Source organism: Salinarimonas rosea DSM 21201 (assembly GCF_000429045.1).
Classification (GTDB): domain Bacteria; phylum Pseudomonadota; class Alphaproteobacteria; order Rhizobiales; family Beijerinckiaceae; genus Salinarimonas; species Salinarimonas rosea.
The window spans coordinates 1-56,467 of record NZ_AUBC01000014.1 but is presented as its reverse complement, the minus strand read 5'-3'; the positions used below and the strand labels follow the sequence as shown (position 1 = coordinate 56,467).

46 protein-coding genes (1 of these 46 cut by a window edge) are annotated in these 56,467 nt (G+C 72.2%); 16 read left to right on the top strand and 30 right to left on the bottom strand.

Annotation, left to right across the window (positions count from 1 at the left end; genetic code table 11):
* Positions 1–1,017 carry the 3' portion of a PQQ-dependent sugar dehydrogenase gene (locus G407_RS27345; RefSeq protein ID WP_169728779.1) on the top strand. Its footprint begins 408 nt before the window's first position, so the window shows 1,017 of its 1,425 coding nt (coding positions 409–1,425); its start codon lies off the left edge, out of view; the stop codon is at positions 1,015–1,017.
* 40 nt (positions 1,018–1,057) lie between these two features.
* On the opposite strand, the gene G407_RS0112050 is transcribed toward G407_RS27345, so the two are convergent.
* Both G407_RS0112050 and G407_RS30445 read right to left on the bottom strand, forming a co-directional pair.
* Entirely contained in the window at positions 1,058–1,717 is a 660-nt protein-coding gene (locus tag G407_RS0112050) for a haloacid dehalogenase type II (protein ID WP_029031003.1), read from the bottom strand.
* Between the two features lie 74 nt (positions 1,718–1,791).
* Complete coding sequence (locus G407_RS30445) at positions 1,792–3,516, bottom strand: sensor histidine kinase (protein ID WP_029031002.1); 1,725 nt, start codon at positions 3,514–3,516, stop codon at positions 1,792–1,794.
* A 260-nt stretch (positions 3,517–3,776) separates the two neighbouring features.
* Here G407_RS30445 and G407_RS0112040 point away from each other — a divergent pair, with 260 nt between their 5' ends.
* Positions 3,777–4,898 (top strand): GNAT family N-acetyltransferase, encoded by a 1,122-nt coding sequence (locus tag G407_RS0112040; protein WP_043539644.1) that lies wholly within the window; start codon positions 3,777–3,779, stop codon positions 4,896–4,898.
* 6 nt (positions 4,899–4,904) lie between these two features.
* Here the strand turns inward: G407_RS0112040 and G407_RS27335 are convergent, their stop codons facing one another.
* From G407_RS27335 to G407_RS27330, 3 genes are read right to left on the bottom strand one after another with little or no spacing between them, the layout of a single operon-like run.
* Positions 4,905–8,057, bottom strand: a complete 3,153-nt coding sequence (locus tag G407_RS27335) for an efflux RND transporter permease subunit (RefSeq protein ID WP_245259079.1) — start codon at positions 8,055–8,057, stop codon at positions 4,905–4,907.
* Between the two features lie 49 nt (positions 8,058–8,106).
* Positions 8,107–9,210, bottom strand: a complete 1,104-nt coding sequence (locus G407_RS0112030) for an efflux RND transporter periplasmic adaptor subunit (RefSeq protein WP_029031000.1) — start codon at positions 9,208–9,210, stop codon at positions 8,107–8,109.
* Positions 9,207–9,929 (bottom strand): TetR/AcrR family transcriptional regulator, encoded by a 723-nt coding sequence (locus tag G407_RS27330; RefSeq protein WP_084327487.1) that lies wholly within the window; start codon positions 9,927–9,929, stop codon positions 9,207–9,209. Before G407_RS27330 ends, G407_RS0112030 begins: the two co-directional genes overlap by 4 nt.
* Before the next feature lie 215 nt (positions 9,930–10,144).
* On the opposite strand from G407_RS27330, the gene G407_RS0112020 reads away from it, so the two are divergent.
* Positions 10,145–10,765, top strand: coding sequence for a TRAP transporter large permease subunit (locus tag G407_RS0112020; protein WP_029030999.1), 621 nt, complete (start codon positions 10,145–10,147; stop codon positions 10,763–10,765).
* Between the two features lie 78 nt (positions 10,766–10,843).
* Here G407_RS0112020 and gltA read toward each other — a convergent pair whose 3' ends face one another.
* The gene (gltA, locus tag G407_RS0112015) at positions 10,844–12,136 is read right to left on the bottom strand and encodes a citrate synthase (RefSeq protein ID WP_029030998.1); all 1,293 of its coding nucleotides are present in this window, start codon (positions 12,134–12,136) and stop codon (positions 10,844–10,846) included.
* Positions 12,137–12,346: 210 nt separating this feature from the next.
* Complete coding sequence (gltX, locus tag G407_RS0112010) at positions 12,347–13,771, bottom strand: glutamate--tRNA ligase (protein ID WP_029030997.1); 1,425 nt, start codon at positions 13,769–13,771, stop codon at positions 12,347–12,349.
* Between the two features lie 197 nt (positions 13,772–13,968).
* On the opposite strand from gltX, the gene rarD reads away from it, so the two are divergent.
* A complete protein-coding gene (rarD, locus tag G407_RS0112005; RefSeq protein ID WP_043539643.1) occupies positions 13,969–14,895 on the top strand; it encodes an EamA family transporter RarD in 927 nt (308 codons plus the stop codon).
* 77 nt (positions 14,896–14,972) lie between these two features.
* Here rarD and G407_RS0112000 read toward each other — a convergent pair whose 3' ends face one another.
* From G407_RS0112000 to G407_RS0111960, 9 genes are all read right to left on the bottom strand, one after another.
* Complete coding sequence (locus G407_RS0112000; RefSeq protein WP_029030995.1) at positions 14,973–16,892, bottom strand: beta-galactosidase; 1,920 nt, start codon at positions 16,890–16,892, stop codon at positions 14,973–14,975.
* 122 nt (positions 16,893–17,014) lie between these two features.
* Positions 17,015–17,641, bottom strand: a complete 627-nt coding sequence (locus tag G407_RS0111995) for a 2-dehydro-3-deoxy-6-phosphogalactonate aldolase (RefSeq protein WP_029030994.1) — start codon at positions 17,639–17,641, stop codon at positions 17,015–17,017.
* The gene (locus G407_RS0111990) at positions 17,638–18,594 is read right to left on the bottom strand and encodes a 2-dehydro-3-deoxygalactonokinase (RefSeq protein WP_084327485.1); all 957 of its coding nucleotides are present in this window, start codon (positions 18,592–18,594) and stop codon (positions 17,638–17,640) included. The genes G407_RS0111995 and G407_RS0111990 overlap by 4 nt, the downstream gene beginning before the upstream one ends.
* Positions 18,591–19,370 carry an SDR family NAD(P)-dependent oxidoreductase gene (locus G407_RS0111985; RefSeq protein ID WP_029030992.1) on the bottom strand — a complete coding sequence of 260 codons (780 nt, stop codon included), beginning with the start codon at positions 19,368–19,370 and terminating at the stop codon, positions 18,591–18,593. The genes G407_RS0111990 and G407_RS0111985 overlap by 4 nt, the downstream gene beginning before the upstream one ends.
* Positions 19,371–19,378: 8 nt before the next feature.
* The gene (locus G407_RS0111980; RefSeq protein WP_029030991.1) at positions 19,379–21,439 is read right to left on the bottom strand and encodes an alpha-galactosidase; all 2,061 of its coding nucleotides are present in this window, start codon (positions 21,437–21,439) and stop codon (positions 19,379–19,381) included.
* Entirely contained in the window at positions 21,436–22,284 is an 849-nt protein-coding gene (locus G407_RS0111975) for a carbohydrate ABC transporter permease (RefSeq protein ID WP_029030990.1), read from the bottom strand. The genes G407_RS0111980 and G407_RS0111975 overlap by 4 nt, the downstream gene beginning before the upstream one ends.
* A 1-nt stretch (position 22,285) precedes the next feature.
* A complete protein-coding gene (locus G407_RS0111970) occupies positions 22,286–22,648 on the bottom strand; it encodes an MmcQ/YjbR family DNA-binding protein (protein WP_084327484.1) in 363 nt (120 codons plus the stop codon).
* A complete protein-coding gene (locus G407_RS0111965) occupies positions 22,645–23,592 on the bottom strand; it encodes a carbohydrate ABC transporter permease (RefSeq protein WP_029030988.1) in 948 nt (315 codons plus the stop codon). The genes G407_RS0111970 and G407_RS0111965 overlap by 4 nt, the downstream gene beginning before the upstream one ends.
* 81 nt (positions 23,593–23,673) lie before the next feature.
* Positions 23,674–24,930, bottom strand: coding sequence for an ABC transporter substrate-binding protein (locus G407_RS0111960; protein WP_029030987.1), 1,257 nt, complete (start codon positions 24,928–24,930; stop codon positions 23,674–23,676).
* Positions 24,931–25,094: 164 nt separating this feature from the next.
* Here G407_RS0111960 and G407_RS0111955 point away from each other — a divergent pair, with 164 nt between their 5' ends.
* Positions 25,095–25,904 carry an IclR family transcriptional regulator gene (locus tag G407_RS0111955; protein WP_029030986.1) on the top strand — a complete coding sequence of 270 codons (810 nt, stop codon included), beginning with the start codon at positions 25,095–25,097 and terminating at the stop codon, positions 25,902–25,904.
* Positions 25,901–26,956 carry an ABC transporter ATP-binding protein gene (locus G407_RS0111950; protein WP_029030985.1) on the top strand — a complete coding sequence of 352 codons (1,056 nt, stop codon included), beginning with the start codon at positions 25,901–25,903 and terminating at the stop codon, positions 26,954–26,956. The genes G407_RS0111955 and G407_RS0111950 overlap by 4 nt, the downstream gene beginning before the upstream one ends.
* Positions 26,957–26,972: 16 nt before the next feature.
* On the opposite strand, the gene G407_RS27325 is transcribed toward G407_RS0111950, so the two are convergent.
* Positions 26,973–27,731 (bottom strand): GntR family transcriptional regulator, encoded by a 759-nt coding sequence (locus G407_RS27325; protein WP_043539641.1) that lies wholly within the window; start codon positions 27,729–27,731, stop codon positions 26,973–26,975.
* Between the two features lie 91 nt (positions 27,732–27,822).
* Between G407_RS27325 and G407_RS27320 the strand changes: the two genes are divergently transcribed.
* From G407_RS27320 to G407_RS0111930, 3 genes are all read left to right on the top strand, one after another.
* Complete coding sequence (locus tag G407_RS27320) at positions 27,823–28,842, top strand: tripartite tricarboxylate transporter substrate binding protein (protein WP_052341284.1); 1,020 nt, start codon at positions 27,823–27,825, stop codon at positions 28,840–28,842.
* A 66-nt stretch (positions 28,843–28,908) separates the two neighbouring features.
* Positions 28,909–29,415, top strand: coding sequence for a tripartite tricarboxylate transporter TctB family protein (locus G407_RS30440; protein WP_052341283.1), 507 nt, complete (start codon positions 28,909–28,911; stop codon positions 29,413–29,415).
* 12 nt (positions 29,416–29,427) lie between these two features.
* A complete protein-coding gene (locus tag G407_RS0111930) occupies positions 29,428–30,963 on the top strand; it encodes a tripartite tricarboxylate transporter permease (RefSeq protein WP_029030984.1) in 1,536 nt (511 codons plus the stop codon).
* Between the two features lie 30 nt (positions 30,964–30,993).
* Here the strand turns inward: G407_RS0111930 and hutU are convergent, their stop codons facing one another.
* Together hutU and fdhF are read right to left on the bottom strand one after the other, a co-directional pair.
* On the bottom strand, positions 30,994–32,667 hold the full coding sequence (gene hutU, locus G407_RS0111925) for a urocanate hydratase (protein ID WP_029030983.1): 1,674 nt from the start codon (positions 32,665–32,667) through the stop codon (positions 30,994–30,996).
* A gap of 36 nt (positions 32,668–32,703) precedes the next feature.
* Positions 32,704–35,448 carry a formate dehydrogenase subunit alpha gene (gene fdhF / locus G407_RS0111920; protein WP_029030982.1) on the bottom strand — a complete coding sequence of 915 codons (2,745 nt, stop codon included), beginning with the start codon at positions 35,446–35,448 and terminating at the stop codon, positions 32,704–32,706.
* A 122-nt stretch (positions 35,449–35,570) separates the two neighbouring features.
* On the opposite strand from fdhF, the gene G407_RS0111915 reads away from it, so the two are divergent.
* Complete coding sequence (locus G407_RS0111915; RefSeq protein ID WP_156917564.1) at positions 35,571–37,403, top strand: sulfatase-like hydrolase/transferase; 1,833 nt, start codon at positions 35,571–35,573, stop codon at positions 37,401–37,403.
* On the opposite strand, the gene G407_RS0111910 is transcribed toward G407_RS0111915, so the two are convergent.
* Positions 37,379–39,094, bottom strand: a complete 1,716-nt coding sequence (locus tag G407_RS0111910) for an NAD(P)H-dependent oxidoreductase subunit E (protein ID WP_084327483.1) — start codon at positions 39,092–39,094, stop codon at positions 37,379–37,381. The genes G407_RS0111915 and G407_RS0111910 overlap by 25 nt on opposite strands.
* A gap of 229 nt (positions 39,095–39,323) precedes the next feature.
* Here G407_RS0111910 and G407_RS0111905 point away from each other — a divergent pair, with 229 nt between their 5' ends.
* Both G407_RS0111905 and G407_RS27310 read left to right on the top strand, forming a co-directional pair.
* Positions 39,324–40,322: a Gfo/Idh/MocA family protein gene (locus G407_RS0111905; protein WP_029030979.1), complete on the top strand. Its 999-nt coding sequence runs from the start codon at positions 39,324–39,326 to the stop codon at positions 40,320–40,322.
* Positions 40,323–40,442: 120 nt separating this feature from the next.
* Complete coding sequence (locus G407_RS27310) at positions 40,443–40,664, top strand: hypothetical protein (RefSeq protein WP_043539639.1); 222 nt, start codon at positions 40,443–40,445, stop codon at positions 40,662–40,664.
* A gap of 6 nt (positions 40,665–40,670) precedes the next feature.
* Here G407_RS27310 and G407_RS0111895 read toward each other — a convergent pair whose 3' ends face one another.
* Both G407_RS0111895 and G407_RS27305 read right to left on the bottom strand, forming a co-directional pair.
* Positions 40,671–41,297 (bottom strand): DUF938 domain-containing protein, encoded by a 627-nt coding sequence (locus G407_RS0111895; RefSeq protein ID WP_043539638.1) that lies wholly within the window; start codon positions 41,295–41,297, stop codon positions 40,671–40,673.
* A gap of 10 nt (positions 41,298–41,307) precedes the next feature.
* Positions 41,308–42,600, bottom strand: coding sequence for a polyhydroxyalkanoate depolymerase (locus G407_RS27305; protein ID WP_052341282.1), 1,293 nt, complete (start codon positions 42,598–42,600; stop codon positions 41,308–41,310).
* 260 nt (positions 42,601–42,860) lie between these two features.
* On the opposite strand from G407_RS27305, the gene G407_RS27300 reads away from it, so the two are divergent.
* Entirely contained in the window at positions 42,861–44,171 is a 1,311-nt protein-coding gene (locus tag G407_RS27300) for an ActS/PrrB/RegB family redox-sensitive histidine kinase (RefSeq protein WP_052341281.1), read from the top strand.
* A 178-nt stretch (positions 44,172–44,349) separates the two neighbouring features.
* Positions 44,350–44,916 carry an ActR/PrrA/RegA family redox response regulator transcription factor gene (locus G407_RS0111880; RefSeq protein ID WP_029030977.1) on the top strand — a complete coding sequence of 189 codons (567 nt, stop codon included), beginning with the start codon at positions 44,350–44,352 and terminating at the stop codon, positions 44,914–44,916.
* Between the two features lie 18 nt (positions 44,917–44,934).
* Here the strand turns inward: G407_RS0111880 and fabI are convergent, their stop codons facing one another.
* From fabI to fabA, 3 genes are all read right to left on the bottom strand, one after another.
* Positions 44,935–45,762: an enoyl-ACP reductase FabI gene (gene fabI, locus G407_RS0111875; protein ID WP_029030976.1), complete on the bottom strand. Its 828-nt coding sequence runs from the start codon at positions 45,760–45,762 to the stop codon at positions 44,935–44,937.
* Between the two features lie 286 nt (positions 45,763–46,048).
* Positions 46,049–47,272: a beta-ketoacyl-ACP synthase I gene (gene fabB, locus G407_RS0111870; RefSeq protein ID WP_029030975.1), complete on the bottom strand. Its 1,224-nt coding sequence runs from the start codon at positions 47,270–47,272 to the stop codon at positions 46,049–46,051.
* Positions 47,273–47,328: 56 nt separating this feature from the next.
* The gene (fabA, locus tag G407_RS0111865) at positions 47,329–47,859 is read right to left on the bottom strand and encodes a 3-hydroxyacyl-[acyl-carrier-protein] dehydratase FabA (protein WP_029030974.1); all 531 of its coding nucleotides are present in this window, start codon (positions 47,857–47,859) and stop codon (positions 47,329–47,331) included.
* 321 nt (positions 47,860–48,180) lie between these two features.
* Here fabA and irr point away from each other — a divergent pair, with 321 nt between their 5' ends.
* Positions 48,181–48,672, top strand: coding sequence for a Fur family transcriptional regulator Irr (gene irr, locus G407_RS0111860; RefSeq protein WP_029030973.1), 492 nt, complete (start codon positions 48,181–48,183; stop codon positions 48,670–48,672).
* Between the two features lie 94 nt (positions 48,673–48,766).
* Here the strand turns inward: irr and G407_RS0111855 are convergent, their stop codons facing one another.
* Positions 48,767–49,960 carry a Fic family protein gene (locus G407_RS0111855; RefSeq protein ID WP_029030972.1) on the bottom strand — a complete coding sequence of 398 codons (1,194 nt, stop codon included), beginning with the start codon at positions 49,958–49,960 and terminating at the stop codon, positions 48,767–48,769.
* Between the two features lie 428 nt (positions 49,961–50,388).
* Between G407_RS0111855 and G407_RS0111850 the strand changes: the two genes are divergently transcribed.
* The gene (locus tag G407_RS0111850; protein ID WP_029030971.1) at positions 50,389–51,999 is read left to right on the top strand and encodes a GMC family oxidoreductase; all 1,611 of its coding nucleotides are present in this window, start codon (positions 50,389–50,391) and stop codon (positions 51,997–51,999) included.
* A gap of 12 nt (positions 52,000–52,011) precedes the next feature.
* On the opposite strand, the gene G407_RS0111845 is transcribed toward G407_RS0111850, so the two are convergent.
* From G407_RS0111845 to glmM, 4 genes are all read right to left on the bottom strand, one after another.
* Positions 52,012–52,830, bottom strand: a complete 819-nt coding sequence (locus tag G407_RS0111845) for an outer membrane protein (RefSeq protein ID WP_029030970.1) — start codon at positions 52,828–52,830, stop codon at positions 52,012–52,014.
* A gap of 93 nt (positions 52,831–52,923) precedes the next feature.
* Complete coding sequence (locus G407_RS27295) at positions 52,924–53,781, bottom strand: outer membrane protein (protein WP_052341280.1); 858 nt, start codon at positions 53,779–53,781, stop codon at positions 52,924–52,926.
* Between the two features lie 19 nt (positions 53,782–53,800).
* On the bottom strand, positions 53,801–54,664 hold the full coding sequence (locus G407_RS0111835; protein ID WP_043539637.1) for an outer membrane protein: 864 nt from the start codon (positions 54,662–54,664) through the stop codon (positions 53,801–53,803).
* Between the two features lie 135 nt (positions 54,665–54,799).
* Positions 54,800–56,140, bottom strand: coding sequence for a phosphoglucosamine mutase (gene glmM, locus G407_RS0111830; protein WP_029030968.1), 1,341 nt, complete (start codon positions 56,138–56,140; stop codon positions 54,800–54,802).
* Positions 56,141–56,467 lie beyond the last annotated feature (327 nt).

Genomic DNA, 56,467 nt, shown 5'->3' with positions numbered 1-56,467 from the left:
CTGTTCGCGCGCGGCTTCCAGCAGCCCTACGGCATCGCCCGCATCGAGAGCGGCGAGAACGCGGGCGACATCCTCGTCGCGGACGTGCGCGGCATCTGGCGCGTGCCCTATGCCGACGGCGAGATCCGCGCCACCGGCCCGGAGATCTTCTATCCCTCCCCGCTCTCGGACGTGCCGGAGGACCAGCGCCGGCCGCAGGCGCCGATGGACCATTTCGCGGTGACCGACGAGGGCGTCTTCGGCCGCCCGATCGGGCATACGACGCGCTCGCTGCTACGCGACGAGGAGGCGGGCGTCATGTATGTCGGCGTCGGCTCGGCGGGCAACATCGCCGAGGAGGCCGAGCCGCGCGCCACGATTCAGGCGTTCGACCTCGACGGCTCGAACCAGCGCACCTTCGCGTCCGGCACGCGCAACCCCATCGGCATGGCGCTGCACCCGCAGACCGGCGAGCTGTGGGCGGTGGTGCAGGAGCGCGACGGGCTCGGCGACGAGCTCGTGCCGGACTACCTCGCGCAGGTCGAGGAAGGCGGCTTCTACGGATGGCCCTGGGCCTACGCCGGCGGCCTCGAGCAGCCGAGCTTCGCCGGGCGCGCGCCGGAGAAGGTCGAGGCGACGATCACGCCCGACGTCCTGTTCGAGGCGCATTCCTCGGCGATGAACCTCGCCTTCTACGACGCCGACATGTTCCCGGAAGAGTATCGCGGCGACGCCTTCGTGGCGCTCAAGGGCTCCTGGAACCGCGCCGACCCGACCGGCTACAAGGTCGTGCGCGTGCCCTTCGAGAACGGCGAGCCGGAGGGCGGCTACGAGAACTTCATGACCGGCTTCTGGGTCGAGGGCGACGAGCGCGCCGTGGTCTGGGGCCGCCCGACCGACGTGGTGGTCATGCCCGACGGGGCACTGATCGTCGCCGACGAGACCGCCGGCACGCTCTGGCGCGTCACGTACGACGCGCCGGAGGCGACGGGCACGACCGGCGCGACGACGCCGAGCGAGGACGCCGCCGCGCAGTGACGCCCCGCCCCGCCTGCCCCCCGCAACAGGGGACGGGTCCTCACGGCAGGGCGTCGAGATCGGCGATCGTCGCCTGCGGCGCGAGGTCGGCGTATTCGTCGGGTGCGCCGGAGCGATTGACCCAGGCGGCGGCGAAGCCGTAGGCGACGGCGCCGGCGACGTCCCAGCGGTTGGAGGAGACGAAGAGCACGTCCTCGCGGGCACAGCCGAGCTCGGCCTCGACGAGGGCGTAGGTGCGCGGATCGGTCTTGAACACCCGCACGCGATCCACCGACAGGACGGCATCGAGGTCATCGCCGATGCCGGCGGACGCGACGGCGTCGGCGAGCATGCCCTCGTCGCCGTTCGACAGGATCGCCGTGCGCGCACCCCGCGCCCGCAGCCGCGCGAGCGTGCGCGGCACCTCCCCGTAGGCGTCGAGGGCGCGGTAGCTCGCGAGCAGCGTGTCGCGGACGATCGGGTCCACCTCCGGCGACCGGGCGAGCGCCTGGTCGAGGGCGCGCTCGGTCAGCCGCCAGAACGGCTCCCAGCGCCCCATCAGGGACAGTGTCCAGGTGTACTCGAGCTGCTTCGCCCGCCAGATCTCCGAGAGATGCACCGAGGCGGGCCCGATCGTCGCCGCGTTGCGGGCGACGGCGGAATGGACGTCGAAGAGCGTGCCGAAGGCATCGAAGACGACGACGGGGTGGGCGTCGGGCATGGCCTGTCCTTTCTCGCGCGGAGCGGGATCGTGCCGCCCGCGCGAGCGCGACGCAAGCGTCGCCTCGAGCGGCGTCAGGCGGAGTGGGCCGGGGCCGCCACCGGGAAGGCCAGCACGAAGACCGAGCCGCGCCCGTCCTCCTCGCACTGGACGTCCTCCGACGGCTCCCCGTAGGCGGCGGGCTCGAAACGCACCTCGGCATCGAGCTGCACGGCGAGCGATCGGATCAGCTTGAGCCCGAAGCCGCCGGTCGTCGCGTCGGGATCGAAGCCGCGGCCGTCGTCCGCGACCCGCAGCTCGACGCGCCCGTCGTGCCGGTCGAGGGTGATCGTGACGTGGCCCTCCCCGTCGGGAAAGGCGTGGTCCATCGCGTTGGTGAGCACTTCCGACAGGATCAGCGCGAAGGGCATCGCCCGGTCGAGCGTCACGGCGACGTGGTCGAGGTCGTAGGCGAAGCGCACGCGGGGGCCGCCGAGGGACGCGCCCGCGAGCGTTTCGCTGAGCCGGCGGACGTAGGCACCGAGATTGACGCTGGCGAACTCGCCGTGGCTGTAGATCAGGTCGTGCACCAGCGCCATCGCCTGGACGCGGCGGATCGTCTCGTCGGGCGAGCTGTGCACCCGCTCCTGCATGCGGATCAGGCTCGAGACGATCTGCATGTTGTTCTTGACGCGGTGGTGCACCTCCTTGAGGAGCTGGTTCTTCTCGGCGACCGCCTCGGAGAGCGCGCGGGTGCGCAGCTCCACCTTCTCCTCGAGCGCGCGATGGCTGCGCCAGGCGAGGGCGCCCAGGAAGAGGAGCGCCGCGACCGCCGGCACGAAATAGGCGACGTAGCCCGCGAGCCGGCTGCGCCACGCATCCTCCAGGCTCGCCCGGTCGAGCGCGAAGGCCGCGTAGACCGGCAGATCGCCCAGCCGCGTCCAGGTCTGGATGCGCGGCCCGTCGTCCCCGGTCGCGTCCCCGTCGAAGACGGCGCTGCGCAGGCCGCCCTGCGGAGCGCCGCCCGCGTCCAGCGGATCGTAGCCCGCCACGCTCGTGTCGCCCTCCTCGGCGCCGACCGGCGCCCGCGGGATGCCGCCGGGCAGGCGCGCCTCCGGGGGGTGCTTCACCAGCACCTCGCCGTTGCCGAGCACGAGGGCGATCTCTCCCTCGTCGGGATAGGCGCTCTCGTAGAAGTCGGTGAAGTAGCTCGGCGCGATCCAGATGCGGATCACCCCGCCGAAGTCGCTCTCGGTCGCGCCGCTCAGGCGGGGCAGCGCGCGCGTGAAATAGGCGTCCTCGTCCTCCGGCGGCCCGACCACCAGAGCGCCGCCCTCCCGCCCCGCCGCGCGGAACCACGGCCGGTCGGAGACGTCGAGCGCCGGCACGGGAACGGCCTGGCTGGAGGCGCGCACCCGACCCTCGTCGTCGACGAGCCAGATCTCGTCCACCTCCTCGAAGTTCCGCTCGATCTCGCCGAGATAGGCGTTCAGCTCCGCCGAAGACGCGATCTCGTCCCAGCTCATCGCGCCGATCCGCCCGCGGATCGACACGGCGACCAGCTCGTGCGTCTGGAAGACGCGCTTGGCGTGCTCGGCGACGGCGTCGCGGATGTAGACGATCCGATCGCGCGCATCGCTCTCGATCGTGCGCCAGTCGTCGCCGGCGGCGAAACCGAAGAAGACGAGCGGCGCGAGCACCGCGACCACGAGGAAGTAGGGAAGCGCGGCGGGCCGGTGGAATCGAGGCAACCGCGTCGCCGCCGGATCGGCCGCGTCGCGCCTCTCGGGAGGCGGGGTCTGCGTGAGCCTATGCAGCATGTCAGGGGTTCATCGACAGAGTTCCGCCTCCCGTGCGCACCAAGCGCGGGCTCGGCGCTGGATGAGCTCGGCCGTAGCGGCCACGCACGCGAGCGCTGGTCAACCCGCGAACCCGGCGCCGGGTTCCATCCTTCACATTTGTTCGGAGCGTCCGACGGTCGCAGCCGCGGCCCCCTTCTTCCCTGAAACATCCGTGCCCCGGGGAAGTTCGATCCTGCGAGCCGGACGGCGCGACCGCCGGCGGACGGACCGCCGAACCCATGCCCGCACTCAGCATCGACATCCTCGACCGCGAAACGCTGGAGCGCCACCGGGACGCCTGGGACGCCCTCGCGGCGGACGCCCGCGCGGCGAACCCGTTCTTCACCCGCCCGCTCGTCGACACGCATCTCGCCCACCGGTTCTCCGCGCCGCGCCCGCGCTTCGCCTGCGTCCGCTCCGGCGCGCGGCTCGTGGCGCTCCTGCCGGTGACGACGCGTGCGGGCCGGCTCGGCTGGTGCGATGCGCCGGGCGTGCTGGGCTCGCCCTTCTCCACGCTGTCGACCCCGCTCGTCGCCCGCGACGCGCCGGACGGGTGGGCGGACGCGCTCGTGCTGGCGATCCGCCGCGCCTGCCGGGGCGGCGCCTTCCTGTTCCCGATGCTGCCCGTCGCCTCGCCGATCGGCATCGCCCTGCGGGAGGCCTTCGCGCGCACGGGCGCGGAGGTCGCGGCGCTGGCGCCGTTCCAGCGGCCGGTGCTCTCGGTGCGGACGCACTACGAGGCCTATGCCGCCGAGGCGCTCGGGCGCTCGCGCCGCAAGGGGCTCGAGCGCCGCCGGCGCCGCCTCGCCGAGCGGGGCCGGGTCGACCACCGCGTCGCGCGCGGCGGCGCGGCGCTGGCGCAGGCGGTCGACGACTTCCTGGCGCTGGAGCGCCGCGGCTGGAAGGGGCGCATGGGCACGGCGCTGGCGACGAACCCGGTCACCCGCACCTTCGCCCGCGAGCTGTTCCTCTCGGCCCGCGGCCCGGTGACGGCGCGCGCCGACATCATCGCGCTCGACGACGAGCCGATCGCCGCGAGCCTCGCTCTCGTCAGCGCCGGCACCGCCTTCCTCGTCAAGACCGCCTACGACGAGCGCCACGGCGCGCTCGGCCCGGGCGTGATGCTGGAGGACGCGATCGTGCGCGCGCTCCACGAGGAGCGCTTCTGCCACCGGCTCGATTCGGCGACGCTGCCGGGCAGCGTCCTCGAGACGCTCTACCCGGACCGGGTCGCCATCGCCGACCTCGCGGTCAACCTGCGGCCGGGCGATCCGCTGTTTCCCGCGCGCGTCGCCACGGAGCGCTGGCAGCGCGGCGCCCGCGCCCGGGTGAAGCGTGTCCCCGTGCGCGAGAGCGCCTGAGGCGCCTCATTCGGCCGGGATCGCCGCCGCGGCCCGCGCGGCCTTCCGCGCGGCCCTGCGCTCCGCCCGCCGCGCCTTGCGCCGGGCGTTCCACGCCGCCAGATCCGCGAGCGCCATCAGCATCGCCGGAGTCACGATCAGCGTCAGCATGGTCGCGAAGGACAGGCCGAAGACGATCGCGGTGGAGAGCTGGACCCACCATTGCGTCGAGGGAGCGCCGACGTCGACCGCGCGCTGCACGAAGTCGATGTTCACGCCGAAGGCGATGCCGAGCACGCCGAGCACGGCCGTGACCGCGGTCAGCAGCACCGGGCGCGCGCGCTCGTGGCAGGTGCGCAGGATCGCGTGCCGCGCCTCGACGCCCTCCCGGCGCAGCCGGTCGTAGGTATCGATGAGCACGATGTTGTTGTTCACGATCACGCCCGCGTTGGCGATGACGCCGATGCCGGTCATCACCACGCCGAAGGCCTGGCCCATCACCATGAGCCCGATCAGCACGCCGATCGTCGACATGATCACCGCCGACAGCGTGATCAGCACGCTCGTGAACTTGTTGAACTGCGCGAGCAGGATCGCGAAGATCAGGAACAGCGCCGCGCCGAACGCGGTGACGAGGAAGGCGCTCGCCTTCTCGCGCTCCTCGTCCTCGCCCTTCATGCGCCAGGTGACGCCCGGCCCGAGGTCGAGCCCGGCGAGCTCGGCCTCCACCGCGGCCTGGACAGCGGCGGACTGCACGCCCTCCGCCACGTTCGCGGTGACGGTGACGACGCGGCGGCCGTCGACGCGGTTGATCAGCCCCACGCGCTCCACCGGCTCGCGGGTGACGAAGTTCGCGATCGGCACCGAGCCCGCGGGCGTGTTCACCCTCAGCTCGTCGAGCTGGTCGAGGGAGCGCCGCTCCTCGGGGAAGCGCACGAGCACGTCGACCGACGTGTCGGTGTCGTTGGGGCGGTACTCGGTGACCTTGAGCCCGTTGGTGACGAGCTGGACCGCGTTGCCGACGGTGAGCGCGTTGGCGCCGTAGCGGGCGGCCTCGGCCTTGTCGACCTCGAGCGTCCAGTCGACGCCCGGCAGCGGCAGGCCGTCGTCGACGTCCCGCGTGTCCGGGACGCCGCGCAGCATCTCCGCGACCCGCACGGCCGCCGGGAACAGGCGGGTGGGATCGATCGCGCCGACCTCGATGGTGACGGGCTTGCCGGTGGGGGGCCCCGCGGCAGGCTTCGTCACCTCGATGATCGCGCCGGGGATGTCGGCCGTGCGCGCACGGATCTCCGCCATGATGGCCGAGGCGGAGCGGCGCTCGCGCCAGTCGACGAGCTCGAACTGGACCGTGCCGACGGTGTCCTCGGTCACCTCCTGCGAGCCGCGCTGGCCCGAGCCGACGCGGGCGTAGACCGTCTCGAGCTCGTCCATGCCCAGCAGCCGCTGCTCCACCGCACGCACGAGCGCGTCCTTCTCCGCGATGGCGAGGTTGCCACGGGCACGCACCTGGACGAGGGCGAACTCGGGCTCGACCTCGGGGAAGAACTCGACGCCGTTGCCGTAGCGGCCGTAGGTCTGCACCACGGAGACGAGGAGCGCGATCGTGAGCGCGATCGTCACCACCGGGTGGCGGGTGACGAGGCGGATCAGGCCGAGATAGGCCCCGCGCTCGGGCAGGTGCCCCTCCTCGTGCGTCTCCTTCGGAGGCTTGGCGAGCAGCGCGCCGAGCGTCGGCGTGAAGATCAGCGCGATGACGAGCGAGGCTGTGAGCGTCGCGATCAGCGTCAGCGGCATGTACATCATGAACTCGCCGACGATGCCCGGCCAGAACAGCAGCGGCGAGAAGGCGGCGACGCGCGTCGCCGTCGCCGCGACGACCGGGCCCGCCATGCGCTTGGCGGCGAGCGCGTAGGCCTGCGAGGCCGCCATGCCCTCGCTCATGCGCCGCTCGGCGAACTCCGAGACGATGATCGCGTCGTCGACGAGCATGCCCACGGCCAGGATGAGCGAGAACAGGACGACGATGTTGACGGTCAGCCCGGCGAGGTAGAGCGCGAGGATGCCCGCCAGGAAGGCGCCGGGAATGGCGATGCCGATGAAGATCGAGGCCCGCGCGCCGAGCGTGTAGAGCATGATCACGATGACGAGCAGCACCGCGGTCACGACGGAGTTCTGCAGCTCGTGGAGCATCGTGCGGATGTCGCCGGACTTGTCCTGCGAGAAGGTGATCTCGACCGTTCCCGGCCAGGTCTGGCGCAGGGTCTCGACGGTGGCCTTCACGGCGTCGACCGTCTCGATCAGGTTCGCGCCGGTGCGCTTGGAGACCTCCAGCACGATCGCCGGCTTGCCGTTGATGCGCGTGATCGACTCGGCGTCCTTGAAGGTGGGGCGCACCTCGGCGACGTCGCCCAGGCGCACGACGGCGTCCCCGCTCGCAGCGATCGGGAAGTCGAGGATGTCCTGCGCGTTCTCGATCAGCGCCGGCACCTTCACGGCGAAGCGGCCGGTGTCGCCCTCGAGCGCGCCGGCGGCGACGAGGCTGTTGCCGGCGCCGAAGGCGTTGATCACGTCGGTGAGGTCGAGCCCGTAGGAGCGCAGCAGCATCGGCTCGGCGATGATCTCGACGACCTCGTCGCGGGCGCCGCGCAGCTCCGCCGAGAGCACGCCCGGCACCTGCTCGATCGCCGTCTCGGCGTCGCGCGCGAGCCGCAGCAGCGTGCGCTCGGGGATGTCGCCGCCGAGGCCGACGACGAGGACCGGGAAGAGCGAGAGGTTGACCTCCTCCACCGTCGGCTCGTCGGCGTCGCGCGGCAGCTCGCTGCGCGCGGTGTCGACCTTGGCCCGCACGTGGGCGAGCGCCGCGTCGCCGTCGAAGCCCGCCTCGAACTCGAGCAGCACGAAGCCGCCGCCCTCGTAGGCGGCCGAGCGCATCTCCTTGACGCTCTCCACCGACTTGAGCTTCGTCTCCATGGGACGCAGCAGAAGGCGCTCGGCATCCTCCGGCGAGATGCCGCGCTGGTGCAGGCCCACGTAGACGAGCGGGACCTGGACGTCCGGCTCGGCCTCCTTGGGGATCTCCTGGTAGGCGACGAAGCCCGCGATCAGGATGAAGGCCAGGATCGCGAGCGTCAGGCGCGCGTGCGAGATGGCGTAGTCGACGATCTTGCCCATCGGCATGCCCCGGCTCGGCGCCGGGCTCCAGTCTCGAGAATGCCCGCGCGCCGGATCAGCGGCGCGCGGCGAGGGCGAAGGGGACCGGCGCGACGTGCTGGCCCTCGACGACGAAATCCTGGCCCTGCACGATCACCGCGGCGCCGTCGGGGATGCCCGACACCCACAAGGTCTCGCGCCCGTCCTCGACGAGGCCGACCGGCGCGAAGGCGACGCGCGCCTCGGCGTCGACGATCCGCACGCCGAGCGTGCCCTCGCCCGAGAAGGTGAGTGCCGAGCGCGGGATCTCCGCGGCGGGCACGGCGGCGAGCGCGAGCGTCGCCTCGGCGGTGATGCCGTCGGCGATGGCGCCGTCGGCGTTGTCGATGCCGATCTCGACCCGGTAGGTGCGCGTGCCCTCGGAGGCGCGGTTCGACACGAAGCGCACCTCGCCGCGCGCGGTCTGGCCGGTGACGAGCCGCACCTCGGCCCGATCGCCCGGGCGCACGCCGCCGAGCTGGCGCTCGGCGATCTCGACGACGACGAGCATCGGGTCGAGCGCGATGATCTCGGCGACCGGCGCGCCGACCTGGAGGGCCTGGCCCGGCTCGGCGGGCACCGCGTCGACGACGCCGGCGATCGGCGCGCGCACGAAGCCGCGGGCGGCCTCGGCCTCGGCCTGCGCGAGCGCCGCCTCGGCGCTCTTCAGGTCCGCCTCGATCTCGGGCCGCTGGAGCGCCGGGAGCGTGCCGTTCTCGATGAGGCGCATGCGCGCCTCCGCCTCGGCGATGCGCTGCTCGAGGCGGGCGCGGGCCTGGACGACCTGCGCCTCGCGCGCCTCGTCGGACAGGACGGCGATCACGTCGCCCTCCGCGACCTCGGTCCCGCGGCGCACCGCGAGCTCGACGACGGTGCCCTGCGCGCGGGTGACCGCGGTGGCGCGCCGGTCCGCACGGGTGAAGCCGGAGAGCGTGATCGTCCGGGCGTGATCGACCACCGGCACGTGGTGGACGGCGACCGCGAAGAGGTCCTGCTCGGCCGACCGGCTCTCGGCCTGGGGCGCGGCGGCGACGGCGGGCTGCGGCTCGCCGAGGAGTGCCGTGACCACCGCCTGGCCGGACGCCACCCAGGCGACGGCGCCGATGACGATGGCGATCGATGCGATACGGGACGCGTTCATTGGGGAACCTCGGGGGAAATCTCGCGGGAGACCTCGGAGGAGACCTCGGAAGAGATCCGGGGCGACGTCGCCGGGCGCGCCGGCCCGGCCCCGGATATGGTCGCGGCGCCGTCGATCGCGCCGTGGAGGATGGCGCCGACGAGCGCCAGCACGCGGTCGATCTCGGCTCCCGCGTCGAAGGACTGCGAGACGGCGCGCCGCACGAAGAGCCCGTCGGCGAGGGTCCCGATCGTGATCGCGAGCGCGCGGGGATCGGCGGTCGAGCGGATCGCCCCGCGCGCCTGCGCCAGCGCGAAGGCGCGCTCCAGGCGGCCGGTCACCTCCATCTCGAAGGCGCGGGTGATCTCCGCGAAGACGGCGTTGCGGGTCGCCTCCGCCCAGATCTCGAGGCAGATCGCCGAGCGCGTCGCGGGCACGGCGCGCAGGTGCTTCTCGCCGATGGCGCGGAACGCCGCGAGGAAGTCCTCGGCGTCGTCGAGCGCCGCGAAGTCGCGCGCCACCTCGGCGCGGTCGCGCTCGCCGAGCGCGATGATCACGGCGTCCTTGCTGGCGAAGTAGCGGTACAGGTTGCCGACGGACATGGCGGCCGCGGCGGCGATGTCCTGCATCGTCGTGCGGTGGAATCCGGCGCGGGCGAAGCACGCTTCCGCCGCATCCAGGATGGCGATGCGCCGGTCCTGGGCGAGCGGATGGGTCGTGCCGTGTGCCTGGTCGTCCATGCGTCGCGTGGCTCCGGTTCGAAGTGCCCGATCGTCGGCGGCCGCGGCTGCTGCGGCCAAGATTGAATGAACGCTCATTCAGCGCGGCTGAACGGCGGTTCATTTGCGCCCGCTGCGACAGGCTGTCAAGGGGAGGACGCCGCCGCCGAGGACTCTTTTCGCTGCGGTGCGGCATGAAAGCCGCGCCGCGTTCCGTCGGTGGAGGCTCTCCGCCATTGCTGCGCACACGGGCGCAACACCAATGGAGCGGCGGGCGAATCTATCACGAGCTGTTCTCGTGCCGGTTTCGTGATCCGGTTCCGGCGGCGCCGACCTCCTGCGCCCCGTGCTCGCGGAGCACGGACTGCACCGTCTCGGCGTCTCGCCGCTGCTCGGCGAGCAGCTCTGGCTGGCCGAGCGCGCTCCTCTTCGTCGCGGTCTACTCCGGAACCGGCGGGGAGAGCTTCATCCGCGGCCTCGTCGAGGGCCTCGACCTGTCGCCGACCGCCGTCGTCCTCGTGATGATGGCGATCGTGTTCGCGCTGGGCTTCGTCATGGACCCGATCGGGATCCTGTTCCTGACGATGCCGATCTTCATCCCGATCGTGAGCGCGATCGGCTTCGACCCGATCCTCTTCGGCGGCCTCGTCATCCTCAACCTGGAGATGGCCTACCTGACGCCGCCCTTCGGCTACAACCTGTTCTACCTGAAATCCGTCGCCCCGCCCGCGGTCATCCTCGCCGACCTCTACCGCGCCGCCCCCGCCTTCGTCGCGCTCCAGGCGCTCGGGCTCGCGATCTGCTGGCTCGTCCCGGAGATCGTCACGGGGCTGCCGGAGGCGGTGCTGGGGCGGTGATGCGGCAGGCGCCGGATGCGCGAAAGGCGGGCCGAAGCCCGCCTTCCGTCGTGCGTCCAGAGACCCGACCCGCGAGGATCACCCGCGCTGAGCGATCGGCGTGTAGTCCCGCTGCGCCTCGCCGACGTAGAGCTGGCGCGGGCGCCCGATGCGCTGGGACGGGTCCTCGATCATCTCCTTCCACTGGGCGATCCAGCCCACCGTGCGCGCCACCGCGAACAGCACCGTGAACATGGTGGTGGGGAAGCCCATCGCCTTGAGGGTGATGCCCGAGTAGAAGTCGATGTTCGGGTAGAGCTTCTTCTCGACGAAATACTCGTCGCGCAGGGCGATCTGCTCGAGCTCCATCGCGACCTCGAGCAGCGGGTCGTCCTTGATGCCGAGCTCGCTCAGGACCTCGTGGGTGGTCTTCTGCATGATCTTGGCGCGCGGGTCGTAGTTCTTGTAGACCCGGTGGCCGAAGCCCATCAGGCGGAAGGGGTCGTTCTTGTCCTTGGCGCGGGCGACGAACTCGGGGATGCGGTCGGGCGTGCCGATCTCCTCGAGCATCTTCAGCGCGGCCTCGTTGGCGCCGCCGTGGGCGGGACCCCACAGGCAGGCGACGCCCGCCGCGATGCAGGCGAAGGGGTTCGCGCCCGACGAGCCGGCGAGGCGGACCGTCGAGGTCGAGGCGTTCTGCTCGTGGTCGGCGTGGAGGATGAAGATCCGGTCGAGCGCGCGCGACAGGATCGGGTTGACCTTGTAATCCTCGCAGGGCACCGCGAAGCACATGCGCAGGAAGTTCGAGGCGTAGTCGAGCTCGTTCTTCGGATACACGAAGGGCTGGCCGATCGAGTACTTGAACGCCATCGCCGCCAGCGTCGGGATCTTGGCGATCATGCGCATCGAGGCGATCATGCGCTGCTGCGCATCCGAGATGTCGGTCGAATCGTGATAGAACGCCGAGAGCGCGCCGACCGAGCCGACCATGATCGCCATCGGGTGGGCGTCGCGGCGGAAGCCCATGAAGAAGCGCTGCATCTGCTCGTGGACCATCGTGTGACGGGTCACGCGATAGTCGAAGTCCGCCTTCTGCGCGGCGGTCGGCAGCTCGCCGTAGAGCAGCAGGTAGCAGGTCTCGAGGAAGTCGCCGTGCTCGGCGAGCTGCTCGATCGGGAAGCCGCGATAGAGCAGCGTCCCCTCGTCGCCGTCGATGTAGGTGATGCTCGATTCGCACGACGCGGTCGAGGTGAAGCCGGGATCGTAGGTGAACGCCCCCGTCTGCGCGTAGAGCTTCGAGATGTCGACGACGCTCGGCCCGATCGTCCCGGGCTTCACCGCCAGCTCGACGGACTTGCCGTCCATCTGCAGGGTGCTCGTGTTGCTGCTCATGCGCAAGGCCCTTTCATGCTGAGCGCCTTCCGGGAAGCGTCCGCCGAAGGCGCTGCCGTGCAAGCGCCCGGCGCGGTGCGGACCCTCTCCGACGGCTGTCGCTGACGCGAAGGTGAGGACGGGTTAACCGATCGCATTCCCGGGTTCAAGCACGCCTTATGGGCAAGGTCACGCAGGCCTTGCGGGAATCCGAGCGGATTGCGTGCGCCATCAGGATTGTTCCTGATCCGCGAGACGGGCGAGGGTCTCCTCGCGGCCGAGCACGGCCATGACGTCGAAGAGCGGCGGGGAGGTCGTGCGCCCGGTGAGCGCCGCGCGCAGGGGCTGGGCCACCTGCCCGAGCTTCACGCCCGCCTCCTCCGCATAGGCCCGCACGGCCGCCTCCGTGGTGGCGGCGTCGAACGGCTCGAGCGCCGCGAGGCGCGGGCGCAGGTCCCGTATGCGCGCACGCGCCCCGTCGTCCAGGAGCTTGCCCGCCTTCTCGTCGAGCGCGAGCGGCCGGGCCGCCCAGAGGAACGAGGCCGCGTCGAGAAGCTCGACCAGGGTGCGCGCGCGCTCCTTGAGCCCCGGCATCGCCGCGAGCAGCCTCGCCCGCAGCTCGGGCGGGAAGACGGGCCCGAGCCCCCGCTCCGGCCCGATCTCGGGCAGGATCGTCTCCAGCGCCTCGACGAGCCGCGCGTCGTCGGCGTGACGCATGTAGTGCCCGTTGAGCGCCTCGAGCTTCACGAAGTCGAAGCGGGCCGCCGAGCGGCCGATGCCGCCGAGATCGAACGCGGCGATCATCTCCTCCGTCGAGAAGATCTCCTGGTCGCCGTGCGCCCAGCCGAGCCGCACCAGGTAGTTGCGCAGCGCCTCCGGCAGGTAGCCCATGGCGCGATAGGCCTCGACGCCGAGCGCACCGTGGCGCTTCGACAGCTTCGCGCCGTCGGCCCCGTGGATCAGCGGGATGTGCGCCATCACCGGCACGTCCCAGCCGAGCGCCCGGTAGATCTGGCTCTGGCGGGCCGCGTTGGTGAGGTGGTCGTCGCCGCGCACGATGTGCGTGACGCCCATGTCGTGGTCGTCGACGACGACGGCGAGCATGTAGGTGGGCGTCCCGTCCGAGCGCAGCAGCACGAGGTCGTCGAGCTCCTTGTTCGACCAGGTGACCTTGCCCTGCACGCGATCCTCGACCACCGTCTCGCCCTCGAGCGGCGCCTTGAAGCGCACGACGGGCTTCACGCCGGGGGGCGCCTCGGACGGATCGCGATCGCGCCAGCGGCCGTCGTAGCGCAGCGGGCGCTTCTCGGCCTTGGCGCGCTCGCGCATCTCGGCGAGCTCCTCCTGGCTGGCATAGCAGTGGTACGCCTTGCCCTCCGCGAGCAGCCGGAGCGCCACCTCGCGGTGGCGCTCGGCGCGGGCGAACTGGTGCACCGCCTCGCCGTCCCAGTCGAGCCCGAGCCAGCCGAGCCCGTCGAGGATCGCGGCGATGGCCGCGTCGGTCGAGCGCTCGCGATCGGTGTCCTCGATGCGCAGCAGCATCCGGCCGCCGTGCCGGCGGGCGAGCAGCCAGTTGAACAGCGCGGTACGCGCCCCGCCGATGTGGAGGAACCCCGTCGGGGAGGGCGCGAAGCGGGTGACGATCGTGTCGCTCATCGGTCGAGGGGGCTTTCCTGCAGCTCTCGGGTGCCGTCTGTCCCGCCGGCTTCTAAAGCATTTCGGGGGCGGACGAAACGGGGCCCGCGCGTAGCCCGGGTGCGCGCCGCGCGCACGCGCTGCGCCCTTGCCTCCCATGCCGTTCGGTGGTCTTCCTCCCCGCGAGCGCCCCGGCGGGGCGGCTCCTGGAGAGCGTCATGGCCGCACCGGCGACGAACGAGGATACGGCGGCGGGGTTCGGCTTCGCGGTCTCGGCCTACGTCCTGTGGGGCTTCCTGCCGCTCTACATGAAGGCGCTCGCCCACGTGCCGCCGGTGGAGGTGGTCGCGCACCGCATCCTGTGGTCCGTGCCCGTCGCCGCCGCGATCCTGTGGGCGACGGGGCGCACGGGCGACCTGCGCCGCGCGCTGGCCTCGCCGCGCACGCTCGGCATGGCGGCGATCACCGCCGCCTTCATCACCGTCAACTGGGGGACGTACGTCTGGGCGGTCGGCGCGGGCTACGCGCTCGACGCGGCGCTCGGCTACTACATCAACCCGATCTTCTCGGTGTTCCTGGGCGCGGTGCTGCTGAAGGAGCGGCTGAGCCCGGCGCAGCTCGCCGCGATCGCGCTCGCCGCGGCCGCGGTGGTCCTGCTCACGGTGCAGAGCGGGCGCGTGCCCGTCGCGGCGCTCGCGCTCACCGTCAGCTGGGGCGGCTACGCCTTCTTCAAGAAGTGGCTGCCGATCGGGCCGAACCAGGGTTTCCTGCTCGAGGTTCTGGTCCTCTCGCCCGTCGCGATCGTCGTGCTCGCGACGATCGCCGCGCGGGGGGAGAGCCATTTCTTCACGGGCGCGCCCTCCGACGGCTGGCTCCTCACCGGGACGGGCATCGTCACCGCCGTGCCGCTGATCCTCTACGCCTACGGCGCCAAGGGCCTGCGGCTGTCGACGATCGGCATCCTCCAGTACATCGCGCCCACCATGATCTTCCTCACCGCGGTCTTCCTCTTCGGCGAGCCGTTCGGGGGCGCCCAGCTCATCGCCTTTGCGCTGATCTGGACGGCGCTCGTCGTCTACACCGCCTCGCTCGTGCGTCGGGCGCGGGCGGCACGGGCCGCAGCGAGGACGCGAACGAGGGCGTGAGGCGGGGCGCGAGTCGGGGGCGCGAGTCGGGGGCGGGAGCCGGCCGGACGCCGTCCTGCCCCGGCGACGGGAGCGTCTCAGCCGCGCGCGAGGCGCAGGACGCCGGCGGGCGGGAGCGTGCCCGACGCGCCGGGAACGACGCCGTCGAGGGCGATCGCGTCGGCGGAATAGTTCGTGACGAAGCGCACGCAGCCGCGGTCGCGCACGCGCAGGCCGTCGGGGAGCGACAGCGTCGCGAGGCCCGCCGTCGCGGCGGCACGGCGGACGATCCGGTCGAGGGCGGCGTCGTCCGGCCACCCGGCGAGATAGGCCCGGCGCGCGTCGCCGAGGAGGGCCGGCGTGCCGTCGGCGCAGGCTTCCAGCACCGGCGCCGCGCCCTCCGGGAACTCCCGCCAGAACCGGAAGGCGCCGCCCTCGGCGAGCGGCACGGGGCAATCGCTGCGCAGGGTCTCGGTGCGGGCGACGCGGACGTCGAGGCCCGGCGCCTCCGGCGGCAGCCCGTCGGGGATGCGGAAGTCGCGCGTCTTCGCGCCCGCGCGCGGGCCGACGAGCCACACGCCCTCGTAGGCGGCGAGCGCGGCGCGCAGCGCCGGCGGCCAGATCGCGAGGCCCGGTGCGAGCACCATCGCCCACGGCGAGAGGTCGGTGGTCGTCGGCGGCACGATGTCGACGGAGAGCCCGGCGCGCCGCAGCGCGCGGTAGACGTCGAGGACGAGGCGGAAGTAGTCGCACTCCGCCCCCTGCCGCTCCGTTTCCCACACCCACGACGCCTCGTAGTCGAGGACGAGGCCGACGGGTGCGGTGCCCGTTTCCGGCAGGTCCCCGAGCGCGTCCGCCACGGCCCGCGCCTCGGCGAGGCCGGGCGCGGGCGCGCCGTCGGGGCGCAGGAGCCCGGCGTGCATCTGCTCCTGCGCGAACGGCGCCTGGCGCCAGCGGAAATAGCACACGGCCTCCGCCCCGTGGGCGATCGCCTCCCAGGTCCAGAGCGCGACCATGCCGTCGAGGGGCGCGGGATTGTGCGGGGCCCAGTTCACGGGGCCGGGCTGCTGCTCCATCACCCACCAGCGGCCCCTGCCGACGGCACGGTAGAGATCGTGGTGGAAGGCCTGGAAGTCCGGGTCGCCCTGGCGCGCGAAGCGCCGCCGCCAGTCCTCGCCCTGATCGGAGCGGTCCTCCAGGAAGCCGAGGGGATAGCTGTCCCAGGTCGCGATCTCGAGGTCGCGCCCCACCGCGAAGTGATCGAAGGAGAGGATGCGGCCCATGTAGTTGTGCGACAGCGGCGCGTCCGTGTGCGGCCGCAGCGCCGCGACCTGCGCCGCGTTGAAGGCGACGACGCAGGCGGAGAGGTAGCGGCGGTAGTCGAGCGTGTGGGCCGGGTTCGCCTGCGTCACCGTGAGGTTCGGCGGGTCGATCTCGTCGAAGGCGGCGTACTCCATCGACCAGAACACGTTGCCCCAGGCGGCGTTGAGCGCCTCGACCGCGCCGTGGCGCTCCGCCAGCCAGCGGCGGAAGCCCCGCGCGGCGGCGTCCGAATAGCTCACCACCGTGTCGTGGCAGCCGTACTCGTTGTCGATCTGCCAGGCCACCACATGCGGGTTGCGGCCGTAGCGTTCGCCCAGGACCCCGGCGATGCGCGCGGCCTCGGCGCGGTAGCCCTCGTGGGCGAAGCAATAATGCCGGCGCGAGCCGAACCCGCGCGGGCGCCCCTCGGCGTCCAGCGCGAGCATGTCGGGGTGGCGCGCCAGCATCCAGCGCGGCGGCGTCGCCGTGGGCGTACCGAGCACGACGCCGAGCCCGGCCTCGCCCAGCGTCGCGATCGCCCGGTCGAGCCAGCCGAACTCGAGCGCGCCGGGCCGCGGCTCGAGCCGGCTCCAGGCGAACTCGCCGATGCGCACGAGCGAGATCCCCGCCTCGCGCATCGTCCGCGCGTCGGTCGCCCAGCGGGCTTCCGGCCAGTGCTCCGGGTAGTAGCAGACGCCGAGCTTCGGGGTGGGCATGGCTCACTCGCGAGAGGAGATCGTCGGTGATCTCGTTTCAGGGTCCGGGCTTCGCCGCGCCGCGCGTGCTCACGCACGCGATCGAGCAGGGAGTCGACGATCCGCCGAGGCAGGAACCCGCTTCAAGCACCTGCAACTGCCCCATCATACGCCCCCACGATCGCCCGCGCCCGCCGCCCCACCTCCGCCGCGTCGAGGCCCGGCGCGTACAATGCCGAGCCGATGCCGAAGCCGTCGGCGCCGGCGGCGAGCCAGGCGGGGAAGGTGTCCGCGTCGGCGCCGCCCACGGCGAAGACGCGCGTGCCGGCGGGCAGCACCGCGCGGACGGCTTTCAGCCCGGAGGGGCCCATCATGGACGCCGGGAAGAGCTTCAGCGCGTCGGCCCCCGCCTTCAGCGCCGCGAGGCACTCGGTGGGCGTGAAGGCGCCGGGGTAGGAGCCGAGCCCGCGCCGCTTCGTCTCGCGCACGACCTCGGCGTCGGTGTTGGGCGACACGACGAAGCGCGCGCCCGCCCCGGCGACGGCACCGACCTCCTCGGGCGTCAGCACCGTCCCCGCGCCGAAGTCCGCGCGGTCCCCCAGCGCATCGGCCATGGCGGCGATGGAGGCGAGCGGGTCGGGCGAGTTCAGCGGCACCTCGATCAGCCCGATCCCCGCCTCGACGAGGGCGCCCGCCACCGGCACCGCCTCGCGCGGGGTTATGCCGCGCAGGATGGCGATCAGCGGACGGTGCGTCGACGATGCGCTCACGGGGCGGCTCCCGCCCAGGCGGCGGCGAGGCCGGCGCGGGTCATGGCGGCGCCGTCGTGCAGGATCGCGCCCTGCCCGAGCGCGCCGAGCGCCTTGGCATAGTGCCCCGCGAGCGTCGCGTTGCCGACGACCCGTACCGCCGCCGCCTCGCGGAAGGGTCCGAGCGCCGCGAGCTCCGCGCCGATGAGGAGGCCGGAGAGCCGCGCGCGGCTCTCGCCGGGAATCGTGTCGTGGAGGAGGCTCTGCGCGCGGATGCGGAAGAAGGCGAGCGGCGCCTGCGCCGGATCGGCGGCGGCCTCCACCACCGCGGCGGCGAAGATGCCCTCGTCCCACTCGTCGTCCATGACGTGGCGCAGCACCGAGCGCTCGGAGAGGAGCCCGAAGATCTCGCCGGTCATCGCCGTGCGGAAGGCGACGATGCAGCCCTCGGCGACGCGCACCCACTTCGTGTGCGTGCCCGGCAGGCAGACGACGCCCTCGAAGTCGGGCTCGGCGGCGAGGAGCCCGGCGATCTGCGTCTCCTCCCCGCGCATCACCTCCGCCGGCTCGTCCTGGCTGATGCCCGGCAGGATCTCGACGAGGATGCCCGGCCGCGAGGTCGGCACCGCGCGCGGCTCGCCGATGGGCCTCGTCGGTGCGCGCAGGTAGGGCGCCTCGCGCCAGCCCTGGCGCGCGCCGACCATGCCGCAGGCGACGACGCGCACCCGCGCCTCCGGGTCCTCCGGGAGCCAGGCGCCGACCGTATCGAACAGCGCGCGCTCGAAGTCGTCGCGGGTCGCGAGCGTATTCATGCCCTTGCGGGCGCGGGCCTCGGCGAGGCAGGTCTCCCCCGCCATGGCGTAGGCACGCAGGTTCGTCGTGCCCCAGTCGAGGCCGATCCACTCGGCCTCCACCCGCTGCGGCGCCGCGACCGTCGTCTTCCCCGCACCCGTCGTCTCGATCGTCTTCGTCATCCCGTCACCACGACCCCGCCGTCGATCACCAGAGCCTGCCCCGTCATCATCCGGCTCGCGCCGGACGCCAGGAACAGGCATCCGCCGACCATGTCGGCGGGCTCCAGGTGCCGCTTCAGGCACTGCTTGTCCAGATGCGCGGCGAGATCCGCCGGCGTCGCCCAGTGCGAGATCTGCTTCTGCGTGAGCACCCAGCCCGGCATCAGGGCGTTGGCGCGGATGCCGTGCGGCCCCAGCTCGCGGGCGAGCGCCCGGGTGAGGCCGGTGATGCCGGCGTTCGCCGTGACGTAGGCCGGATAGCCGGCGTTCCCCATCATGTAGCTGATCGAGGACATGTTGACGATCGCCCCGCCGCCCGCCGCGCGCATGCCCGGCGCCGCCGCCCGCGCGGCGACGAAGTACGGCGTGAGGTTGATCGCGAGGCTCGCCTCCCAGGCCGCCGCGTCGGTCTCGGCGATGGTGTGGCGCACGTCGTTCGCCGCGTTGGAGACGAGCACGCCGACGGGGCCGTGCGCGGCGGCGGCGTCGGCGATCGCGCGCTCGAGCGCGCCGGCGTCCGTCACGTCGCAGCGCAGGAACAGCGGGCGGTTGCCGGTCTCCTCCGCCATGCGGTCGCAGAAGGCGGCGGCGTCCGAGCGCTGCACGAAGGCGACCTTCGCGCCCTGGCGCAGGAAGCCCTCGGTCAGCGCCGCGCCGATGCCCGAGCCGCCGCCGGTGACGAACACGCTCGCGCCGGCGAGGTCGGGATGGAGCGGAACGATGGTCTCGGCCTTCATGGCGGAATTCACGGCAGACGCTCTCCTTCGAGCACGAGGACGCTCTGGGGCTCCTGCAGGGGCGGCGCGAGGCCGGCCCCGGCGAGGGCCGCCCCCGAGAGCGTGACCGCTCCCGCGACGAGCGGGTGGCCGCCGCGCGAGAGCGGCGAGACCGCCCCCTCGTCGGCGAGGGATACGCGATAGCGTGCGTGCGGTTCGAGGCCGGGAATGCGCAGGCGGATCGGGAGGATGCGCCCCGGCGTCGCGACCTGCGCGAGCCACAGCGCGAAACGGCTGCCATCCGGCGCGATCGCGATCTCGGCGAGGCGGGTCGGGTCGTCGGTGTCGATGCGCAGGCGCCGGGCCGGCATCAGCCAGTCGCGCCGCGCCTTCCACCAGGCGCAGACCCCCGCCAGGATCTCCGCCTCCTCGGGCGCGAGCTCGCGCGGGTCCATCTCGAAGCCGAAATGGCGCTGCGCCGCCGTCCAGGCCCGCAGCCGCATCGGCAGGATGCGCCCGGACGTGTGGCAGCTGCGCGGCCCGACGTGGCTGCCGGTGACCTCCGGGAGGAGGAGGGGCAGCGCCTCGTGCTGGATGCGCAGCCGCTCGAGCGCGTCGTTCGAATCCGACAGCCAGACCCGCTGGGCGAGCGCCAGCGCCCCCCAGTCGAGCCGCCCGCCGCCCGATGCGCAGCTCTCGATCTCGACGCTCGGATGGGCCGCGCGCAACCGCGTCACGAGCGCGGCGAAGCCCTCCGCCTGCCTGTGGTCCGGGCCGGGGAGCGCGCGGTTGTGGTCCCACTTCAGGTAGTCGATGTCGTACTCGCGCAGCAGCGCGTCGAGGCGGGCGAACAGGTTCTCGCGCACGTCCTCCCGCGCGAGGTCGAGGACGACCTGGTTGCGCGCGAGCGGCTGGTCGGCGGGCCCGAGGATCCACTCCGGGTGCGCGCGGGCGAGGTCGGAGTCCGGGCTCGCCATCTCCGGCTCGACCCACAGGCCGAAGCGCATGCCGAGCGCACGCACGTGGGCGAGGAGCGGGTGGAGGCCGTCGGGGTACTTGTCGGCGTCCACGATCCAGTCGCCGAGGCTCGTCGTGTCGTCGTTGCGCCCCTCGAACCAGCCGTCGTCGAGGACGAAACGCTCCGCGCCCAGCGCGGCGGCGCGGGTGGCGATCTCCTTCAATTCATCGATGTCGTGGCGGAAGTAGACGGCTTCCCAGGAATTGTAGTGCACCGGTCGCGGGCGCGCCGGATCGGGAAAGCGCACGATGCGCGCGCGCAGGTGCCGATGGAAGGCGTCGACGACGCCGTTCACGCCCGCGCCCGAGCGCGTCGCGTAGAGCGGTCCGGCGTCGACGCGGGTCGCGCCGGCGGGGTGCAGCACCGGCCCGAGCATCACCTGCCGACGCCCGTCCGGCAGCTCCTCGACGACGAGGCGGTGGCCGGTGGATTGCCCCAGGACGAGGGCGAAGACCTCGCCGGTCTCGTGCCGCAGCGGCCCCGCGGGCATCAGCAGGCCGGGATAGGCGACGTGCGAGCTGCGCCCCTCCCGGATCTCGCGCAGGTGCGGCCCGGCGGACCAGGGCACGTCCCGGCGCTGGAGCTCGGAGGTCCAGCGCCCGGCGAAGGTCGTCACCGCCTCGCCGAGCGGCGGCCCGGGGAGCGCCGGCGCGGCGAGGTGGCGGATCGGCGCCGGCGCCTCCAGCGTCGCCGAAAGGACGAGGACGTCCGTCTCGGCATCCGCCTCGATCGCGAGCGTGTAGCGATGACCGTCGCCGGCGAAGACGGCGCGCAGGCTCCGGCCGGGGCCGTAGTCGTCGGCCTCGAGCACGAGCCGCGGGTGCGCGTCGCCGAGATCGGCCCCGAGCGCGCCGCCGTGCCCGTCGCGCGCCAGCGGGCAGATCGTCAGCGGCGGGCGTACGTCCGCCATGCCGCCGGTGACCTCCCGCGGCAGCAGCGCCTCGGCGAGAGCGGCGAGGTCCTCGTCGGCCGGCAGCGGCGCGCCCCAATGGGCGACCTCCGGCAGGCCGCCGTCGCGGCTCGCCAGCACGAGCGTCTGCGCCGGCGTGTCGAGGCGCCAGGCCCGCCTCATTTCACCGCCCCGAGGGTCAGGCCGGCGATGAAGTGGCGCTGCATCAGGAAGAACATCAGGACCGGCGGCAGCGCGGCGACGATGGAGCCGGCGCTCATCAGGTGGTAGGCGGCGCGGTACTGCGAGTTGAAGGCCGTGATCCCCGCCGTCACCGGCTGGGTGTCGACGCCCTGGGTCAGCACGATCGCCCAGAAATAATCGTTCCAGACGAAGGTGAAGATCAAGACCGACAGCGCCGCGATGGCCGGGCGCATCAGGGGCAGCACAACGTACCAGAAGATTCGGATCTCGGAGACGCCCTCCACCCGCGCCGCCTCGATCAGCTCGCGCGGCAGGGCGCGGATGAAGTTCCTCATGAACAGCGTGCAGAATCCCGCCTGGAAGGCGACGTGGAAGAGCACGAGGCCGGTCTTGGTGTCGTAGAGCCCGAGATCCAGCGTGAGCTCGCGCACCGGCACCATCAGGATCTGGAAGGGCACGAAGTTGCCGGCGACGAAGACGAAGAACACGGCGAGGTTCGCCTTGAACCTGTACACGCCGAGCGCGAAGCCCGTCATGCAGGCGAGCCCGACCGCGCCGATCACGGTGGGCACCGTGATCAGCACCGAGTTGAGCAGGTAGCGCGGCATGTCGGAGCGGAAGAACACCGCGCCGTAGTTCTCCGCGAAGCTGAACGAGGAGGGCCAGCCCCAGTAGTTGGCGTTGGCGAAGTCCGCGTCGGGCCGGATCGAGAAGACCGCGACCGCGATCAGCGGCAGGAGCCAGAGCACGAGGGCGACCGGCAGCAGCGCCTGGTAGGAGAGGCGCGTGACCGACGACGTCTTCTGGACGGGTGTCGGGAACATCTCAGGCGCCCTCCCGCGCGGGCAGGGCGGCGACGAGCCGCCTGGGCAGCTTGGCGCGCACGAGATCGTAGGAGCCGGCCACCCGGTGCGCGAGCTCGTCCTCCGGCACGTCCTCCGGCAGCAGCAGCCAGGAGCGGTGGAAGTAGGGCGCCCGCGCGCCGACACCCGCCTCGATCAGCATCTGCGCGGTTTCGACGTCGACGCACTTCACGGCGACGCCCGGCGTCACCGCGCCGATGCAGGCGAACATCTTGCCGCCGACTTTCCAGGCGTCGTGCCCGCCGCCCCAGGGGTCGGAAACCTCCGCTCCGGGAAGGCGCGCGCAGATCGCGGCGACGCGCTGGCGCAGGGCGATCTCCATCATGCCCCCCTCTCGTCGCGGTACATCTTGGCGAGGAAGAACGCGATGTAGATCATCATGATGGCGAACAGCACCACCGCGATCGCGGCGCCGTAGCCCATGCGGAAGCCATATTCGGAGAGCGCCACCTCGAACATGTAGTAGGCCAGCACCCGACTCTCGCCGAAGGGGCCGCCCGCCGTCATCACCGAGACGAGGTCGAAGGAGCGCAGGGCGCCGATGATCGTCACCACGAAGGCGATGAAGGTGGCGGGCCGCAGCTGCGGCAGCACGACGTACCAGAGCATGCGCCAGCCCCTGGCGCCGTCGAGCCGCCCGGCCTCGATCTGCTCGGGATCGACCGCGTTCAGCCCGGTGAGGTAGAGAATCATGCAATAGGCCGTCTGCGGCCACAGGCCGGCGGCGATGATGCCGTAGGTGACGAAGGTCGGGTCCCCCAGCACCGCGATCGGGCCGAGCCCGAAGACGCCGAGGATCTCGTTGAAGAGCCCGAAGGTCGGGTCGTAGAACCACGAGAAGACGAGGCCAACCACGACCTGGCTGATCACGAAGGGAAAGAAGAACAGCGACTTGTAGATCCGGATGCCCGCGACGGTCTGGTTCAGGAACAGCGCGATGAACAGCCCCGCGGGGATCGCCAGCAGGTAGAGCACCAGCCAGATCACGTTGTTGCGCAGGGACGTCCAGAACGCGTCGTCCCACCACAGCTCCGCGTAATTGCGCAGGCCCACCCATTCCTTCGCGCCGAGCCCGTCCCACTCGTAGAGCGAGATCTGGAAGGATTGCAGGATCGGCGCGACGACGTAGAGCGCGAAGAACAGCGCGCCCGGCGCCAGGAACAGCCACGGCGCGAGCGCGAGCTGGTTGCGGCGCCAGTAGCCGCCGAAGGCGGTGGGCGCCTCGGCCTTGCGCGTCGCGCCGCGCGGCGGGGTCGCGACGGCGACCATGGCGGGTCTCCTCGGGTTCTCGCTGAGGATGCGATGCCGCGATCCCGGGCGGCGCGCGCCCGGGATCGCGGGGCGTCCGGCTCAGTAGACGCGCTGGCGCACGCGCTCGAGCCGCTGGAGGATGGCGTCCAGGTTGTCCGGGCGGACCATGAATTCCTGGAAGCCCTCCATGCCGGCCTTGGCCATCTCGGCCGGCGCGTCGCGGTCGAAGAACTGGGACAGCCCTTCCGCCGAGGACAGCATCGCGAAGCCCGCGGTCAGGAACTCGTCGTCCTCGATCGTGGCGCGCGAGTTGACCGGCAGCTGCCCGAGCTCGGCATTGATGATCGTCTGGTTCTCCGGATCGGCCACATAGCGCAGGAAGGCGCGCGCGGCCTCCTTGTTCTGTGCCTGGGCCGGGATGTGGAACGTGTCGGTGGGCGCCTCCTCCGCCATCGGGATGCTCGCGTCGATCGCCGGGAACTGGAAGAAGCCGAGCTGGTCGTCCGAGAGCCCCGCCTCGCGCAGGGGCGCGACGACGAAGTTGCCCATCAGGTACATGGCCGCGTCGCCCTGGACCATGAACGGCAGCGCCTCCTGCCAGGAATAGGAGGTGTGGTTGTCGATGTAGGCGTTCATGTCGATGAGCTCGCGCCAGTTGGCGAAGGTCGCCCGCACGCGCTCGTCGGTCCACGGCACGCGGCCGGCGGTGAGGTCCATGTGGAACTCGTAGCCGTTGGTGCGCAGGTTGATGTAGTCGAACCAGCCCGCCGCGGTCCACAGGAACTTGGTGCCGATGGCGAAGCACTTGACACCGTTGTCGAGCAGCGTCCGGCAGTTCTCCTTGAAGGCGTCCCAGGTCTCCGGCGCGGAGAGGCCGTATTGCTCGAACAGGTCCTCGCGATAGTACACGCCCCACTGATAATAGGTGTAGGGCACGCCCCACTGCTTGCCGTCCATCGTCATCGAGCCCTTGGTCGAGGCGAGATCGCGTGAGATCTCCTCGTCCCAGAGGTCGGAGACGTCCTCGAGCAGGCCGGCCTCGACGAAGGGGGCCATGCGGTTGCCCGCGTGCCAGGTGGCGACGTCCGGCGCGTTCGCCGTGAGGAAGTTGCGCAGCTGGGTCTTGTAGGCCTCGCGGTCGATGATCGTCGTCTCGATCTCGAGATCGGGATGCATTTCCTGGAAGCGCGCGATCATCCCCTCCATCGCGGCGCGCGGCGCCGGGTTCGACGTGTCGAGGAAGATGCGCAGGTCGCCCGATAGCGGCTCCTGCTGGGCGGCGGCCGGCGCGGCGGCGCCGGCGAGCATGGTCGCGGCGGCGAGGACGGCGAGCGTGGTCTTCGTCACGGACGGCATTCTGGTCTCCTCCCAGGCGGCTCCTTCATCGGATTTGTTCCGAATAATGGAACCATGTTTTGATTATTGAAAACGATGCCTCCGCTCGCTAGGCTTGTCAACCAGAAGAGCGCAGCCCGCGATTGCTGCGCCGCGGGATGGAAACGAGCGGAGGGACGAGGGGCATGGACAAGCCGGCCGACGGCACGGTGGGGAAGGCGCTGACGCTGCTCGACGAGGTGGCCGGCTACGGCCGCCCGGTGCGCTTCGCCGAGATCCTCGCCGGCGCCGACCTGCCCAAGGCCACGCTCTACCGCCTGCTGCAGACGCTGGTGAGCCAGCGCATGCTGGCTTACGACGAGGCGGACCACACCTATGCGCTGGGCTCGCGCCTCATCCGCCTCGCGCACGCCGCCTGGCAGCAGACGACGCTCGCGCCGCTCGCCCGCGCCCATCTGGACCGGCTCTCCGAGGCGATCGGCGAGACGGTGCACCTGGCCAAGCTCGACAACGGACAGGTCCTGTACATCGACAAGCGCAACGCGCGCCGCCCGATCCCGATGTTCTCGGACGCGGGCAAGATCGGGCCGGCCTACTGCACCGGCGTCGGCAAGGCCATGCTCGCCCATCTCGACGCGCCGGCGCTGGAGAAGGCGCTCGCCCAGCAGAGCTGGTACCCGCACACGCCCGCGACACACGTCTCGGCCGGCACGCTGCGCCGCGAGCTCGCGGGGATCCGCGAGAGCGGCGTCGCCTTCGACCGGGAGGAGCACGAGCCGACGATCATCTGCGTCGCCGTGCCGATCCTCGACGAGGCCGGGCGGCCGCTCGGCGCCCTGTCGGTCACGTCCTCGACGCTGCGCCACTCGCTGGCCGACCTCGCCGCGCTCGCCCCCAGCCTCGCCGAGACCGCGGCGGCCATCGCCCGCGAGGCGGCGGCCTTCACCTTCCCCGGCGCGAGTCGCGCCCCCATGCACGGAGGGACGAACGCATGACCGGCGTGAGCCTCGAGCGCGTGATCAAGCGCTACGGCACGACCCAGGTGATCCACGGGGTCGATCTCGAGATCGCCGAGGGCGAGCTGTGTGTCTTCGTCGGCCCCTCGGGCTGCGGGAAGTCGACGCTGCTGCGCATGATCGCCGGCCTCGAGGAGACGACCGACGGGCGCATCGTCATCGCCGGCGCGGACGTCACCCGCGCCGACCCGGCCGAGCGCGGCGTCGCCATGGTGTTCCAGACCTACGCGCTCTACCCGCACATGACGGTCGGCGAGAACATGGGCTTCGGCCTGAAGATGACCGGCCATCCCAGGGAGGAGATCGCCCGGCGCGTGAAGGAGGCGGCGCGGGTGCTGCAGCTCGAGCCCTATCTCGCGCGCAAGCCCAAGGCGCTTTCCGGCGGCCAGCGCCAGCGGGTCGCCATCGGCCGCGCCATCGTGCGCCATCCCTCCGTCTTCCTGTTCGACGAGCCGCTCTCCAACCTCGATGCGGAGCTGCGCGTCGAGATGCGCGTCGAGATCGCCCGGCTGCACAAGTCCATGGGCGCGACCATGGTCTACGTCACCCACGACCAGGTCGAGGCGATGACGCTCGCCGACAAGATCGTCGTCTTGCGCGCGGGGCGCATCGAGCAGGTCGGCGCGCCGATCGCGCTCTACGAGGACCCGGGCAACCGCTTCGTCGCGGGCTTCATCGGCTCGCCCTCGATGAACTTCCTCGAGGGCCGGGCCGAGGCGGGCGGCGTGGCGCTGCCGGCGCTCGGGCAGGTCGTGGCGACGCCGGTCCGCCCGCCGGACGGGGCGGTCACCGTCGGGCTGCGCCCGCAGGACCTGACGCTCGTGCCGGGCGAGGGGCTCGGCGTCGACATCGTCGAGAACCTGGGCTCCGTCTGCCACGTGCATTGCCAGGCGCCCGACGGCACCCGTCTCGTGGTCGAGACCCGCGGCGTCGACGCGCCGCGTTCCGGCGCCCGGGTCGACGTGGGGATCGACCCCGCGCGCGCCTACCTGTTCGACCCGCACGGCGGGGCGCGCCTGCGCGGGCCTTGAGGCGCCGGCGCGCGCCTCAGCGCGCCTTCCAGAGCTCGACGCCGCCCTCGCTCGTGCGCTCGAACGCGACCTCGTGCTCGTACGTGTCCGGCCGATAGAGGCCGTGCACGACCTCGACGGCGCGCCCGTCGACGTCGCGCACCACGCGACGGATGGCGAGCAGCGCCTCGCCCGGGTCGATCGCGAGGGCGCGGGCGATGTCCGGCGTCGCCAGCGTCGCCGAGACGCTCTGCTCGGCCCGGGCGATCGGCCGGCCGGCGCGCTGCAGCAGGATCAGGATCGGCGTCCGCGCGAGGTCGTCCGCGCCGAAGGTGCGGCCGAGGTCCTCCGGCACGAAGGTGGTGAGGTGCGAGAAGGACCGCCCCTCCAGCGCACGCACCCGCACCGCGCGCTGGCACGCCGCGCCCGCACCGAGGCCGAGCTGGCGCGCGATCGCCGGCGGCGGGACGACATAGTCGAGCGCGAGCACCCGCACCTGCGTCTCGAGCCCCATCGCGACGAGGTTCTCCACCGAGCCGCCGATGCTCGCCTGGACCGGCGAGATCCCCGCGCCGTCCCGCACGAAGGTGCCGCGACCACGGTGGCGCTCGACGAACCCCTCCTGCTCGAGCCGCTCCAGCGCCCGTCGCACGGTGATGCGCGAGACCGCGAAGGCCTCGCCGAGCTTGAGCTCGCTCGGAAGAGGCACGCCGCCATTGTAGGCGCCGTCGCGGATCTGCTGGCGCAGAACCAGGTAGAGCTGGTGGTGCTTCGGCCACGGATCCCCCTCCGACATGCCTTCTCCTCCGGAGATGTCTTATTGACATGACTTAAGCACAGGCCGCAGTCTCGCGCCACCAACGACCAGAAAACGAGCGGAGGAAACCATGCTCATCGACAGCCTCGGCGCCCGGTTCGGGCTCGCGACGAAGGCCGGGCGCGCCGCGCTCGGCGCCGCCGCCCTGGGCCTCGCCGCCCTCGTCGCCCCCCAGACCGCGCTCGCCTGGCCCGACGAGCCGATCTCGATCGTCGTGCCCTTCAACGCCGGCGGCAGCGCCGACCGGATGGCGCGCGGCCTCGCCGAGCACATGGGCCCTCGGCTGGGCGTGCCGATCACGGTCGAGAACCGCCCCGGCGGCGGCGGCGCGCTCGGCGCCACCTATTTCCAGCAGCAGGAGGCGGACGGCAACACGCTGCTGCTCATGCAGGCGACGCCGTACCTCTCCAGCGCGATCCTGGTCAGCGGCGCACCCGTCCAATGGGAGGACTTCGCGCTCCTCAACGCCCAGTGGAACGACTACGCCATCGTGGCCGTCCACCAGGAGAGCCCCTACGAGACGTTCGCCGAGCTGGCCGAGGCGATGCGCGAGCCGGGTGCCGTGTCCTCGGGCATCGTCTTCGGCAACGGCGGCCACATCCAGACCTTCATCCTGATGGACGCCCTCGACATCCCCACCGACAACGTGCGCTTCGTCACCTACGACGGTGGCGCGCCGCTGCGCGCGGCGCTGGCCGGCAACCAGGTCGACTTCGAGATCCTCGCGGCGGAAGCGGCGGCCTCGATCCGCGATCGCATCCGCGTTCTCGCGGTCGTCAACACGTCGGATCCCGGCGACCACGATGCGCCGCTCCTCAACGAGGCGCTGGCCGAGATGGGCGTCGAGCCCGTCGCGCTGATCGGCGGCAACATCACGGGGCTCATCGCCCACGCGGCGCTGAAGGAGGAGCATCCCGACCGCTGGCAGACCCTCGTCGACGCCTATCGCGAGACGGTGGAGAGCGAGGACTTCCAGGCCTGGGCCCGCGAGGCCAAGATCGGTGCCGACTGGGTCGGTCCCGACGAGAGCCAGGCTCTCGTCGACGGGGCCTTCGCCGCCCTCGAGCCCCACGCCGAGAAGCTGCGCTGAGGCGCGCCGCCGTCCCGGCGCGGAGCGCCTCCGCCCCGGGACGGCACCCGTCCGGGAGACCGCCCCATGCGCTCCGATGCGTCGCGCTCCGACCACGCAACCGACACCGCCCCGCGCCGACCGGCCTGGCCGATCGGCGCCCTGCTCTTCGCCCTGGCGCTGATCCTGGCGATGGCCGGCTACGCCTCGGACGTCGCCTCGAAGTCGCGCGGCATCGCCGACACGATCCTGATCGTGCCCGCGGCCGCGATCGGCGTCGTCGCGCTCCTCGCCGCGATCCTGGAGGACATCGCCGCTGCCCGGCGGGTCGCGCCGGACGAGGCGAAAGCCCGCGAGGACGCCGCGCAGACGCGAGCGAGCCTCGCCTTCATGGCGCTCCTCGTGGCCTACGTCGCGGCGATCCCCTACGCCGGCTTCGACGCGGCCACCGTCGTCTTCCTCGCCGCCTCCCTCGCCCTTCAGGGCGAGCGGCGCCCGCACGTGCTCCTCGGCTTCGCCGTCCTGGTGACGGCGCCCGTGGTGTGGATTTTCGTCGCGCTCCTCTCGGTGCGCCTGCCGACGCTGCTGTTCTGAGGCGAGCCCCCCATGATCGACACGGTGGCCTTCTCCGGCGCCCTCGACCTCCTCGCCTCCACCCCGAGCGCCTGGCTCGTCGTGGTGCCCGGCCTCGTCATCGGCGTGGTGTTCGGGGCGATCCCGGGCCTGTCGATCTCGATCGCCATGGCGGTGTTCCTGCCGGCGACGCTCTACATGGACTTCCTCACGGCGATCCTGTTCCTGACGGCGATCTTCACCGGCGGCGGCTTCGGGGGCGCGATCCCGGCGATCCTGATCAACATCCCCGGCACCTCGTCGGCCGTGGCCTCCGCCTTCGACGGCTATCCGATGTCGGTCGCGGGCCGGCACGGCGAGGCGCTCGGCGCCGGCCTCGCGGCGTCCGTGGTGGGCACGCTGGTGGGCTATGCGCTCCTGCTCTTCACCGTCGGCTTCGTGGCCGAATGGGTGCTGCGGCTCGGGCCCACCGAGCTCCTCGTCGTGGCGATCTGGGGGCTCACGCTCATCGCCGTTCTCAATACGGCGAGCGTCGCCAAGGGGGTCGCGGCGGGCATCGTCGGTCTCCTGTTCTCGACCATCGGCTTCAGCGACGCCGGCCAGATGCGCGGCACCTTCGGCTCGATGTACCTCCTCGACGGCATCCCCGCGATCGCGGCGCTGATCGGCCTGTTCGCCGCTTCCGAGCTCTTCGGCCTCGTGGGACGCAACTACATCGTCGAGGAGCGGGCGCACCGGGTGGTGCGGCTCTCCGCCATCTTCGGCGGCATCCGCCTCGCGTTGGCGAAGCCGATGGATCTCCTGCGGGGAGGGATGATCGGCGCCGGCATCGGCATGGTGCCCGGCGTCGGCTCGAGCGTCGCGAACCTCGCCTCCTACGCGGTCGCCAAGCGCCGGGACGCCGACCCCTCCCGCTTCGGCAAGGGCGCGCCGGAGGGCGTGGTCGCCTCGGAGGCGGCGAACAGCTCGTCCGAGGGCGGCTCGATGATCACGCTCCTCGCGCTCGGGCTCCCCGGCGGTGCCGGGACGGCGATCCTGCTCGGCGCCTTCGCCATGCACAACGTCACCGGCGGCCCGCGCTTCATCGCCGAGAACGGCGACGTCGTCTACGCGCTGATCCTCGGCAACATGGCCCAGGCGTTCCTGCTGCTGTTCGTGGGGACGGCGCTCGTCTTCGCGGCCGGCGCGATCGTGAAGGTGCCGCTGCGGCTCCTCACCCCCGTCGTGATGGTGCTCTCGATCGTCGGTGCCTACGCCATCACCGGCAACATGGTCGGGCCGATCACCGTGGTCGCCGGCGGCGTGCTCGGCTGGGCCATGCGGCGCTTCGGCTACCCCGTGGCGGCGACGGTGGTCGGGCTCCTCGTCGGCGACATGGCCGAGGGCGAGCTCGTGCGCTCCTGGCAGATCACCGGGGGCGACCCGTCCTTCGTGCTGGGCCGCCCGATCACGCTCGTCCTGATCGCGCTGCTCCTCCTGTCGCTCCTGCCCCGGGTCCTCGCCTCCGTGCGCCGTCGCGCGCGAAAGGGCGCCGCGGCGACGGCCGGCGCGTCGCCCGATCGCGGCTGAGGGCGGGCGATCGGGCTCCCAGGACCCCCGTCAGGTCCCGAGGATGCCCGGCAGGCGCAGGCCGTGCTCCCGGGCGCAGTCGAGCGCCTCCTCGTAGCCGGCGTCCGCGTGGCGCATCACGCCCGTGGCCGGGTCGTTCCACAGCACCCGCGCGATCCGCTCGGCCGCCGCCTGCGTGCCGTCGGCGCAGATCACCATGCCGGAGTGCTGGGAGAAGCCCATGCCCACGCCGCCGCCGTGATGCAGCGACACCCAGGTCGCGCCCGACGCGGTATTGAGGAGCGCGTTCAGGAGCGGCCAGTCGGAGACCGCGTCCGAGCCGTCCTTCATCGCCTCGGTCTCGCGGTTGGGCGAGGCGACGGAGCCGGAATCGAGGTGGTCGCGGCCGATCACGACGGGCGCCTTCAGCTCCCCCTTGGCCACCATCTCGTTGAAGGCGAGGCCGAGCTTGTCGCGCAGGCCGAGCCCCACCCAGCAGATGCGGGCCGGCAGGCCCTGGAAGGCGATGCGCTCGCGGGCCATGTCGAGCCAATTGTGCAGGTGCGTGTCGCCCGGGGTGAGCTCCTTCACCTTGGCGTCCGTCCGGTAGATGTCCTCCGGATCGCCCGACAGCGCCGCCCAGCGGAACGGGCCGACGCCGCGGCAGAACAGCGGGCGGATGTAGGCCGGCACGAAGCCCGGGAAGGCGAAGGCGTTCTCGAGCCCCTCCTCCTTCGCCACCTGGCGGATGTTGTTGCCGTAGTCGAGCGTCGGCACGCCGGTGTTCCAGAAGGCGACCATGGCCTCGACATGCGTGCGCATGGACGCGCGCGCCGCGTGCTCGACGGCGGCGGGATCGCTCTCGCGCTTCTCGCGCCATTCGGCGAGCGTCCAGCCGATGGGGAGATAGCCGTTGATCGGGTCGTGGGCGGAGGTCTGGTCGGTGACCATGTCCGGGCGCACGCCCCGGCGCACCAGCTCGGGCACGATCTCGGCGGCGTTGCCCAGGAGGCCGACGGACTTCGCCTCGCCGGCCTTGGTCCAGCGCTCCATCATGGCGAGCGCCTCGTCGAGGCTGTCGGTCTTCTCGTCCACGTAGCGGGTGCGCAGGCGAAAATCGATGCGGTCCGGGTCGCACTCGATGGCGAGGCAGCAGGCGCCGGCCATCACGGCCGCGAGCGGCTGCGCCCCGCCCATGCCGCCGAGCCCCGCGGTGAGGATCCAGCGGCCCTCGAGGCTGCCGCCGTAATGCTGGCGGCCGGCCTCGGCGAAGGTCTCGTAGGTGCCCTGCACGATGCCCTGCGTGCCGATGTAGATCCACGAGCCCGCGGTCATCTGGCCGTACATGGCCAGCCCCTTGCGGTCGAGCTCGTTGAAGTGCGCCCAGGTGGCCCAGTGCGGCACGAGATTCGAGTTGGCGATCAGCACCCGCGGCGCGTCCGGGTGCGTGCGGAAGATGCCGACCGGCTTGCCGGACTGGACGAGCAGCGTCTCGTTCTCGCCGAGATCGGTCAGCGCGGCGACGATGGCGTCGAAGTCGCCCCAGGTCCGCGCCGCGCGCCCGATGCCGCCGTAGACCACGAGCTCGTGCGGGTTCTCGGCCACCTCGGGATCGAGGTTGTTCATCAGCATCCGCAGCGGCGCCTCGGTGAGCCAGCTCCTCGCATTGAGCTGCGGCCCGCGCGGTGCGCGGACGGTGCGGGCGTTGTGGCGCGGGTCGGTCATCTCGGGCGTCCTCTCGATTCGGCGGGCGGGAGCATATCAGCCCGCGACCACGCGGGCCGCGCAGTACTTGAACTCGGGGATCTTGCCGTCGGGGTCGATCGCCGGGTTGGTCAGGAGGTTCGCGGCCGCCTCGACGTAGGCGAAGGGCACGAAGACCATGTCCTCCTGGAGCGCGGCGTCCGCGCGGGCGCTGAGCGTGATCGCGCCGCGGCGGGTCTCGACGCGGATCGGCGCGCCCGCCGCGAGGCCGAGGCGGGCGAGGGTGCGCGGGTTGAGGCTCGCCGTCGGCGCGGGCTCGAGCGCGTCGAGGATGCCGGCACGCCGCGTCATGGCGCCGGTGTGCCAGTGCTCGAGCTGGCGCCCGGTGGTCAGCACCATCGGGAAGGCCTCGTCGGGCGTCTCGTCGGGATCGCGCAGGCCCGCCGGCACGAACAGCGCCCGCCCGCCGGCGCGCGGGAAGGCGTCGCCGAAGACGACCGCGTGCCCGGGCGCGTCCGGCGCCGGGCAGGGATAGGTGACGGCCCCCTCGCGCTCCAGCCGCTCCCAGGAGATGTTGGCCAGAGACGGCATCACGCCCGCCATCTCGGCGAAGACGTCCTTCGGGTGCGCGTAGTCCCAGGGCAGCCCGAGCCGGCGGCCGAGATCGACGAGGATGGCGAAGTCCTCCCGCGCCTGCCCGGGCGGCGCGAGCGCCGGGCGCCCCATCTGGACCTGGCGATTGGTGTTGGTCACCGTGCCGGTCTTCTCCGGCCAGGCGGAGGCGGGCAGCACCACGTCGGCGTACATCGCCGTCTCGGTGAGGAAGATGTCCTGCACGACGCAATGGTCGAGCCGCGCCAGCGCGTCGCGGGCGTGCGCGACGTCGGGGTCCGACATCGCCGGGTTCTCGCCCATCACGTAGAGCGCGCGAATCGCGCCCCCGTGGACCGCGTCCATGATCTCGGTGACGGTGAGCCCCGGCTGCGGCGAGACCGGGAAGCCCCAGGCCGCCTCGAAGCGGGCGCGCTGCGCCTCGTCGCCGACGCGCGCGTAGTCCGGCAGGACCATCGGGATCAGCCCGGCGTCGGAGGCGCCCTGGACGTTGTTCTGCCCGCGCAGGGGATGGAGCCCCGTGCCGGGGCGGCCCACCTGGCCGGTCATCAGCGCGAGCGAGATCAGGCAGCGGGCGTTGTCGGTGCCGTGGACGTGCTGGGACACGCCCATGCCCCAGAAGACGATCGACCGCTCCGCGGTCGCGTAGAGCCGCGCCACCTCGCGGATCGTCCCCGCGTCGATGCCGCAGCGCTCGGCCATCGCCTCCGGCGTGTAGGCGGCGAGGTGCTCGGCGAGGCGCTCGTAGCCTTCCGTGTGGGTCGCGACGTAGTCCGCGTCGACGAGGCCCTCCGTCACGATCACGTGCATCATCGCGTTGAGGAGCGCGACGTCCGAGCCCGGGCGGAAGCGCAGCTTGTGAGTCGCGTGCTTCGCCATCAGCGTGTTGCCGCGCGGGTCGATCACGACGAGCTCGGCGCCCCGCTTCACCGCCTGCTTGAAGTAGGTGGCGGCGACCGGGTGGTTCTCGGTCGGGTTCGCGCCGATGACGACGATGACGTCGGCCAGCAGCGCGTCGTTGAACGGCGCGGTCACGGCGCCCGAGCCGATGCCCTCCATGAGGGCGGCGACGGAGGAGGCGTGGCACAGGCGCGTGCAATGGTCGACGTTGTTGTGGCCGAAGGCCTGACGGATCAGCTTCTGGACGAGGTAGGCCTCCTCGTTCGAGCCCTTGGCGGAGCCGAAGCCGGCGATCGCCTCGCCGCCGTGCGCGTCGCGGATGCGGGCGAGGCCGCCCGCGGCAGCGTCGAGCGCCTCCTCCCAGGTCGCCGCGCGGAAATGCGTGAGCGGGTTCGCGGGGTCGACGTTCAGCCCCTTCGGCGCGCCCTCCTTGCGGATCAGCGGCACGGTCAGGCGCTGCGGGCTCGCCACGTAGTCGAAGCCGAAGCGGCCCTTGACGCACAGCCGGCCCTCGTTCGCCGACCCGTCGCGGCCCTCGACGTAGGCGATCGCCCCGTCGCGCAGCTCGAACGAGATCTGGCAGCCGACGCCGCAATAGGGGCAGACGGACGGGACGCTCTCGTCCGCCCCGCGCGTGCCGACCTGCGTCTCCCGGTCGACGATGGAGGCGGGCATCAGCGCGCCCGTGGGACAGGCCTGGACGCACTCGCCGCAGGCGACGCAGGTCGAGGTGCCCATCGGGTCGTCGAGGTCGAAGACCGGGCGATGATGGTCGCCGCGGAAGGCCATGCCGATCACGTCGTTGACCTGCACCTCGCGGCAGGCGCGGGCGCACAGCGTGCAGGAGATGCAGGCGTCGAGGTTCACCGCCATGGCCGGGTGGGAGAGATCCGGCCCCGGCGGATGCTCCCGACCGGGGAAGCGCGCCCGCTCGATTCCCTGCTCGTCCGCGAAGCGCCAGAGCGGGGAGGCGGCGTCGTGGGCCATCTCCCGGGGCGGCTGGTCGGCGACGAGGAGCTCCATCACGAGCCGGCGCGCGGTGCGCGCCCGCTCCGAGGCGCTCGTCACCACCATGCCCTCGGCGGGCGTGCGGATGCAGGAGGCGGCGAGCACGCGCTCGCCCTCGATCTCGACCATGCAGGCGCGGCAATTGCCGTCGGGCCGGTAGCCCGGCTCGGGGCGGTGGCACAGATGCGGGATCGTCGTGCCCTCGCGGCGGGCGACCTCCCAGATCGTCTCGCCGTCGCGCGCCGCGACCGCGCGGCCGTCGAGGGTGAAGCGGATCGTCATCGGACGGTCTCCCTGAGGCGCATGTGGGGGCGCAAACCGGCGCTTAAGGCGCGCATGCTACCGAGGCGGTGCCCGAGACGGAGCACGCCATGCATCCCGCCGCCGCGAAGGAGCCGACCCCCGTGACCCGAGCCGGTCGGGACCCGCGCGCGGCCTGCGTCGTCCTCGCGGTGGCCGCGGCGGCGGCCGTCACCCTGCCGGTGTCGCTCGGGCTGATGCCGACCCGCGCGATCGCGACGGGACTCGTCGCCGACGCGTCCATCGCGGTCCTGCTGGCCGCCGCGCTCGTGACCTTCCAGCGACCGAGCCGGCGCGCCGCGCTCGTCTGCGCCGCGCTCGCCGCCGCGCCCCTCGCCGCCTCGAGCGCGAAGCTCGCCGCTCTCGGCGACACCGCGGAGCTCGGCGACCTGCTGCTCGCGGCGGACGCCGCGCGCACCCTCCCGCCCTGGCTCGTCGCCGCCGGCGTCGCCGCGCTCCTCGTGCTCCTGGTCTCGTACGCCGCGAATGTCCGGCTGCCGACACTGCGCGAGGGCGTGATCGCGCTCGCGGGGCCGTGCCTCGCCCTGTTCGGCTTCTGGAGCGCGATCGCGAGCCCGATCGCCGCCGAGGCGGTCGCCCGGCTCCTGCCGATGCCGGAGTTCCGATTGCCCGCGTACGGCCATTGGGTCCAGGCCACGACGCGCTTCGTCGACGAGGCGCAGCGTGCCCACGTGCTGGCCGCCGCGGCCGACGTCGACCCGGCGGACCTGCCGCTCGCGATCGGGGCTGCGGCGCTGCCGCCGCTCGCCGCGCGCAACGTCCACATCGTCGTCGCCGAGAGCCTCGTCGACCCGGCCTGGCTGTCGGCCTACGACCTCGCTCCCGATCCGGCGACGCCCTTCCTGCGCGCCTGGCGCGGGCGGGGCGGCGGCGACCGGGCGCTCGTGCCGGTCTTCGGCAATCGCTCGTCGAACACCGAGTTCGAGGTGCTCTGCGGCGTGCCGGCGCTGACGCAGGGCTCCGGCCTCGTCTTCAACGCCGTCACGCGGCCCCTCGACTGCCTGCCGCGGCTCCTCGGCGCCCGCGGCTTCGACACCGTCGGGCGCGTGCCGAGCCACCCGAGCTTCTTCAGCGCCGAGACGGCCTACCGCCACGCCGGCTTCGCACGCACGGAGTTCGACCGCGACTTCGAACCGGGCGACGTCGACGGGCGCTGGCTCTCCGCCGCGGCGACGCTCGCGCACGCCCGCCGGCGCATCGCCGAGGGTCTGGCCGAGGGCCTGGCCGACGGACGTCCGTTCCTCGACTACACCTTCGTCAACGCCGCGCACTTTCCTTTCGAGCGCGATCGCGCCCGGCGCCCGGACGTCGCCGCGGTGTCGCCGCACGACGGGACCGTCCACGACTACGTCAATGCGGTGCACTACAGCTTCGTCGCCATCGAGGAGCATCTCGCGTGGCTCGCGACGCACGACCCGGAGGCAATCGTCGTCGTGCTCGGGGACCACGCCCCGCCCCTCGGCGCCGACCACGCGCCCTACCGGGCGAGCGGACGCGCCGAGAACGGCCTCGTCGCGGGGCCGACCGGCGAGCCCGGCATGATGCAGACGCCGCTCGTCGTGCTCGACGCGGGCGTCCCGGTGGCGACGGGGGTGCTGCCGGCCTACGCGATTCCCGAGCTCGTGCTCGACCGCCTCTCGGGCGGGCGGCTGTGCGCCGCGCGCGCCTGCCTCCACCGCGCCGAGGCGCGCCTTCGCCCGCACCGAGTGACGCCGATGATCGCCTCCGAGCGCGGCGAGACCGTGCGCGCCTGCCACGAGCAGGACGCCGACGCCGCCTGCGTCGCGGCGCGGCGCGAGACGCTCCTGTGGGACGTCGTGCTCGCGCGCCTGCTCGCCGGCGCGCCCGTCCCGGCGGGCGACACGCGGGAGAACGACGGGGGCGCGCGGGCTCAGCACGTCTCCTCCGCGAAGTAGTTCAGCACGCTCGCCACCGGGTTCGGCGCCGCCTGTCCCAGCCCGCAGATCGAGGCGTCGCGCATCACCTGCTCGAGATCGCCCAGCAGATGCAGGTCCCAGCGGCCGGCGGCGAGGAGGGCCTCGAGCTTCTGCGTGCCGGTGCGGCACGGCGTGCACTGGCCGCACGATTCGTGGCGGAAGAAGCGCACGAGATTGAGCGCGATCGCGCGCACGTCGTCCCGGTCCGACAGGACGACGACCGCGTGCGAGCCGACGAAGGCCTTGTGCGGCTCGAGGATGCCGAAATCGAGCGGCAGGTCCGCCATCCGCGCGGGGAGGATGCCGCCGGACGCGCCGCCGGGAAGGTAGCCCGCGAGCCCGTGCCCCTCCGCCATGCCGCCGCAGAACTCGTCGATCAGCTCCCGGCAGGTGATGCCCGCGGGCGCGAGCTTGACGCCCGGATCCCTCACCCGCCCGGATACGGAGAACGAGCGCAGGCCCTTGTGCCCGCGCCTGCCGAGCCCGGCGAACCAGGCCGGCCCCTTCTCGACGATCTCGCGGATCCAGAGCAGCGTCTCGACATTGTGGTTGAGCGTCGGGCGGCCGAACAGGCCGCGCTCGGCGATGTAGGGCGGGCGGTGCCGGGGCAGGCCGCGCTTGCCCTCGATCGATTCGAGCATGGCGCTCTCCTCGCCGCAGATGTAGGCGCCCGCCCCGCGGCGCAGCTCGATCGGCGCGTGCCGGTCGAGCCCCGCCGCCTTCACCGCGGCGACCTCGCGCTCGAGCAGCGCGCGCACGCCGGCATACTCGTCGCGCAGGTAGATATACAGCCGCTCGGCCTCCACCGCGAAGGCCGCGACGAGGGCACCCTCCAGGAAGCGGTGCGGGTCGCGCTCGAGGTGGTAGCGGTCCTTGAACGTGCCGGGCTCGCCCTCGTCGCCGTTGACGGTCATCAGCCGCGGGCCGGGATGGCCGCGCACGATCGCCCACTTGCGCCCCGCCGGGAAGCCGGCGCCGCCGAGCCCGCGCAGGCCCGCGTCGGAGAGGAGGGCGACGAGGCTCTCCGCGTCGCGCGCGCCGGACAGGCACGCGTCCAGCAGGCGATAGCCGCCCTCGGCCCGGTAGGCCGCGAGCCCGATCGCTCCCGCGGGGACCGGCTCGACGACGTCGCCCGCCCCTGCGGCGGCGAGCACCGCCTCCGGCGTCGCCCGCTCGACGGCACGCGTGCCGACGTGGACCGCCGGCGCGCCGGCGCAGCGGCCGATGCAGGGCGCGGCCAGCACGCGGATCGCGGCCGCGTCGACGCCCTCGGCGAGCGCCGCGCGCAGCCGCTCGGCGCCGGCCATCATGCAGGCGACGCCGTCGCAGACACGGATCGTCAGCGGCGGCGGCGGGGCCTCGCCCTCCTTCACGATGTCGAAATGGTGGTAGAAGCTCGCGACCTCGTGGACCTCCGCCTCGGGGATCCGGAACTCCTCGGCGAGCGCCTTCAGGTGGCGCGCCGCGAGGTGCCCAACGCCGTCCTGGAGGCGGTGGAGCGCCTCGATCAGCAGGTCGCGCCGGCGCGGCATGGCGCCGAGGAGCGCGCGCACCTCGGCGAGCGCCGCCTCGTCGAGGGGGCGCCCGCGCGGGCGCCGGCGCGGCCCGCGCCCGCCGGGCACGGGGCTCGTGGCCGGCTGCGGAGCCGTCGCGGGTCCTGTCTCGCGCATGTCGTCCCTTCGCCTTCCTCGACGCCGATAGGCCGCCGTCCCGATCGCCGGCCGGTGCACGGCAGCTCGCCGGAGGCCGGAGTGTCGGCCGCACGCCCGCGCCTGTCCAGGGGCCGAGGGCCGCATCCTGCCCGGGCGCTCCGCCCGAGCGCTGTCGCGTTTTCGCCACTTGGCGAAACGAGGGCGCCATGGCAATCAGGCGCGAGCTTCATCATCATCGGGACGATCAATGGATCGCGGCGACGGCATCGGGATCGGCATCATCGGTTACGGCATCATGGGCGAGCGGCTGCTGCGGGCGGCGCTCGGGCCGGGTGCGGCGTCCGTGCGCGTGTGCGGCGTGTGGGACCCCTCGCCGGCCGCCATGGCGCGGCTCGCCGAGGGCTTCCCGGAGATCGCCCGCTTCGACGGCGTCGCCCCGCTGATCGAGACCTCCGACTGCATCTACGTCGCGGCCCCGCCGGCCTCGCATCTCGACCACGCCCGCGCCACGCTCGCCGCCGGCAAGGCCCTGTTCTGCGAGAAGCCGCTCGCGGTCGACGTCGGCCAGGCCCGCGCCTTCGTGCGCGACGCGGACGCGGCGGGCATGCGGGCGGCGGTGAACTTCCCCTTCGCCTCGTCGCCGGCCGTCGACCAGATCGAGGCCTGGATGGCGGACGGCACGCTGGGTCGGCTGCGCGAGGCGGACATCGAGGTCGGCTTCGCCGCCTGGCCGCGCCCGTGGCAGGAGGACGCCGCCGCCTGGCTCGACCGGCGCCTCCAGGGCGGCTTCACCCGCGAGGTGCTCTCGCACTTCCTGTTCCTGGCCGGGCGCCTGCTCGGCCCCGCCACGCTCGGGCCGGCCAGCGTGCGCTACCCCGTCGACGGCGCGAGCGAGCGGGCGGTCGCGGCGGAGCTGACCTGCGGCACCCTGCCCGTGCGGGTCGCCGGACGCGTCGGCGAGACGGAGAAGGCGGACACCAACGCCTTCACGCTCCACGGCGAGAACGGCACGATCCGCCTGCGCGACTGGTCGGTCGCCGAGCGCCTCGTCGACGGCGCCTGGCGGCAGGCCGAGGGCGCTCTGACGCAGGAGGAGGCGCGCCCGCTCACCCTCGCGCGCCAGCTCGAGAAGGTCGCCGCCATGACCCGCGGCGCGCCGCACGGCCTCGCCGCGCTGTCCGAGGCGCTCGCGGTGCAGGAGCTCGTGGAGACGATCCTCGCTTCCGGCGACGAGGCGCGCGACTGAGCCGCCCGCGCGGATCGACCGAGCGGAACGGCCGAGCCTCGCGCCGCGTTCTCCCTTCGTGTCCCGACGGCGCCGCCTCGCGCGGCGCCACGTCGACGTTCCGATACGAAAGGGTACCCGATGGACCGCAAAGTCGAAGACGTGCGCGCCCGCCAGGGCTGGCGCGGCCGGCCCGTCCTCGCGATCCTCGTCATCTCCATGGCGCTCGCGACGCTGGCCTTCCTCGTCTACATCTTCTGGGCGTGGGAGGCGTCGCCCGATCTGGCGACACCGACGGAGACGCCGGCCGTCAACTCCCCGGCGAACGAGGGGAACCCGGTGCCCACCGCCGACCCGAACTGAGGGTCCTCACGCGTCGCGGTGGAAGACGAGGATCATGTTGTTCGCCGGCATCTCGATCCGCTCCGCCAGCGACAGGCCCCGCGCCGCGGCGGCGGCGCGCACCTCCGCGACGTCCCGGATGCCGAAGCGCGGGTCGCGCGCCTTCAGCGAGGCGTCGAACTCCGCGTTGGACGGCGCGGTGAAGCGGCCCTCCAGGTTGAAGGGGCCGTAGAGCACCAGCGGCCCGCCGGGCGGCAGCAGCCGTCCGGCGCCGGCCATCAGGCCGAGCCCGGCCTCCCAGGGCGCGATGTGGATCATGTTGATCGACACGACCGCGTCGGCGCGGGCCACGGGCCAATTCGGCGCGGCGGCGTCGAGCGCGATCGGGGGTTCGAGGTTCGGAAGCCCCGCACGGGCGCGCCAGGCGGCGATGCTCGTGCGCGCCTGCGGGTCCGGATCGCTCGGGAGCCAGGTCGCGCCGGGCAGCGCGCGGGCCATGTGGACGGCGTGCTCCCCCGTCCCGCTCGCGACCTCGAGCACGAGACCCGCCGGCGGCAGGACCCGGCGCAGCACCGACAGGATCGGGTCGCGGTTGCGCGCCGCCGCCGGGGCGACCAGCGCGCCGGGCGGCGGTGCGTCGGCGTCCTCGCTCATGCCGGAAACGTCAGCCCGCGGCCGCGCGCGGTCCGCGGCGACGCTGGCCCTGCGCCTCGCGCGCCTTGCCCTCCTGCTCGCGCATGAAGGCGCCGATGCGCGGCGCCACCTCCGCGCGGAAGCGCGAGCCGTTGAACACGCCGTAGTGCCCGACGCGCTCCTGGAGGTGGTAGAGCTTGCGGTCGTCCGGCAGGTTCGGCGTCAGTTCCAGCGCCGCGAGCGTCTGGCCGACGCCGGAGATGTCGTCGCGCTCGCCCTCGACCGCCATGACGGCGCAGCGCCGGATGGCGGAGGGGTCGACCGGGCGCCCGCGATGGGTCATCTCGCCCTTCGGCAGCGCGTGGGAGACGAACACCGTCTCGACGGTCTGCAGGTAGAACTCCGCCGTGAGGTCCATCACCGCGAGGTACTCGTCGTAGAACTCGCGGTGCTTCTCGGCCGAATCGCCGTCGTCCTCGACGAGGTGGTTGAACATCTCCCAATGGGCGGAGATGTGCCGGTCGAGGTTCATCGCCATGAAGCCGGAGAGCTGGTAGAATCCCGGGTAGACGTCGCGCCACAGCCCGAGGTTCGGCGGCGGCACCTTGACGATGCAGTTGCGCCGGAACCAGTCCGTACCCCGCTCCTGGGCGACGAGGTTGACCGCGGTGGGCGAGCGGCGCGTGTCGATCGGCCCGCCCATCAGCGTCATCGAGCGCGGGATGCAGGGGTCGTCCGCGGCCTCCATCAGCGAGATCGCGGCGAGCACCGGCACCGCGGGCTGGCACACGGCCATGACGTGCACGTCCGGGCCGAGCAGGCGGCACATCTGGATCACGTAGTCGATGTAGGTGTCGAGATCGAAGGCGCCCTCCACGAGCGGCACCTCGCGGGCGTCCGCCCAGTCGGTGATGTAGACCTCGTGATCCGGCAGGAAGGCCTCGACCGTGCCGCGCAGGAGCGTGGCGTAGTGGCCCGACATCGGCGCGACCATCAGCACCTTCGGGTCGGACGGGCGGTCGGGGTCGGTGATTCGCCGGTCGAAATGCAGCAGGCGGCAGAACGGCCGCTCCCAGGCGACCCGCTCCCAGACCGGCGTCGGAACGCCGTCGACGAGGGTCTCGTCGAGCAGGAAGGCGGGCTTGCCGTAGCGCCGGGTAACGCGCTCGAACAGCTCGCAGCCGGCAGCCATGGCCTTGCCGTAGGGCGTGTGCGCGAGCGGGTTGACGGGGTTCTTGAAGGCGATGCGCGTCGCGTCCGTCGCCGCGCGGGCGGGGGCCAGCATCATGTGACCGGCTTCGTACCAGAAGTAAGCGGGATCCATCGTCTGCCAACCTTTCGCGAACGGCGCCCGGCATCCCGGGCCGCGCCGACCTCGGCGGCCGGGTGCGACGCGAACCCGCCCGATCCCCCGGCCGTTCCCCATCCTGGCGGGAATGCGGCGATCGGTCGACCGCATTCCTACATAGGACCTCTTATCACATCGTCTCTGTGGCGATACAGACCGCCGTCCGTCGGACGCCGCGAGCGCGGGCGGCGGATGCCGCCTGTTCGAGAGCCCTCCGGCACGCTACCTATGCCCCCGTGAACGCCATCGAGCCCCATCGCCTGACCGGAAGCGCGCGGCGCCTGCGCCTCGACACGCTCGTGCGCCTGCGCTGGCTCGCCGTGATCGGCCAGAGCGCGGCGGTGGCGGGCGTGCATTTCGGGCTCGGCTACCCCCTGCCCTTCGGCGCCTCCTTCGTCCTCATCGCGGCCTCCGCCTGGCTCAATCTCGCGCTGCGGGTCCGCTACCCCGCGAGCCATCGGCTGGCGGACGACGCGGCCACCTTCCTGCTCGCCTTCGACATCGCGCAGCTCGCGGCCCTCCTGTTCCTGACGGGCGGGCTGCAAAACCCCTTCGCGATCCTGTTCCTCGCCCCGGTCCTGATCTCGGCGACGGCGCTCACACCCAGGCGCACGCTGCTGCTCGGCGCGCTCGTCGTCGCCTGCGCCACCGCGCTCGCCTTCGCGCATCTGCCGCTGCCCTGGCGCGAGGGAGAGGTGCTGGAGCTGCCCTTCGTCTACGTGGCGGGCGTCTGGGCGGCGATCCTCCTCGGCACCGGCTTCACCGGAGTCTACGCCTGGCGCGTGGCGGAGGAGGCGCGCCAGCTCTCGCAGGCGCTCGCGGCGACGGAGCTCGTGCTCGCGCGCGAGCAGCACATCTCCCAGATCGACGGCCTCGCCGCCGCCGCCGCGCACGAGCTCGGCACGCCGCTCGCCACGATCGCGCTCGTGGCCAAGGAGCTGTCCAAGCGCCTCGCCGGCAACGAGGAGCTCGCCGAGGACATGACGCTGCTGCGCGAGCAGGTCGAGCGCTGCCGCGGCATCCTCGGCCAGCTCACCTCGCGCGGGGAGGAGGCCGACGGCGAGTTCCTCGAGCGCATGACGCTGATGCACCTCGTCGAGGACATCGTCGACCCGATGCGCGGCATCGGCGTCGCGATCCGTGTCGGCCGCGCCGGGGAGGGCGCGCCGCCGCGCGGGCGGCGCAACGCGGGGCTCGTCTACGGGCTCACCAACCTCCTCGACAACGCCGTCGACTTCGCCGAGAACGAGATCGTGGTCGAGGCCGGCTGGGACGAACGCCAGGTCTGGATCGAGATCCGCGACGACGGCCCCGGCTTCCCCGCCGAGGTGCTGCTGCGGCTCGGCGAGCCCTACGTCACGACCCGCGGGCACGACAAGCGCGGGCCGGAGGAGGAGGCCGCGGGCCACGGGCTCGGCGTCTTCATCGCCAAGACCCTGATCGAGCGCACCGGCGCGCAGCTCACGCTGACGAACGGCCGCGCCCCGGAGGTCGGCGCGATCGCGCGGGTCGCCTGGTCGCGCGCCGCTTTCGAGGCCGGCGGCTGAGCGTCGCCCTCGAGCATGCGCTCATCACGAAACGGTGACCGACCGCGCGGTGCTGGATTACCCCGCGCGGCGTCCTACATGTCGAGTCGACGGAACGTCGCGGCGCGCGGGAGGCGCCGAGGGGTGGGCGCTGCGTGGGCGCTGTCCGGCCCGCCGAAGCAGCAGGAGTACGAGGACGATGGTCGAAGCGCAGAGCCTGGAGGCCCCGATCCGGACGCAGGAGGACATGACCCTCCTCATCGTGGACGACGATCGCCCCTTCTCGACGCGTCTCGCGCGCGCCATGGAGAGCCGCGGCTACGTGGTACGGGTGGCCGAGAGCGTCGCGGACGGCATCGCCGCCGTCGACGGTGCGCCCCCCGCCTTCGCCGTGATCGACATGCGGCTCAACGACGGCAACGGCCTCGAGGTGATCACCCGCCTCAAGGAGAAGCGCCCGGAGGCGCGCGGCGTGGTCCTGACCGGCTACGGCAACATCGCCACCGCCGTCACCGCCGTGAAGCTCGGCGCCTTCGACTATCTCGCCAAGCCCGCCGATGCCGACGAGATCGACGCGGCGCTGCGCGCCGAGCCCGGCGCCCGCGCCGAGCCGCCGGAGAACCCGATGTCGGCGGACCGGGTGCGCTGGGAGCACATCCAGCGCGTCTACGAGCTGTGCGGCCGCAACGTCTCCGAGACGGCCCGGCGGCTCAACATGCACCGCCGCACGCTGCAGCGAATCCTGGCCAAGCGCGCGCCGCGGTGACGGCGCGCAGAGCGATCCTCAGGCGTCCGTCACTCCCGCGTCGTCCTGCGCCTTGAGCACGTCCGGGCGCGGCATCGAGACGATGTTGTAGCCCGAATCGACGTGGTGGATCTCGCCGGTCACCCCGCCGGACAGGTCCGACAGCAGGTAGAGCGCCGAGCCGCCGATCTCGTCGAGGGTCACCGTCCGGCGCAGGGGCGCGTTCGCCGCCTGGTGGGCGTACATGAGCCGCGCGTCGGCGATGCCGGCACCGGCGAGGGTGCGCACCGGCCCGGGCGAGAGCGCGTTGACGCGGATGCCGTCCGGCCCGAGATCGTTGGCGAGATAGCGCACCGAGGCTTCCAGCGCCGCCTTGGCGAGGCCCATGACGTTGTAGTTCGGCATCACGCGGGCCGAGCCGCCGTAGGTGAGCGTCAAGAGCGTCCCGCCCGGCCCCATCCGCTTCGCCGCGCGCTGCGCCACCTCGGTGAAGGAGAAGGCGGAGATCACCATCGTGCGCGAGAAGTTCTCCCGCGTCGTGGCGTCGATGTAGCGGCCCTTCAGCTCGGCCTTGGCCGAGAAGCCGATGGCGTGGACGACGAAGTCGAGCGTGCCGCCCCAGGCCTCGTCGAGGCGCGCGAAGGCAGCGTCGACGGTGGCGACGTCCTCGACGTCGCAGGGGATGGCGAGATCGGAGCCGACCGACTGCGCCAGCGGCGCGACGCGCCGGCCGAGCGCCTCCCCCTGGTAGGTGAAGGCGAGCTCGGCCCCGTGCGCCGCGAGGGTGCGCGCGATGCCCCAGGCGATCGAGTGGTCGTTGGCGACGCCCATGACGAGGCCCCGCTTGCCCTGCATCAGCCCGGTCATCGTGTCGGTCTCCTGGTCGCTGTTCTGGTCTTTGGAGTGGGCGCTCGGGTGCGTGGTGGCCGGTTGGGCCTTCACCCGCCGCCCCACACCCCCGCCCCTCTCCACGAGGGAGAGGAGAGAGCGTCGAGTTCGCCTCGGGCGTCTCGACTTTCCGTCCGGCGCAGAATGTGCGCGCCGCTCATGCCGGCCTCGCGGGCCTCCCCTCTCCCTCGTGGAGAGGGGCCGGGGGTGTGGGGCGTGCAGGACGATCGCGATGTCGACGGCGATCGCCCGACGCCGCGAGACGTCACGCCTCCAGCCGCTTCATCACGATCGTCGCGTTCGTGCCGCCGAAGCCGAAGGAGTTCGAGAGCACGCAGCCGAGCGAGACGCCGTCGCGGCGCTCGCGCACGATCGGCATGTCGGCGAAGGAGGGGTCGAGCTCCTCGATGTTCGCCGAGGCGCAGATGAAGTCGTTGTTCATCATCAGGAGCGAGTAGATCGCCTCCTGCACGCCGGTGGCGCCGAGCGAGTGGCCGGTGAGCGACTTCGTGGCGGCGATCGGCGGGCACTTCTCGCCCGTGCCGAAGACCTCGCGCAGCGCCTCGATCTCCTTCTCGTCGCCGACCGGCGTCGATGTGGCGTGCGGGTTGATGTAGTCGACCGGGACCTTCACGGTCGAGAGCGCCTGACGCATGCAACGCACGGCGCCCTCGCCCGAGGGGGCGACCATGTCGTAGCCGTCGGAGGTGGCGCCGTAGCCGACGATCTCGGCGTGGATCCTGGCGCCGCGCGCCTTGGCGTGCTCGTATTCCTCCAGCACCAGCACGCCCGCGCCGCCGGCGATGACGAAGCCGTCGCGGTTGACGTCGTAGGCGCGCGAGGCGACCGCCGGGCGGTCGTTGTACTTGGTCGACATCGCGCCCATGGCGTCGAACAGGTTCGACATCGTCCAGTCGAGATCCTCGCAGCCGCCGGCGAAGATCACGTCCTGCCGGCCCATGGCGATGGTCTCGTAGGCGTTGCCGATGCAATGGTTCGAGGTCGCGCAGGCGGACGAGATCGAGTAGTTCACGCCCTTGATCTTGAACCAGGTCGCGAGGGTGGCGGAGGCGGTCGAGGACATCGCCTTGGGGACCGCGAAGGGCCCGATGCGCTTGGGCCCCTTGTCCTGCGTGATCGCCGCCGCCTCGACGACGACGCGCGTCGAGGGACCGCCCGAGCCCATGATGATGCCGGTGCGCTCGTTCGAGATGTCACCCGCCTCGAGGCCCGAATCGGCGATCGCCTCGTCCATGGCGACGTGGTTCCAGCCCGTGCCGCGGGCGTGGAAGCGCATGGCGCGCCGATCGACCTTCTCCTCGGGCACGACGCGCGGGGCGCCGTGGACGCGGCAGCGGAAGTTCCGCTCGGCGTAATCCTCGGCGAAGACGATGCCCGATCGCCCCTGCCGCAGGCTCTCGAGCACCTGGGGGATGTCGTCCCCGATCGAGGAGACGATGCCCATCCCCGTGACGACGACGCGCCTCATTCGCTGATACCTCCCTGTCCGGCCCGCTCTCGCGCCGTCCCGGCGCAACGGCGGGCTCAGCCGCCCGCGGCCTCTGCCTGGAACAGGCCGACCCGCAGGTCCTTCGCCTCGTAGATGCGCCGCCCGTCCGCCTCGAGGAAGCCGTCGGCGATGCCGAGCACGAGCTTCGAGCGGAACACGCGCTTCAGGTCGACGCCGTAGACCACCTTGCTCACGCTCGGCAAGACCTGGTCGGAGAACTTCACCTCGCCGACGCCCAGCGCCCGGCCGCGACCGTGCGCGCCGAGCCAGCCGAGATGGAAGCCGCACAGCTGCCAGAGCGCGTCGACGCCCAGGCAGCCCGGCATGACGGGATCGCCCTTGAAGTGGCAGGCGAAGAACCAGAGGTCCGGCCGCACGTCGAGCTCGGCGCGCACATGGCCCTTGCCGTAGGCCCCGCCGTCCTCGCCGATGGAGGTGATGCGGTCGAACATGAGCATCGGCGGCAGCGGAAGCTGGGCGTTGCCGGGGCCGAACAGCTCGCCGCGTCCGCAGGCGAGCAGCTCCTCGTAGGAGTATTCGGGCTTTCTGGCGAGCGGCTGGCTCATGCGTGCGGCCGGTCCTCTTCTGGTCTCACGAATCCCGTCCTCGCCGCGGGGGGCCCCGCGGCTCGGGAGGGCTCTGGTAACACACGTTGCGAGCCGCGCGAAAGCGCGGATCGGTCCCGCACGCCGAGCGAGCCGGTCTCGGGCGCGCGGGCGCGCCACCTCCGATCGGCCCGGGCGGGCGGGCGCGTCCCTTCGTCCCGGCGCGGCGCTTCCGTGCTTCACCGGGTTGCGGGCGCGGTGCGCAAACCCTACAAAGGAGAGAACGAGCGCCCCGCGCGGGCGTTCCTGCCGCTCACCCGAACGAGGCGTCACGACTCCGCCATGGATCACAGCGCTCCTTCCGCGTCCCCTGCCGCCCCCTTCGCCGGTGCGCAGGCCGGGCGCCCCGGCTGCCCGCTCTCGAACCTGCGCGACAAGCTGCGCCGGGTCGGCCTGAGGCCGACGCGCCAGCGGGTTTCCCTCGGCTGGCTCTTGTTCGGCAAGGGCGACCGGCACATCACGGCGGAGATGCTCTACGACGAGGCGATGCGCGCGCGCGTCCCCGTGTCCCTCGCCACCGTCTACAACACGCTCCACCAGTTCACCGAGGCGGGCCTGCTGCGCCAGCTCGCGGTGGACGGATCGAAGGCCTACTTCGACACGAACCCGACCGAGCACCACCATTTCTTCGTCGAGGGCGAGGAGGAGCTGATGGACGTCCCGGCCGAGGGCGTGACCGTTATGGACCTGCCCGAGCCGCCGGAAGGCTTCGAGGTCGCACGCGTGGACGTCGTGGTCCGCCTGCGGCGCAAGGACGCACACCGCCGCGCGTGAGCGGCGTAGACTCGCATGTGAAGAACCCGGCGCAGCGCCGGACGCGGTGGAGGTGAACCGGGCGCGCTACGCCAAGCCGCCCGCGCGCAACTCCCTACGAGAGCGTCGTGGCGTCCGGATCGCTCTGCACATCGATGCCGCGGTCGCTGAACAGATCGACATACGGCGTATAGCGATACACGCGATTTCGTCGTTGGCCGGTGATCTCCTCCAATATTCCAGCCTCTGCAAGACGCTGCACGACCTGGTTGGCCGCGGCATACGACACGCCGAGAGTGACGCTCATCTCATTGACGGTCATGATCGGCCGCTGGAAGAGGCGCTCCAGCACGATCAGCCCGTTCGCCGCCGCACGCCCCATCTCGCGCGTCACCAGCAGCCGGTGCTTCTCCCGGAGGTCGACGATCGCCCGCGCCGTTCGCGTCGCTTCCTCGCTGACTTCGGCAACTCCTTGCAGGAAGAACTTGATCCAGCTCTCCCAGTCACCGAGGTCGCGTGTCCTCTGAAGCCGGTCGTAGTACTCCATCCTGTACCGCTTGAAATAGTGCGAGAGGTAGAGGACCGGCTGGGTGAGGACACCCTCCTGGCAGAGCAGGAAGGTGATCAGGAGGCGTCCGACACGCCCGTTTCCGTCGAGGAAGGGGTGGATGGTCTCGAACTGAGCATGAACCAATCCGATCTTTATCAAGATCGGCACGCTGTCGCGGGCGTGCATGAATCGCTCGAGGTCGCCGAGCGTCTCCATGACGGCGGATGGCGGGGGCGGCACGAAGGTGGCGTCGCGCAGCGTGCAGCCGGACGGCCCTATCCAGTTCTGAGAGCGCCGCAGCTCGCCGGGATTCTTCTCCTGGCCCCGAACACCTCCGAGCAGCTTCTCGTGAATCTCTCGAATGAGCCGGATGCTCAGGGGCAGTTCGGAGAGCCGGGCGAGGCCATGGTTCATGGCACCGACGTAGTTCAGCACCTCGCCGACGTCCTGAGGATGTTCGGGGTCGAGGACGCTCGCCTCGACCTCGAGCAGATCGTTGAGCGACGATTGCGTGCCCTCGATCTGGCTCGAGAGAACGGCCTCCTTACGCACGTACATGAAAACGAAGAGGTCGGGGTTCGGCAGCGTCTGAATCGAGCCGTCGAGCCGTCCGAGAGCACGGTCTGCCGAGGACAGCAGGGTCTGCATCTCGTCGTCGATCTCAAGGCTCGGCTTCGGAGGCAGCGGGCTCGGAACGAACGCGGAGTAGCCCGTGGGCTGCCGCACGTACCTGCCGGATCGCTGTGCCGCCAACACCATGTGACTCTCTCTTCAAGACGGCCTGTGCGCGCAGTGGGCAGCACCGCGACGTAAACCTCGGAGGTGGTCGTCCTGGGTGGCTCGCTGCGGCGCATATGTCGCTCAGCCTTTAACATGGCGTGGCTGCAGCCGCCATATGTCGCTCAGCCTATAATAAAGCGGGCTCGGCGAGGCCATATGTCGTCCAGCCTATAACAAGGCGTTCCCGCGCTGGCCATATATCGGCCAGACCACGATATGGATGTCGCGCGCCACCCGCGTGGCGCTTCGTCCGCGGCACGGCGCGCCGTCCGCACGTCTCCGGGTGGTCACCCCGCCGCCACCACCGCCTGGCACCCGAGCGGCGCTTGCGCACATGCGCATCGTCACGGGCGCGCCCGCACGCTACGGTCCCGTCGCGAACGTGACCATCGGACGAGAGTGGGGCCGTGCAGGATCTCGGGACATACGACTACGTCGTCGTCGGCGCCGGCTCGGCCGGCTGCGTCGTCGCCAACCGGCTCTCGCGCGACCCGTCGGTGCGCGTCCTGCTGCTGGAGGCCGGGGGCAAGGACGACTGGATCTGGTTCCACATCCCCGTGGGCTACCTCTTCGCCATCGGCAACCCGCGCGCCGACTGGATGCTGAAGACCGAGCCGGTGCCCGGGCTGAACGGGCGCAGCCTCGCCTATCCCCGCGGCAAGGTGATCGGCGGCTCGTCCGCCATCAACGCGATGATCTACATGCGCGGCCAGGCGCAGGACTACGACGGCTGGCGCCAGCTCGGCCTCGACGGCTGGGGCTGGGAGGACGTGCGGCCGATCTTCCGCCAGCACCAGGACCACGCGAAGCCCGACGATCATCACGGGGCGGGCGGCGAGTGGCGCGTCGACTATCCGCGGATGCGCTGGGCGCTGCTCGACGCCGTCATCGACGCCTGCGTCGCCGCCGGCATCCCGGCGACCGAGGACTTCAACCGCGGCGACAATTCCGGGGTGGGCTACTTCCAGGTGAACCAGAAGGGCGGGCGGCGCTGGTCGACCGCCCGTGGCTTCCTGAAGCCCGCCCTCTCGCGGCCGAACCTGCGGCTCGAGACGGGGGTCACGGTCGAGCGCGTGACGATCGAGGACGGGCGTGCCACCGGCGTCGTGCTCTCCCGCGGCGGCGAGACGCTCCGGGCGCGCGCCTCCGGAGAGGTGGTGCTCTGCGCCGGGGCCGTGAAGTCCCCGCAGATCCTGGAGCTCTCGGGCATCGGCGACGGGGCGCGGCTCCAGGCGCTCGGCATCGAGACGCGCCGCCACCTCCCGGGTGTCGGCGAGAACCTGCAGGACCATCTCCAGCTGCGGCCGATCTTCAAGGTGGAGGGGGTGCGGACGCTCAACGCGGACTATCGCGAGCTCTGGCGGCGCGCCTGGATGGGGATCGAGTACGCGCTCTTCCGGCGCGGGCCGCTGACCATGGCGCCCTCGCAGCTCGGCGCCTTCGCCCGGTCGGCGCCGGACTACGAGACGCCCAACCTGCAATTCCACTTCCAGCCCCTGTCGCTCGACAAGTTCGGCGACGGGCTCCATCCCTTCCCGGCCTTCACGGCGAGCGTGTGCAACCTGCGCCCGACGAGCCGCGGCTCGGTCCACGCCGCGAGCCCGGACCCGCACGCCCCTCCTGCGATCCAGCCGAACTACCTCGACACCGACGAGGATCGGAGGGTCGCGGCCGATTCGATCCGGCTCGCGAGGCGCATCGTCGCGCAGCCGCCGCTGGCGCGCTTCCGGCCGCAGGAATACCGCCCCGGGCCGGAGATCGACGGGGAGGAGGCGCTGGCGACGGCGGCGGGCGAGATCGGCACGACGATCTTCCATCCCGTCGGCACGGCGAAGATGGGGCTGGCGTCGGATCCGGCCGCCGTGCTCGACGCGCGGCTGAAGGTGCACGGCGTCGAGGGGCTGCGCGTGGTCGACGCCTCCGCCATGCCGCGGATCACGTCGGGCAACACAAACTCGCCCACCATCATGATCGCCGAGAAGGCGAGCGCGATGATCCTCGAGGCGCGCCGCGGCTGAGGCCGTGGGGCGTCAGAACTTCACGCCGGCGGCGCCGCGCAGCGTGTTCAGCGAGACCTCGGCCCCGCCCACGTCGGGGAAGAAGGCGTACTGCCACTCGCCGCGCAGGAAGATGTTCTCGGTCAGCGCGACGTCGACGCCGGCACCGCCGGCGAGGCCGATCGCGGTGCCGCTGCTCGGCGCGGTCTCGTTCCAGAAGAACGGCCCGCGGCTGGGCAGCGTCGGATGGTTCGTCTCGGAATAGGCGAGATCGGTGCGACGGGTCCGCTCGTACTGGGCGAGCGCCACGCCGCCGGTGATGAACGGCAGGAAGTCGCCGATGGTATAGCCGGCGCGAGCGCGGACGGTGAACACGTTGTCGAGCTCGAGGTCGAAGGTGCCGCTCGCGACGGCCGTCCCGAGGAAGCCGTTGCTCAGCTGCTGCGAGCGCCCGAGCGTGTCGCTGCCGGAGACCCGCTGCTTGCCGCGCGCGAAGTCCAGCTCGATGCCGAGAACGGCTTCCGAGAACTGGAAATTGTATCCTGCGAAGGCTCCGTACACCGCCTCCTTCGAGTCGCCCACCACCGGCTGGATGAAGTTCGAGACCCGCATCTCGTTCTCCATCACGGTGCCGCGCAGGTGCCGTGCGATCGGCTCCGCGAAGACGCCCGTCGCGTCGGTGTTCATCTGCCCGTACCCGGCGGTGAGGCCGAAATAGCCGCCCTGCCACGTGGTCACCGGCGTGACGCCGAAGCCCTGCGAGCCACGCAGGGGGCCGAGGTCGACGGCGCCGGCGACGCCCGGGAGCATGGTGACGGCGGCGGCGAAGGCGACCGCGATGGACGTACGCATGGCGAGGATTCCCCTTCGGAAGCCCTGTGGCGAGTGTATCTCTCGACGACGATAGTCTTCCGGTAACGTTAACGCTTGGTTGCCGATCGCCTCTCAGAACGAGCGCGAGATCGGGTCCGCGAAGGCCGCCGGCGCGGGCTCCGCGAAGCTCCAGCGCAGGCCGATGCGGGCCTCGTGCGCGGAGAGCGCGTCGGCCTCGATCCGCGTGCCGGCGACGACGCCCGTCGCCGCCTCGCCGAGACGAACGTAGCGGTAGTTCAGGTCGACGCTCAGGCTGCGCCCCGCGTCGACCGAGACGCCGGCGGTGAGCGCGTAGGCGAAGCTCCCGGTGGTCTCGTGCGCCCGCTCGAGCCCCGCGAGGGGCACGCCGCCGGCGGTGCAGGGCGCGGGGCAGCCGGAGACGGCGAGCCCGTCGAGGGTGTTCCAGGCGTAGCCGACGCCCGCGCCGACATAGGGCGTGAAGCCATGCCAGGTGCCGAGGTCGAGATAGGCGTTCGCCAGCAGCGTCGTCGAGGAGAAGCTCGAGGTCCCGCGCGCCCCGGCGACCGGCGTGCCCGAGAAAATCTCGGCGTCGAGCCCGTCGCGGTGATCCGCGGTGACGTCGAAGCGCAGCCAGGAGTTCAGCTTGTAGCCCGCCCCGAGCCCGAAGCCGACGCCGCCGTCGACCGTCGCGCCCGGGAAGGCCGCGACGCCCCCGGTCCCGGCGGTGACGTCCGGGTCCCGGATCGTGGCGTGGAGGATGTCGCCGCGCAGGTACCAGCCGGAGCCGACCGGCGCCGCGGGCGCCGGCGCGATCTCCGGAAGAGGCGGCAGGTCCCCCATGCCCGCGTCTGCGATGTCCGCGGCGTGGGCCGGCGCGAGCACCGCGACGGCCACCGCACCCGCGAGAACGGCGACCGCGACGTGGCCTCGGCGGAGGAGCGAAGACGCGGACGTGAGCCGGCCGGACATGGGCGGACCTCCCTCTGGATCAGAAGCTGCGGCTGAGCGGGGCGGGGTGCACCCGCGCCGGGGCCTGCAGGTTCCAGCGCATGCCGAGCTTCAGGTCGTGCGAGCGGATGGCGTCGATCTCCCACTCGTCGCGCACGGTGCTGACGCCGTCGAAGCGATAGGTCTCGCCGGTGCCGCCGTCGCCCATGGCGAGATAGCGGTAGCCGAGCTCGAGCGAGAGGTTCGGCGAGACCTCGTAGCCCAGGCCGGCGTAGAGCGCCCAGGCGAAGTTCGTCCGCGACTCCTTGTCGGCGTAGACGACGCTGTTGCTGAAGCCGGAGACGTTGCTCGGGAAGATCGTGCCGATGTCGCGGAAGTTGTCGATCGTCACGTGGGCGAAGCCGATGCCGGCGCCGACGAAGGGCGTGATGCCGTACCAGCTGCCGAGATCGAGGTAGCCGTTGACGAGGCCGACCCACTCGGACTTGTCGAAGTAGAGCTCGTTCGTCTGGTTGAAGCCGTTGGCGCCGATCCAGCGCACGCGGTCGAGCCCGCGATAGTTCGCGCGACCGCGGTACTCGCCGGTGACGTCGGCGCGGAACCAGGAATTGAAGCGATAGCCGACGCCGGCGCCCACGAACCCGGCCGAGGAGAAGTCGGACTGCAGCGTCTCGACCGCCGCCGCGGGCTGGGCCGCGTCGAGCAGCGGGTTCTTCGGGTCGTCGGAGCGCTGGCTCGACAGGCCGATGTCGCCGCGCAGGTACCAGCCGCCGGCGAAGCTCTCGACGGCGACGGGGACGGGTGCGGGCGGAAGGGTCGGCAGGTCGGCGGCGCTGGCGCTCGTCGCGATGACGCCGCCGACGGCGGCGAGGGCGGCCACGAGGGCCGGCTCGAGGCGAATCATGGCGTGGTGTCCCCGTTCTCGTCGCGGCGGGCGAACGCCCGCGGCTCTCACGGAGGGGACGATTGCAGAATTTCCTTAAGCACAGCTTAACCTTAAGCGTTAGGGTTAAGCCTCCGTGACCGGCCGCCAGCTGCGTCAGGCCGCCGCGCGGGTCACCGCGAGCGCGATCTCGTCGACCACCTCGAGCACGAGGGCGCGGTCGTCGCCCTCGGCCATGACGCGAATCACCGGCTCCGTGCCCGACGGGCGGATCACGAGGCGCCCGGCGTCGCCGAGCCGCGAGCGCGCCGCCTCGATGGCGGAGGCGACGGCGACGTCCTCCAGCGGGCGCCCGCCGGCGTAGCGCACGTTCTTGAGGATCTGCGGCAGCGGCTCGAAGCAGTGGCAGACCTCGGAGACCGGCCGCTCGGAGCGCTTGACCACCGCGAGCAGCTGCAGCGCGGCGATGAGGCCGTCCCCCGTCGTCGCGTAGTCGGAGAGGATGACGTGGCCCGACTGCTCGCCGCCGAGATTGTAGCCGCCCTCGCGCATGCGCTCGAGCACGTAGCGATCGCCCACCGACGTGCGCTCGAGGGCGAGCCCCAGGCTGTCGAGGTAACGCTCGAGGCCGAGGTTCGACATGACGGTGGCGACGATGCCGGGGCGCGCGAGGCGCCCGTCCTCGTGCCAGCTGCGCGCGATCGCCGCCATCAGCTGGTCGCCGTCGACGACGCGGCCCTTCTCGTCGACGACGATCACCCGGTCCGCGTCGCCGTCGAGCGCGATGCCGACGTCGGCGCGCAGCTCGCGCACCTTGCCGACGAGCGCCTCGGGCGCGGTGGAGCCGACGTCGCGGTTGATGTTGAAGCCGTTGGGCTCGACGCCGATGGCGATGACCTCGGCGCCCAGCTCCCAGAGCGCCTCGGGCGCGACGCGGTAGGCGGCGCCGTTGGCGCAATCGAGCACGATGCGCAGGCCCTCGAGGTCGAGGAGACGCGGCAGCGTGCGCTTGGCGAACTCGATGTAGCGGGCGTGCACGCCCTCGACGCGCTTGGCGCGCCCGAGCCCCGCGGAGGGCGCGAGCCGGCGCGTCAGGTCGCCGTCGATCAGCGCCTCGATCTCCCGCTCGACGCCGTCGGAGAGCTTGTAGCCGTCCGGGCCGAACAGCTTGATGCCGTTGTCCTCGAACGGGTTGTGCGAGGCGGAGATCATCACGCCGAGATCCGCGCGCATGGAGCGCGTGAGCATGGCCACCGCCGGCGTCGGCATCGGGCCGAGCAGCAGCGTGTCCATCCCCACCGACGTGAAGCCGGCGACGAGCGCGTTCTCGATCATGTAGCCGGACAGCCGCGTGTCCTTGCCGATGACGACGCGGTGGCGGTGGTCGCCGCGGCGGAAGGCGAGGCCGGCCGCCTGCCCGACCCGCAGGGCGAGCTCGGGCGTGATCGTGAGGTTGGCGCGGCCGCGGATGCCGTCGGTTCCGAAATGCTTGCGCAAGAGTCGTGCTCCGGTCGTGCCCCGGGGTCGGTCGGGCGGCGGCGCGGACCGACCGGGGTGGTCCAGAACACCCGCGCCGGGCGCGCCGTCAAGCGCAGGCTGCCACGGCAGGCCTTCACATTCGGTAAGCGATTGTAACGCGAGAGGCTTCCGGGCGGGGGGCCACGGAGGACGGCGGGCGCGATCCCCCGCGATCCCTCTCGCGATCCCTCTCGCGATCCCCCTCGTGCCCCCCCTGTGTAGGGCCGGACAGAAGTGAGACGGAGGGGACTTGAACGGGATCGGGGATCCCGGAAGCTTGGGTTTGCGACAACACGAGCTTCAGGA

What these genes read in the sequence shown, in the direction of transcription:
- G407_RS0112050 (WP_029031003.1), bottom strand. Translation starts at nt 1,717, where the DNA reads ATGCCCGACGCCCACCCCGTCGTCGTCTTCGATGCCTTCGGCACGCTC.
- G407_RS30445 (WP_029031002.1), bottom strand. Translation starts at nt 3,516, where the DNA reads ATGCTGCATAGGCTCACGCAGACCCCGCCTCCCGAGAGGCGCGACGCG.
- G407_RS0112040 (WP_043539644.1), top strand. Translation starts at nt 3,777, where the DNA reads ATGCCCGCACTCAGCATCGACATCCTCGACCGCGAAACGCTGGAGCGC.
- G407_RS27335 (WP_245259079.1), bottom strand. Translation starts at nt 8,057, where the DNA reads ATGCCGATGGGCAAGATCGTCGACTACGCCATCTCGCACGCGCGCCTG.
- G407_RS0112030 (WP_029031000.1), bottom strand. Translation starts at nt 9,210, where the DNA reads ATGAACGCGTCCCGTATCGCATCGATCGCCATCGTCATCGGCGCCGTC.
- G407_RS27330 (WP_084327487.1), bottom strand. Translation starts at nt 9,929, where the DNA reads ATGGACGACCAGGCACACGGCACGACCCATCCGCTCGCCCAGGACCGG.
- gltA (WP_029030998.1), bottom strand. Translation starts at nt 12,136, where the DNA reads ATGAGCAGCAACACGAGCACCCTGCAGATGGACGGCAAGTCCGTCGAG.
- gltX (WP_029030997.1), bottom strand. Translation starts at nt 13,771, where the DNA reads ATGAGCGACACGATCGTCACCCGCTTCGCGCCCTCCCCGACGGGGTTC.
- rarD (WP_043539643.1), top strand. Translation starts at nt 13,969, where the DNA reads ATGGCCGCACCGGCGACGAACGAGGATACGGCGGCGGGGTTCGGCTTC.
- G407_RS0112000 (WP_029030995.1), bottom strand. Translation starts at nt 16,892, where the DNA reads ATGCCCACCCCGAAGCTCGGCGTCTGCTACTACCCGGAGCACTGGCCG.
- G407_RS0111990 (WP_084327485.1), bottom strand. Translation starts at nt 18,594, where the DNA reads ATGACGAAGACGATCGAGACGACGGGTGCGGGGAAGACGACGGTCGCG.
- G407_RS0111985 (WP_029030992.1), bottom strand. Translation starts at nt 19,370, where the DNA reads ATGAAGGCCGAGACCATCGTTCCGCTCCATCCCGACCTCGCCGGCGCG.
- G407_RS0111980 (WP_029030991.1), bottom strand. Translation starts at nt 21,439, where the DNA reads ATGAGGCGGGCCTGGCGCCTCGACACGCCGGCGCAGACGCTCGTGCTG.
- G407_RS0111975 (WP_029030990.1), bottom strand. Translation starts at nt 22,284, where the DNA reads ATGTTCCCGACACCCGTCCAGAAGACGTCGTCGGTCACGCGCCTCTCC.
- G407_RS0111970 (WP_084327484.1), bottom strand. Translation starts at nt 22,648, where the DNA reads ATGATGGAGATCGCCCTGCGCCAGCGCGTCGCCGCGATCTGCGCGCGC.
- G407_RS0111965 (WP_029030988.1), bottom strand. Translation starts at nt 23,592, where the DNA reads ATGGTCGCCGTCGCGACCCCGCCGCGCGGCGCGACGCGCAAGGCCGAG.
- G407_RS0111960 (WP_029030987.1), bottom strand. Translation starts at nt 24,930, where the DNA reads ATGCCGTCCGTGACGAAGACCACGCTCGCCGTCCTCGCCGCCGCGACC.
- G407_RS0111955 (WP_029030986.1), top strand. Translation starts at nt 25,095, where the DNA reads ATGGACAAGCCGGCCGACGGCACGGTGGGGAAGGCGCTGACGCTGCTC.
- G407_RS0111950 (WP_029030985.1), top strand. Translation starts at nt 25,901, where the DNA reads ATGACCGGCGTGAGCCTCGAGCGCGTGATCAAGCGCTACGGCACGACC.
- G407_RS27325 (WP_043539641.1), bottom strand. Translation starts at nt 27,731, where the DNA reads ATGTCGGAGGGGGATCCGTGGCCGAAGCACCACCAGCTCTACCTGGTT.
- G407_RS27320 (WP_052341284.1), top strand. Translation starts at nt 27,823, where the DNA reads ATGCTCATCGACAGCCTCGGCGCCCGGTTCGGGCTCGCGACGAAGGCC.
- G407_RS30440 (WP_052341283.1), top strand. Translation starts at nt 28,909, where the DNA reads ATGCGCTCCGATGCGTCGCGCTCCGACCACGCAACCGACACCGCCCCG.
- G407_RS0111930 (WP_029030984.1), top strand. Translation starts at nt 29,428, where the DNA reads ATGATCGACACGGTGGCCTTCTCCGGCGCCCTCGACCTCCTCGCCTCC.
- hutU (WP_029030983.1), bottom strand. Translation starts at nt 32,667, where the DNA reads ATGACCGACCCGCGCCACAACGCCCGCACCGTCCGCGCACCGCGCGGG.
- fdhF (WP_029030982.1), bottom strand. Translation starts at nt 35,448, where the DNA reads ATGACGATCCGCTTCACCCTCGACGGCCGCGCGGTCGCGGCGCGCGAC.
- G407_RS0111910 (WP_084327483.1), bottom strand. Translation starts at nt 39,094, where the DNA reads ATGCGCGAGACAGGACCCGCGACGGCTCCGCAGCCGGCCACGAGCCCC.
- G407_RS0111905 (WP_029030979.1), top strand. Translation starts at nt 39,324, where the DNA reads ATGGATCGCGGCGACGGCATCGGGATCGGCATCATCGGTTACGGCATC.
- G407_RS27310 (WP_043539639.1), top strand. Translation starts at nt 40,443, where the DNA reads ATGGACCGCAAAGTCGAAGACGTGCGCGCCCGCCAGGGCTGGCGCGGC.
- G407_RS0111895 (WP_043539638.1), bottom strand. Translation starts at nt 41,297, where the DNA reads ATGAGCGAGGACGCCGACGCACCGCCGCCCGGCGCGCTGGTCGCCCCG.
- G407_RS27305 (WP_052341282.1), bottom strand. Translation starts at nt 42,600, where the DNA reads ATGGATCCCGCTTACTTCTGGTACGAAGCCGGTCACATGATGCTGGCC.
- G407_RS0111880 (WP_029030977.1), top strand. Translation starts at nt 44,350, where the DNA reads ATGGTCGAAGCGCAGAGCCTGGAGGCCCCGATCCGGACGCAGGAGGAC.
- fabI (WP_029030976.1), bottom strand. Translation starts at nt 45,762, where the DNA reads ATGACCGGGCTGATGCAGGGCAAGCGGGGCCTCGTCATGGGCGTCGCC.
- fabB (WP_029030975.1), bottom strand. Translation starts at nt 47,272, where the DNA reads ATGAGGCGCGTCGTCGTCACGGGGATGGGCATCGTCTCCTCGATCGGG.
- fabA (WP_029030974.1), bottom strand. Translation starts at nt 47,859, where the DNA reads ATGAGCCAGCCGCTCGCCAGAAAGCCCGAATACTCCTACGAGGAGCTG.
- irr (WP_029030973.1), top strand. Translation starts at nt 48,181, where the DNA reads ATGGATCACAGCGCTCCTTCCGCGTCCCCTGCCGCCCCCTTCGCCGGT.
- G407_RS0111855 (WP_029030972.1), bottom strand. Translation starts at nt 49,960, where the DNA reads ATGGTGTTGGCGGCACAGCGATCCGGCAGGTACGTGCGGCAGCCCACG.
- G407_RS0111845 (WP_029030970.1), bottom strand. Translation starts at nt 52,830, where the DNA reads ATGCGTACGTCCATCGCGGTCGCCTTCGCCGCCGCCGTCACCATGCTC.
- G407_RS27295 (WP_052341280.1), bottom strand. Translation starts at nt 53,781, where the DNA reads ATGTCCGGCCGGCTCACGTCCGCGTCTTCGCTCCTCCGCCGAGGCCAC.
- G407_RS0111835 (WP_043539637.1), bottom strand. Translation starts at nt 54,664, where the DNA reads ATGATTCGCCTCGAGCCGGCCCTCGTGGCCGCCCTCGCCGCCGTCGGC.